This is a genomic window from Rhodococcus mengyinensis (genome assembly GCF_048381435.1).
In the GTDB taxonomy this organism is placed as follows: domain Bacteria; phylum Actinomycetota; class Actinomycetes; order Mycobacteriales; family Mycobacteriaceae; genus Rhodococcus_F; species Rhodococcus_F opacus_D.
In genome coordinates, this window is record NZ_JBLWIT010000115.1 from 114166 (window position 1) to 169924 (window position 55759).

The 55759-nt window shown below is 67.6% G+C and carries 58 protein-coding genes and 2 pseudogenes (2 of these 60 running past the window's edge); 17 read left to right on the plus strand and 43 right to left on the minus strand.

Going from position 1 to position 55759, the window contains the following annotated elements; genetic code table 11:
• The 4 genes from dapF to ACNJ7E_RS25185 all read right to left on the minus strand — a co-directional run.
• Positions 1 to 559, minus strand: partial view of a diaminopimelate epimerase gene (dapF, locus tag ACNJ7E_RS25170; protein ID WP_280783282.1) — the 5' portion only. It extends 311 nt beyond the left edge of the window; the window shows 559 of its 870 coding nt (coding positions 1-559); it begins with the start codon at positions 557 to 559; its stop codon lies off the left edge, out of view.
• A 156-nt stretch (positions 560 to 715) separates the two neighbouring features.
• Positions 716 to 1567, minus strand: a complete 852-nt coding sequence (locus ACNJ7E_RS25175) for a TrmH family RNA methyltransferase (protein ID WP_418341219.1) — start codon at positions 1565 to 1567, stop codon at positions 716 to 718.
• Positions 1564 to 2493: a tRNA (adenosine(37)-N6)-dimethylallyltransferase MiaA gene (gene miaA, locus ACNJ7E_RS25180; protein ID WP_418341220.1), complete on the minus strand. Its 930-nt coding sequence runs from the start codon at positions 2491 to 2493 to the stop codon at positions 1564 to 1566. The genes ACNJ7E_RS25175 and miaA overlap by 4 nt, the downstream gene beginning before the upstream one ends.
• Entirely contained in the window at positions 2490 to 3206 is a 717-nt protein-coding gene (locus ACNJ7E_RS25185) for a class III extradiol dioxygenase subunit B-like domain-containing protein (protein WP_283331936.1), read from the minus strand. The genes miaA and ACNJ7E_RS25185 overlap by 4 nt, the downstream gene beginning before the upstream one ends.
• Before the next feature lie 203 nt (positions 3207 to 3409).
• On the opposite strand from ACNJ7E_RS25185, the gene ACNJ7E_RS25190 reads away from it, so the two are divergent.
• Positions 3410 to 4795, plus strand: a complete 1386-nt coding sequence (locus ACNJ7E_RS25190; protein ID WP_283353126.1) for a DUF349 domain-containing protein — start codon at positions 3410 to 3412, stop codon at positions 4793 to 4795.
• A gap of 6 nt (positions 4796 to 4801) precedes the next feature.
• Here the strand turns inward: ACNJ7E_RS25190 and ACNJ7E_RS25195 are convergent, their stop codons facing one another.
• Together ACNJ7E_RS25195 and miaB are read right to left on the minus strand one after the other, a co-directional pair.
• Entirely contained in the window at positions 4802 to 5422 is a 621-nt protein-coding gene (locus ACNJ7E_RS25195; RefSeq protein WP_105414551.1) for an Rv2732c family membrane protein, read from the minus strand.
• On the minus strand, positions 5419 to 6936 hold the full coding sequence (gene miaB / locus ACNJ7E_RS25200) for a tRNA (N6-isopentenyl adenosine(37)-C2)-methylthiotransferase MiaB (RefSeq protein ID WP_283331938.1): 1518 nt from the start codon (positions 6934 to 6936) through the stop codon (positions 5419 to 5421). The genes ACNJ7E_RS25195 and miaB overlap by 4 nt, the downstream gene beginning before the upstream one ends.
• Positions 6937 to 7146: 210 nt before the next feature.
• Between miaB and ACNJ7E_RS25205 the strand changes: the two genes are divergently transcribed.
• The 4 genes from ACNJ7E_RS25205 (at position 7147) to ACNJ7E_RS25220 (ending at position 10459) form a co-directional block, all read left to right on the plus strand.
• Positions 7147 to 7875 (plus strand): amino acid ABC transporter ATP-binding protein, encoded by a 729-nt coding sequence (locus tag ACNJ7E_RS25205; RefSeq protein WP_105414634.1) that lies wholly within the window; start codon positions 7147 to 7149, stop codon positions 7873 to 7875.
• Positions 7876 to 7956: 81 nt separating this feature from the next.
• On the plus strand, positions 7957 to 8790 hold the full coding sequence (locus ACNJ7E_RS25210; protein WP_105414549.1) for a glutamate ABC transporter substrate-binding protein: 834 nt from the start codon (positions 7957 to 7959) through the stop codon (positions 8788 to 8790).
• Positions 8791 to 8882: 92 nt separating this feature from the next.
• Entirely contained in the window at positions 8883 to 9563 is a 681-nt protein-coding gene (locus tag ACNJ7E_RS25215) for an amino acid ABC transporter permease (protein ID WP_005261143.1), read from the plus strand.
• Positions 9560 to 10459 (plus strand): amino acid ABC transporter permease, encoded by a 900-nt coding sequence (locus ACNJ7E_RS25220; RefSeq protein ID WP_009480022.1) that lies wholly within the window; start codon positions 9560 to 9562, stop codon positions 10457 to 10459. The genes ACNJ7E_RS25215 and ACNJ7E_RS25220 overlap by 4 nt, the downstream gene beginning before the upstream one ends.
• 117 nt (positions 10460 to 10576) lie before the next feature.
• On the opposite strand, the gene recX is transcribed toward ACNJ7E_RS25220, so the two are convergent.
• From recX to pgsA, 13 genes and pseudogenes are all read right to left on the minus strand, one after another.
• Complete coding sequence (recX, locus tag ACNJ7E_RS25225; RefSeq protein ID WP_283353125.1) at positions 10577 to 11092, minus strand: recombination regulator RecX; 516 nt, start codon at positions 11090 to 11092, stop codon at positions 10577 to 10579.
• A 9-nt stretch (positions 11093 to 11101) separates the two neighbouring features.
• Entirely contained in the window at positions 11102 to 12145 is a 1044-nt protein-coding gene (gene recA, locus ACNJ7E_RS25230; RefSeq protein WP_005240749.1) for a recombinase RecA, read from the minus strand.
• 145 nt (positions 12146 to 12290) lie between these two features.
• Positions 12291 to 12485, minus strand: a complete 195-nt coding sequence (locus tag ACNJ7E_RS25235) for a DUF3046 domain-containing protein (protein ID WP_005240748.1) — start codon at positions 12483 to 12485, stop codon at positions 12291 to 12293.
• Between the two features lie 33 nt (positions 12486 to 12518).
• Positions 12519 to 13667, minus strand: a complete 1149-nt coding sequence (locus tag ACNJ7E_RS25240) for a glycosyltransferase (RefSeq protein WP_418341221.1) — start codon at positions 13665 to 13667, stop codon at positions 12519 to 12521.
• 27 nt (positions 13668 to 13694) lie between these two features.
• On the minus strand, positions 13695 to 15239 hold the full coding sequence (locus ACNJ7E_RS25245; protein ID WP_280783275.1) for a glycerol-3-phosphate dehydrogenase/oxidase: 1545 nt from the start codon (positions 15237 to 15239) through the stop codon (positions 13695 to 13697).
• Positions 15236 to 15868, minus strand: coding sequence for a TetR/AcrR family transcriptional regulator (locus tag ACNJ7E_RS25250; protein ID WP_418341222.1), 633 nt, complete (start codon positions 15866 to 15868; stop codon positions 15236 to 15238). The genes ACNJ7E_RS25245 and ACNJ7E_RS25250 overlap by 4 nt, the downstream gene beginning before the upstream one ends.
• Before the next feature lie 270 nt (positions 15869 to 16138).
• Positions 16139 to 16855, minus strand: a complete 717-nt coding sequence (locus ACNJ7E_RS25255) for a PIG-L deacetylase family protein (RefSeq protein WP_317567496.1) — start codon at positions 16853 to 16855, stop codon at positions 16139 to 16141.
• A gap of 16 nt (positions 16856 to 16871) precedes the next feature.
• Positions 16872 to 17048, minus strand: coding sequence for a hypothetical protein (locus ACNJ7E_RS25260; protein WP_007296377.1), 177 nt, complete (start codon positions 17046 to 17048; stop codon positions 16872 to 16874).
• A 198-nt stretch (positions 17049 to 17246) separates the two neighbouring features.
• Positions 17247 to 18027: pseudogene (gene pspM / locus ACNJ7E_RS25265) on the minus strand (phage shock envelope stress response protein PspM).
• Between the two features lie 69 nt (positions 18028 to 18096).
• The gene (locus ACNJ7E_RS25270; RefSeq protein ID WP_105414541.1) at positions 18097 to 18924 is read right to left on the minus strand and encodes a PspA/IM30 family protein; all 828 of its coding nucleotides are present in this window, start codon (positions 18922 to 18924) and stop codon (positions 18097 to 18099) included.
• A 156-nt stretch (positions 18925 to 19080) separates the two neighbouring features.
• Positions 19081 to 19467 carry a helix-turn-helix domain-containing protein gene (locus ACNJ7E_RS25275; protein WP_005240740.1) on the minus strand — a complete coding sequence of 129 codons (387 nt, stop codon included), beginning with the start codon at positions 19465 to 19467 and terminating at the stop codon, positions 19081 to 19083.
• A gap of 71 nt (positions 19468 to 19538) precedes the next feature.
• On the minus strand, positions 19539 to 20039 hold the full coding sequence (locus tag ACNJ7E_RS25280) for a CinA family protein (protein ID WP_105414540.1): 501 nt from the start codon (positions 20037 to 20039) through the stop codon (positions 19539 to 19541).
• Positions 20036 to 20698: a CDP-diacylglycerol--glycerol-3-phosphate 3-phosphatidyltransferase gene (gene pgsA / locus ACNJ7E_RS25285; RefSeq protein ID WP_105414539.1), complete on the minus strand. Its 663-nt coding sequence runs from the start codon at positions 20696 to 20698 to the stop codon at positions 20036 to 20038. The genes ACNJ7E_RS25280 and pgsA overlap by 4 nt, the downstream gene beginning before the upstream one ends.
• A 117-nt stretch (positions 20699 to 20815) precedes the next feature.
• On the opposite strand from pgsA, the gene ACNJ7E_RS25290 reads away from it, so the two are divergent.
• Positions 20816 to 21340 (plus strand): amino-acid N-acetyltransferase, encoded by a 525-nt coding sequence (locus tag ACNJ7E_RS25290; protein ID WP_005240737.1) that lies wholly within the window; start codon positions 20816 to 20818, stop codon positions 21338 to 21340.
• Between the two features lie 73 nt (positions 21341 to 21413).
• Positions 21414 to 21698 carry a YciI family protein gene (locus ACNJ7E_RS25295; RefSeq protein WP_105414538.1) on the plus strand — a complete coding sequence of 95 codons (285 nt, stop codon included), beginning with the start codon at positions 21414 to 21416 and terminating at the stop codon, positions 21696 to 21698.
• 42 nt (positions 21699 to 21740) lie between these two features.
• Here the strand turns inward: ACNJ7E_RS25295 and ACNJ7E_RS25300 are convergent, their stop codons facing one another.
• The 6 genes from ACNJ7E_RS25300 to thyX all read right to left on the minus strand — a co-directional run bounded on the left by ACNJ7E_RS25300 (position 21741) and on the right by thyX (position 29988).
• Complete coding sequence (locus tag ACNJ7E_RS25300) at positions 21741 to 22724, minus strand: TerC family protein (RefSeq protein WP_283331944.1); 984 nt, start codon at positions 22722 to 22724, stop codon at positions 21741 to 21743.
• A gap of 208 nt (positions 22725 to 22932) precedes the next feature.
• Entirely contained in the window at positions 22933 to 25563 is a 2631-nt protein-coding gene (locus ACNJ7E_RS25305) for a DNA translocase FtsK (RefSeq protein ID WP_418341223.1), read from the minus strand.
• Positions 25564 to 25643: 80 nt separating this feature from the next.
• Complete coding sequence (locus ACNJ7E_RS25310; protein WP_280783268.1) at positions 25644 to 26267, minus strand: TIGR03085 family metal-binding protein; 624 nt, start codon at positions 26265 to 26267, stop codon at positions 25644 to 25646.
• A 25-nt stretch (positions 26268 to 26292) separates the two neighbouring features.
• Positions 26293 to 28287, minus strand: coding sequence for a ribonuclease J (locus ACNJ7E_RS25315; protein WP_418341224.1), 1995 nt, complete (start codon positions 28285 to 28287; stop codon positions 26293 to 26295).
• Positions 28284 to 29192, minus strand: coding sequence for a 4-hydroxy-tetrahydrodipicolinate synthase (dapA, locus tag ACNJ7E_RS25320; RefSeq protein ID WP_005261164.1), 909 nt, complete (start codon positions 29190 to 29192; stop codon positions 28284 to 28286). The genes ACNJ7E_RS25315 and dapA overlap by 4 nt, the downstream gene beginning before the upstream one ends.
• Before the next feature lie 43 nt (positions 29193 to 29235).
• Positions 29236 to 29988, minus strand: a complete 753-nt coding sequence (gene thyX / locus ACNJ7E_RS25325) for an FAD-dependent thymidylate synthase (protein ID WP_418341225.1) — start codon at positions 29986 to 29988, stop codon at positions 29236 to 29238.
• Between the two features lie 193 nt (positions 29989 to 30181).
• On the opposite strand from thyX, the gene ACNJ7E_RS25330 reads away from it, so the two are divergent.
• The 3 genes from ACNJ7E_RS25330 to ACNJ7E_RS25340 all read left to right on the plus strand — a co-directional run bounded on the left by ACNJ7E_RS25330 (position 30182) and on the right by ACNJ7E_RS25340 (position 32035).
• Complete coding sequence (locus ACNJ7E_RS25330; protein ID WP_418341226.1) at positions 30182 to 30994, plus strand: tyrosine-protein phosphatase; 813 nt, start codon at positions 30182 to 30184, stop codon at positions 30992 to 30994.
• A 27-nt stretch (positions 30995 to 31021) separates the two neighbouring features.
• Positions 31022 to 31498, plus strand: coding sequence for a toxin-antitoxin system HicB family antitoxin (locus tag ACNJ7E_RS25335; protein ID WP_418341227.1), 477 nt, complete (start codon positions 31022 to 31024; stop codon positions 31496 to 31498).
• A gap of 102 nt (positions 31499 to 31600) precedes the next feature.
• Positions 31601 to 32035, plus strand: coding sequence for an SRPBCC family protein (locus tag ACNJ7E_RS25340; protein WP_005240727.1), 435 nt, complete (start codon positions 31601 to 31603; stop codon positions 32033 to 32035).
• A gap of 4 nt (positions 32036 to 32039) precedes the next feature.
• Here the strand turns inward: ACNJ7E_RS25340 and ACNJ7E_RS25345 are convergent, their stop codons facing one another.
• From ACNJ7E_RS25345 to ACNJ7E_RS25365, 5 genes are all read right to left on the minus strand, one after another.
• On the minus strand, positions 32040 to 33272 hold the full coding sequence (locus tag ACNJ7E_RS25345; protein WP_283331950.1) for a winged helix-turn-helix domain-containing protein: 1233 nt from the start codon (positions 33270 to 33272) through the stop codon (positions 32040 to 32042).
• Positions 33273 to 33318: 46 nt separating this feature from the next.
• Positions 33319 to 33777 (minus strand): flavodoxin family protein, encoded by a 459-nt coding sequence (locus tag ACNJ7E_RS25350; RefSeq protein WP_009479998.1) that lies wholly within the window; start codon positions 33775 to 33777, stop codon positions 33319 to 33321.
• Between the two features lie 29 nt (positions 33778 to 33806).
• Positions 33807 to 34286: a hypothetical protein gene (locus ACNJ7E_RS25355; protein ID WP_418341228.1), complete on the minus strand. Its 480-nt coding sequence runs from the start codon at positions 34284 to 34286 to the stop codon at positions 33807 to 33809.
• Positions 34283 to 35041 carry a 4-hydroxy-tetrahydrodipicolinate reductase gene (dapB, locus tag ACNJ7E_RS25360; protein ID WP_061701336.1) on the minus strand — a complete coding sequence of 253 codons (759 nt, stop codon included), beginning with the start codon at positions 35039 to 35041 and terminating at the stop codon, positions 34283 to 34285. The genes ACNJ7E_RS25355 and dapB overlap by 4 nt, the downstream gene beginning before the upstream one ends.
• Before the next feature lie 103 nt (positions 35042 to 35144).
• On the minus strand, positions 35145 to 35762 hold the full coding sequence (locus tag ACNJ7E_RS25365; RefSeq protein ID WP_280783261.1) for a TIGR03086 family metal-binding protein: 618 nt from the start codon (positions 35760 to 35762) through the stop codon (positions 35145 to 35147).
• An 89-nt stretch (positions 35763 to 35851) separates the two neighbouring features.
• On the opposite strand from ACNJ7E_RS25365, the gene ACNJ7E_RS25370 reads away from it, so the two are divergent.
• Positions 35852 to 36337 (plus strand): MarR family winged helix-turn-helix transcriptional regulator, encoded by a 486-nt coding sequence (locus tag ACNJ7E_RS25370; protein ID WP_280783260.1) that lies wholly within the window; start codon positions 35852 to 35854, stop codon positions 36335 to 36337.
• Between the two features lie 22 nt (positions 36338 to 36359).
• On the opposite strand, the gene ACNJ7E_RS25375 is transcribed toward ACNJ7E_RS25370, so the two are convergent.
• From ACNJ7E_RS25375 to ACNJ7E_RS25390, 4 genes are all read right to left on the minus strand, one after another.
• Complete coding sequence (locus ACNJ7E_RS25375) at positions 36360 to 36800, minus strand: YdeI/OmpD-associated family protein (RefSeq protein ID WP_317567501.1); 441 nt, start codon at positions 36798 to 36800, stop codon at positions 36360 to 36362.
• A gap of 33 nt (positions 36801 to 36833) precedes the next feature.
• Positions 36834 to 37940, minus strand: coding sequence for a zinc-binding dehydrogenase (locus tag ACNJ7E_RS25380; protein ID WP_280783258.1), 1107 nt, complete (start codon positions 37938 to 37940; stop codon positions 36834 to 36836).
• Between the two features lie 34 nt (positions 37941 to 37974).
• A complete protein-coding gene (locus ACNJ7E_RS25385; protein ID WP_283331952.1) occupies positions 37975 to 39321 on the minus strand; it encodes a M16 family metallopeptidase in 1347 nt (448 codons plus the stop codon).
• A 229-nt stretch (positions 39322 to 39550) separates the two neighbouring features.
• The gene (locus ACNJ7E_RS25390; RefSeq protein ID WP_418341229.1) at positions 39551 to 40234 is read right to left on the minus strand and encodes a HemK2/MTQ2 family protein methyltransferase; all 684 of its coding nucleotides are present in this window, start codon (positions 40232 to 40234) and stop codon (positions 39551 to 39553) included.
• Between the two features lie 156 nt (positions 40235 to 40390).
• Here ACNJ7E_RS25390 and ACNJ7E_RS25395 point away from each other — a divergent pair, with 156 nt between their 5' ends.
• On the plus strand, positions 40391 to 40786 hold the full coding sequence (locus ACNJ7E_RS25395; RefSeq protein ID WP_280783255.1) for an SRPBCC family protein: 396 nt from the start codon (positions 40391 to 40393) through the stop codon (positions 40784 to 40786).
• Here the strand turns inward: ACNJ7E_RS25395 and ACNJ7E_RS25400 are convergent.
• From ACNJ7E_RS25400 to ACNJ7E_RS25415, 4 genes are all read right to left on the minus strand, one after another.
• A complete protein-coding gene (locus ACNJ7E_RS25400; protein ID WP_283353111.1) occupies positions 40783 to 42039 on the minus strand; it encodes a serine hydrolase domain-containing protein in 1257 nt (418 codons plus the stop codon). The genes ACNJ7E_RS25395 and ACNJ7E_RS25400 overlap by 4 nt on opposite strands.
• Before the next feature lie 64 nt (positions 42040 to 42103).
• Positions 42104 to 42661, minus strand: coding sequence for a DinB family protein (locus tag ACNJ7E_RS25405; protein ID WP_280785180.1), 558 nt, complete (start codon positions 42659 to 42661; stop codon positions 42104 to 42106).
• Positions 42662 to 42728: 67 nt separating this feature from the next.
• Positions 42729 to 43334, minus strand: a complete 606-nt coding sequence (locus ACNJ7E_RS25410; RefSeq protein WP_418341240.1) for a YdeI/OmpD-associated family protein — start codon at positions 43332 to 43334, stop codon at positions 42729 to 42731.
• Positions 43334 to 43750, minus strand: a complete 417-nt coding sequence (locus ACNJ7E_RS25415) for a VOC family protein (RefSeq protein ID WP_418341230.1) — start codon at positions 43748 to 43750, stop codon at positions 43334 to 43336. The genes ACNJ7E_RS25410 and ACNJ7E_RS25415 overlap by 1 nt, the downstream gene beginning before the upstream one ends.
• An 89-nt stretch (positions 43751 to 43839) precedes the next feature.
• Here ACNJ7E_RS25415 and ACNJ7E_RS25420 point away from each other — a divergent pair, with 89 nt between their 5' ends.
• Positions 43840 to 44802 (plus strand): helix-turn-helix transcriptional regulator, encoded by a 963-nt coding sequence (locus ACNJ7E_RS25420; protein WP_271209931.1) that lies wholly within the window; start codon positions 43840 to 43842, stop codon positions 44800 to 44802.
• 7 nt (positions 44803 to 44809) lie between these two features.
• On the opposite strand, the gene ACNJ7E_RS25425 is transcribed toward ACNJ7E_RS25420, so the two are convergent.
• The 4 genes from ACNJ7E_RS25425 to ACNJ7E_RS25440 form a co-directional block, all read right to left on the minus strand.
• The gene (locus ACNJ7E_RS25425; protein WP_009479982.1) at positions 44810 to 45106 is read right to left on the minus strand and encodes an MTH1187 family thiamine-binding protein; all 297 of its coding nucleotides are present in this window, start codon (positions 45104 to 45106) and stop codon (positions 44810 to 44812) included.
• Positions 45107 to 45996: 890 nt separating this feature from the next.
• The gene (locus ACNJ7E_RS25430) at positions 45997 to 47034 is read right to left on the minus strand and encodes a DUF2332 domain-containing protein (RefSeq protein ID WP_418341231.1); all 1038 of its coding nucleotides are present in this window, start codon (positions 47032 to 47034) and stop codon (positions 45997 to 45999) included.
• Between the two features lie 100 nt (positions 47035 to 47134).
• Entirely contained in the window at positions 47135 to 48328 is a 1194-nt protein-coding gene (locus ACNJ7E_RS25435) for a hemerythrin domain-containing protein (RefSeq protein ID WP_418341232.1), read from the minus strand.
• Between the two features lie 29 nt (positions 48329 to 48357).
• Positions 48358 to 49017 carry a TetR/AcrR family transcriptional regulator gene (locus ACNJ7E_RS25440; RefSeq protein WP_418341233.1) on the minus strand — a complete coding sequence of 220 codons (660 nt, stop codon included), beginning with the start codon at positions 49015 to 49017 and terminating at the stop codon, positions 48358 to 48360.
• A gap of 130 nt (positions 49018 to 49147) precedes the next feature.
• Here ACNJ7E_RS25440 and ACNJ7E_RS25445 point away from each other — a divergent pair, with 130 nt between their 5' ends.
• Positions 49148 to 49945: a class I SAM-dependent methyltransferase gene (locus ACNJ7E_RS25445; RefSeq protein ID WP_418341234.1), complete on the plus strand. Its 798-nt coding sequence runs from the start codon at positions 49148 to 49150 to the stop codon at positions 49943 to 49945.
• Here the strand turns inward: ACNJ7E_RS25445 and ACNJ7E_RS25450 are convergent.
• Positions 49911 to 50117, minus strand: coding sequence for a hypothetical protein (locus ACNJ7E_RS25450; protein ID WP_105414514.1), 207 nt, complete (start codon positions 50115 to 50117; stop codon positions 49911 to 49913). The two genes, ACNJ7E_RS25445 and ACNJ7E_RS25450, sit on opposite strands and share 35 nt — an antisense overlap.
• A 433-nt stretch (positions 50118 to 50550) precedes the next feature.
• Between ACNJ7E_RS25450 and ACNJ7E_RS25455 the strand changes: the two are divergent.
• From ACNJ7E_RS25455 to ACNJ7E_RS25465, 3 genes and pseudogenes are all read left to right on the plus strand, one after another.
• Positions 50551 to 50655, plus strand: a pseudogene (locus tag ACNJ7E_RS25455) (IS481 family transposase); the annotation flags it as partial.
• Between the two features lie 1303 nt (positions 50656 to 51958).
• Positions 51959 to 54841, plus strand: coding sequence for an aminodeoxychorismate synthase component I (gene pabB, locus ACNJ7E_RS25460; RefSeq protein WP_418341235.1), 2883 nt, complete (start codon positions 51959 to 51961; stop codon positions 54839 to 54841).
• A 1-nt stretch (position 54842) separates the two neighbouring features.
• Positions 54843 to 55759 carry part of the coding region annotated (locus ACNJ7E_RS25465; RefSeq protein ID WP_418341236.1) for an amino acid adenylation domain-containing protein on the plus strand (this coding region is incomplete at its 3' end). 1617 nt of the annotated region lie beyond the right edge of the window, so 917 of the 2534 annotated nt are shown.

A 55759-nucleotide genomic window follows, 5' to 3' on the forward strand; every position in this document is an offset into this window, starting at 1 on the left:
GTGCAGCCGTCAGGTCGAGGGCCGACAGGGACGCCGCCGTGAGGTGCGCATCGACACACGCCAGGTGCGGGTTGCCGACGTCGATGCCGATCCCGTTGAACACCTTGCCGTCGATGGTCGCGGCACTGGTTCCCAGATCGCGCACCACACCCATGTCGACGGTGACCTCACCGAAGGCGCCGTCGGCCGAGTGCACGATCACCGGTTTGCCGCCGGCCCGGCTGCCCACCACGAACTCGTCGCGGGACTCGAGCCCCGCCGCCCGGAGGTAGTGGGCGAAGACGCGGACGCCGTTGCCACACATCTCCGCGATCGACCCGTCGGCGTTGCGGTAGTCCATGAACCAGTCGTCCTCCGACGTGCCGTCGGGGAGTTCGGCGAGCACACCGGCGCCGGCCAGCGCACCGGCCTTCGCGACGCGCAGGATTCCGTCGGCGCCGAGCCCGCGCCTGCGATCGCACAACGCCGCCACCCGCGGGGCCGACAGGTCGATGCGGACATCGGGATCCGGGAGGACCACGAAGTCGTTCTCGGTGCCGTGTCCCTTGCTGAAATCCATGCGCACCACTCTAACCAACGGTCGAGCAGGTGCTGTTCATCTGTGCGACCGCGGTGCGGTTCATTTACGCGACCGCGGTGCGGTTCATTTACGCGACCGCGGTGCGGTTCATTTACGCGACCGCGGTGCGGTTCATTTACGCGACCGCGGTGCGGTTCATTTACGCTGCCGGGCGATTTCGTAGAGGGCGACGGCGCCGGCGGAGGGGGCGCCGAGGGAACTCGCGGCGCCTCCGATCGGGATGTTGACCACCGTGTCGCAGGCGTCGCGCCACGCGGCGCTCATCCCGCGGGTCTCGTTGCCGATCACGAGCACGGTGCCGCCGCCGAAGTCGTGGGCGTCGATGGTGACGGAGCCGGTCTCGTCGGTGCCGACGATGTGCAGGTCGGTTCCGGACGCACGCCGGGCGTCGCGGAAGGCGAGGATCTCGTCGACGGACGAGACCGTGACGACGGGCATCGCAAAGAGGGATCCGGTGGAGGCGCGGACACTCCGGGGGTCGAATGGATCTGCGCCGTGGCCGACGACGACGACCGCGTCGGCGCCGAACGCGTTGGCGGAACGGACGAGGGTGCCCAGATTTCCGGGTGAGGCGGGCCGGTCGAACACGACGATCAGGGGGACGGACTGCAGTCGCAGGTCCTTCAGTCGCGGGGTTCGTGTCTTCGCAATGGCGATCAGTTCCGGCGCGGTGGTGGTGGTCTTCTCGCCCAATTCGGCCATCAGTTCGGCACTGACACCGATCTGTTCGACGGACCGGGTCTCGAGCAGTTCCCGCGCCCAGTCGGACAGTGCCGGGCCGTCGATGCGGTGCAGCAGCGATTCGATCGGCCAGTCGTGTTCCAGCGCCAGGTTGAGGGGGCGGACGCCCTGGATCAGGAAGCGTCCCGCCTTCGTTCGTTTGGCGCGGTTGGTGAGGTAGGACTGCCACTGCTGGAAGCGGGCGTTGCGGGTGGTCACCAGCAGGGACGGGGCCGGACGGTTGCGTCCGGACGGTGCGCGGCTCATCGTTCTCCCAGTGTTCGGGTCTCGCCGAGGGTGCGGATCGTGGTGTCCGCGAGGTCGGGGTCGCTTCCGTCGACCCAGTGGATGCGGGTGTCGCGGCGGAACCACGACCGTTGCCTGCGCACGTAGCGCCGGGTGCCGATGAACGTGCGTTCCTGTGCCTCGTCGAGGTCGTATTCGCCGTCGAGCCAGGCGAGGACCTGCGCGTAGCCGATGGCCCGGGGGGCGGTGACGCCCTCGCGCAGTCCCAGGTCTATGAGCCCGCGGACCTCGTCGACGAGCCCGCGTTCGAACATGAGCCGGGTGCGGAGCCGGATCCGGTCGTCGAGTTCGGCGGTGTCCCGGTCGACACCGACGATGTGTGTGCCCCAGCGCGGCTCGCCGATGCGAGGGGCCGACGCCGCGAACGGTTGCCCGGTGATCTCGACGACTTCGAGGGCACGGACCAGGCGTCTGCCGTCGGTGGGGAGGATCGACGCCGCGGCCTCGGGGTCCACCCGGCCGAGTTCGGCGTGGACGGCCGCGACGCCCTTCTCGGCGAGGACTGCTTCCCACCGCGCCCGCACCGACGCATCGGTGGCGGGGAAGCTCCACTCGTCGAGCAGCGACTGGACGTACATCATCGATCCGCCGACGATGACCGGCACGGCGCCGCGCGCGGCGATCGCCTCCACATCACGAACCGCCGCCTGCTGATAGTTCGCGACGGTGGCCGTCTCCGTCACGTCGAGCACGTCGAGTTGGTGGTGCGGGATTCCGCGGCGCTCGGCCGGGGCGAGTTTCGCGGTGCCGATGTCCATGCCCCGGTACAGCTGCATCGCGTCGATGTTGACGATTTCGCCGCCGAGACGTTCGGCCAGGTCCAGTGCGAGATCCGACTTTCCGGTGGCGGTCGGTCCGACGACGGCGATCGGCACGGGTGACGTCACGGACGCCACTCCCCCACGTGGTAGCCGACTCCGTAGGGTGCCGCGCTGTACAGCGTCCGGCAGGATGCGGGCGGCGCGTCGAACACGCCGGCGAGCACCTGCCACGGGACGCGCCCGCCGATGCCGAGGGAATCGCACTCCGCGGGTTCGAGGGCCAGCAGCGCGTCGCGGTCGCCGGTGTCGAGCGCCGCGTCGATCCTGGCCTGCACGCCTTCCGCGCGCGGGTCGAACGCGCCCGGCGCCTTCGCCGTGAGGGTGTTCGCCCCGTCCGCGACGATCACCAGCCCCCGCGGCTCCGGGTCCCGGTCGAGAAGCGTGCGCAGTTCCGCGCCGTACGCGGCGCACTGTTCCGGGGACAGGTCGGCTGAGAGGATCCGCGCGTCGACGACGGCGTCCGGCGCGCACGTCCCCCGAATCCACCCGGCCGTCAGCGCCGCGAGCGGCAGGTCGGGGTCGGGATCGTCTGCCGGACCGGGCCGCAGCGCGACCCGCACGTCCACGCCGTAGCCGCGATAGGTGCCCTGGGCGTCGGCCCGCACCTCCACCGCGGCCGGTGCCGCTCCGACCGCCACCCACTCGGTGGCGAGCGCGGACAACGCCTTCGCCGCCGTCTGGACCGCGTCCCGCAACGGCGCCGTCTCCGCAGCGGCCGCCCCGGTCAGTTCGGGTACCAGTAGCGGTGGGGACGGCACAAGGATTGCGGCGGTGAACACACAGTCACGCTAGTCGACCGTCCGAGGGGACCCGACATCCGATTCGGGTGCTGCCGTCAATCGGTACCAACGCGGACCGTCCGACCTGATTCAATAGTCCACAGGGCCCGTACCGGGTTGAATGGAGCCAGCACCCGCCCCGGGTCGTATGGAGCCAGTATTGCGTTCAGGCAGCCGTGACGCGCGGCAGAGATGAGGAACCGATGACCGACAGCAGCGACGCGAAGCCCGCCGTGGAGCCTGCCGCTCAGCAGCACGACACACCGAAGTCCAGCGTCCCGAAGCCCGGTGCCGCCGCGAAACCGGGCGCGCCCAAGCCCCACCCCACACCGACACACGCCCTCTCCGCCCCCGCCGTCGCCGCCCCCGCCCACAGTGACCCGAGCAAGTTCGGCCGCGTGGACGACGACGGCACCGCCTGGGTGAAGACCGCGGACGGCGAACGACAGATCGGGTCGTGGCAGGCCGGAGACGCGGCGGAGGGTCTGGCGCACTTCGGTCGGCGCTTCGACGATCTGGCAACGGAAGTGGCACTCCTCGAGGCCCGGCTCAGTTCCGGTGCGGGCGACGCGAAGAAGACCAAGGCGGCCGCGCTCGCGCTCGCCGAATCCCTGCCGACCGCCGCGGTGATCGGTGACATCGATTCACTCGCGGCGCGGCTCGACGTCATCATCGCCGGATCCGACGAGGCTGCGGCCCACGCCAAGCACGAGAAGGAACTGTCGCGGCAGGCTCACACCGAACGCAAGGAAGCACTGGCCGCCGAGGCGGAACAGATCGGTGCCGAATCCACGCAGTGGAAGGCCGCCGGCGACCGGTTGCGCGAGATCCTGGACGAGTGGAAGACGATCCGCGGGATCGACCGGAAGGTCGACGACGCCCTGTGGAAGCGGTACTCGAAGGCGCGGGAGGCGTTCAACCGTCGCCGCGGCGCCCATTTCGCCGAACTCGATCGCGAGCGCGCCGCCGCCAAGACCAAGAAGGAAGAGCTCGTCATACGGGCCGAGGCGCTGTCCGACTCCACTGACTGGGGCCCCACGGCCGGAGCTTTCCGTGACCTGCTCGCCGAGTGGAAGGCCGCCGGCCGCGCACCGCGGGAAGCCGACGACAACCTGTGGAAGCGCTTCAAGGGCGCTCAGGACGTGTTCTTCGCCGCCCGCAACGCCGCGTCCTCCGAACGCGACGCCGAGTTCGAGGAGAACGCGGTCGCCAAGGAGGAGTTGCTGAAGAACGCCGGCCACATCGATCCGGCCAAGGACATCGACGCGGCGAGGGCGGCGCTCCGCGACCTGCAGGAGAAGTGGGACGCCATCGGGAAGGTGCCCCGCGAGCGGATGCACGACCTCGAGGGCAAGCTGCGGGCCATCGAGAAGCGTGTCCGCGACGCCGCCGACGAGGAATGGCGCCGCACCGACCCGGAGGCCCTCGCCCGGGCCGCGCAGTTCCGGGAGCGGGTCACGCAGTTCGAGGAACAGGCCGCCAAGGCGACCGCGGCGGGCAAGACGAAGGACGCCGAGAGCGCCCTCGCGCAGGCCAAGCAGTGGCGCGAATGGGCCGAGGCGGCGGAGGGCGCCGTCAGCGGGCAGTAGGTCCGATCAGCCGACGTTCCAGTCGCCGCGTCGCTCCGCTTCGGCGGCAGCGGCGCGGCGTTCCTCTTCCGCGGCCAGTTGCAGGGCGGTCCGGCTCCAGACCACCTTCAACCAGTGGAACGTGAGCACGATGACGGTGAGCCAGCCGATGATCAGGCCGATCCCCGGTCCGGCCGCCTCGACCCCGGGCGCCGGTGTCTGCCGCGACCAGATGGCGAGCATGCCGAACACGATGGACACGGCGGTCCCGGCGAGGGCCACCCACGCGAGGGCCCAGCGGCGGGTGACGAGCGCCAGCATCGACACGACGACCCCGAACACCACCTCGAACCACACGAACAGCCGCGACGGCAGGGCGATCGTCTCCGCGCGGGCGTCGTCCCCGTACACCAGTACCTCCCAGCCGTTGGCGATGCCGGAGTGCGGCAACGTCAGCGAGCCGAGGAGCACGACCACCGCAACCGCGACGACGAGCGCACGCGCGCCGGGATCGATCTCGCCGGCCACCTTCTTCTCGGCGGCGTCGAAATCCTTCAGGTAACTCTCGATCGGCTCGTTCTCGGCGCCCGAACCGTTGTCGCCGGTCCGGTTTCCGTCGTGCCGTTTGTCGTCGAACGGGGAGGTCATGCGTTGCATCCCATCTGGGCGGGTAGTGGTGCGGGCGCACCGATCTGCGGCAGTCCGAGTCCCACGCCGATCGGCGGGGTCTTCGGGGTCACGCCCTTCTCGAAGGAGTCGCCCGCGCGGGTGCGGCGGTGGGTCAGGACCGGGGTGTCGGCGACGAGGTGGTGCGGGGCGGCGGCACTGACGACGACGGTGACGACGTCGCCGGGCCGGACGGTCCCGTCGAGGTTGCCCTCGGGCCGGAAGTGGACGAGCCGGCCGTCGCGGGCGCGCCCGCTCATCCGGGCGGTCTCCGCATTCTTGCGACCCTCCCCGGCGGCGACGAGCAGTTCCACCTCGGCGCCGACGAGCTTCTGGTTCTCCTCGAGGGTGATCTGTTCCTGCAACGCGATGAGACGTTCGTACCGTTCCTGGACGACGACCTTGGGCAGCTGCTCGTCCATCTCCGCGGCCGGGGTGCCCGGCCGCTTGGAGTACTGGAACGTGTAGGCGCTGGTGAAGCGCGCCTGCCGGACGACGTCGAGTGTGTCCTGGAAGTCTTCCTCGGTCTCACCCGGGAAGCCCACGATGATGTCGGTGGTGATGGCCGCGTGCGGCATCGCGGTGCGCACCTTGTCGATGATTCCCAGGAACCGCGACTTCCGGTAGGAGCGGCGCATCGCCTTCAGCACGCGGTCCGAGCCGGACTGCAGCGGCATGTGCAGCTGGGGACACACGTTGGGGGTCTCGGCCATCGCCTCGATGACGTCGTCGGTGAACTCGGCCGGGTGCGGAGACGTGAAGCGCACTCGCTCGAGACCGTCGATCTCTCCGCATGCGCGCAGCAGCGCGGCGAACGCGCCGCGGTCGCGGGGCTGGTCCGGATCCGCGAACGACACGCCGTACGCGTTGACGTTCTGCCCGAGCAGGGTGACCTCGACGACGCCCTCGTTCACCAGAGCCTGCACCTCGGCCAGGATGTCGCCGGGGCGCCGGTCGACCTCCTTGCCGCGCAGCGCGGGCACGATGCAGAACGTGCAGGTGTTGTTGCATCCCACCGAGATGGACACCCAGCCGGCGTACGCCGACTCCCGCTTGGCGGGCAGCGTCGACGGGAATGCCTCCAGCGCGTCGAGGATCTCGACCTCGGCCCGCTGGTTGTGGCGGGCCCGGTCCAGCAACGCGGGGAGCGAACCGATGTTGTGGGTGCCGAACACGACGTCCACCCACGGCGCCTTCTTCACGACGACGTCGCGGTCCTTCTGCGCCAGACACCCGCCGACCGCGATCTGCATGTCGGGGTTCTGTTCCTTCGCAGGCGCGAGGTGGCTCAGGTTGCCGTACAACTTGTTGTCGGCGTTCTCCCGCACCGCGCAGGTGTTGAAGACGACGAGGTCGGGTGCCTGCCCCGCGGCCGCCTTCGTGTAGCCGGCGTCCTCGAGGAGCCCCGACAACCGCTCGGAGTCGTGCACGTTCATCTGGCAGCCGTACGTGCGCACCTCGTAGCTGCGGTGAGGGGTCTGGTCGATCGTGTCCACGTATGCCAGGGTACGGCCCGCGCCAAATCGCCTCGTCGCGGCCGGTGTGCGCCCGGACACACGCCCGAAGCCGGACAGTAAAGTTTCCGTGACATCCCGAGGATTCTCGGAGCAAATGGCAGGTGCTCCCGCTCCCAACACATAGGGTCATCGACTATGACGCAAGCCGACGACGCGACGCCGACACCCTCCACGGGCGCGGCCCCGTCCATGATCTCGATGAAATCGGTGAACAAACACTTCGGCGCCCTCCACGTCCTCCAGGAGATCGACCTCGAAGTCCCTCGCGGACAGGTCGTGATCGTGCTCGGACCGTCCGGCTCGGGTAAGTCGACGCTGTGCCGCACCATCAACCGCCTCGAGCCCATCGACTCCGGTGAGATCGCGGTGGACGGCAAGGTACTTCCGGCCGAGGGCAAGGCTCTGGCGGCGCTGCGCGCCGACGTGGGCATGGTGTTCCAGTCGTTCAACCTGTTCGCCCACAAGACGATCCTCGACAACGTGATGCTCGCACCGGTCAAGGTGCGGAAGAAGAGCGGCGCCGACGCGAAGGCGAAGGCCTACGAACTTCTCGAGCGGGTCGGCATCGCCAACCAGGCGGACAAGTACCCGGCGCAGTTGTCCGGCGGTCAGCAGCAGCGAGTCGCGATCGCACGTGCACTTGCCATGAACCCCAAGGTCATGCTGTTCGACGAGCCGACGTCCGCACTCGACCCGGAAATGGTCAACGAGGTCCTGGACGTCATGACCTCACTGGCCAAAGAAGGCATGACCATGCTCGTGGTGACCCACGAGATGGGCTTCGCCCGCAAGGTCGGCCACCGGGTTCTCTTCATGGCCGACGGCCAGATCGTCGAGGACGCCGAGCCCGCCACGTTCTTCACCGCTCCCAAATCCGAGCGCGCGAAGGACTTTCTCGGCAAGATTCTCAGCCACTGACTCGAAAGGGCGCCGCTGCGGTGCTCTCTCGGTCGACCGTGCTCGACACGCAACACCCGTCATTTCAATTGGAGGAACTCGATGAGGATCAATCGCTCGATTCGCGTGGGAATCGGCGTCATGGCGCTCGCCGTCGTCGCATCTGCCTGTGGCGGAGGTGAAGAGAAGAGCGCCTCCCAGAGCGCGTCGGAGGGCAAGCTCACGGTCGGAATCAAGTACGACCAGCCCGGCCTCGGATTGCGCAACCCCGACGGGTCCTTCAGCGGCTTCGACGTCGAGGTGGCCGAATACGTGGCCGGCAAGCTGGGTGTCGCGCCCGAGAACATCGAGTTCAAGGAGTCCCCGTCGGCTCAGCGCGAGACGCTGATCGAGAACGGTGAGGTCGACTACATCGTCGCCACCTACTCGATCACCGACGCCCGCAAGGAGAAGGTCGACTTCGCCGGGCCGTACTTCATCGCCGGACAGTCGCTCCTGGTGAAGTCCGACAACACCGACATCACCGGCCCCGATTCGCTCAACGGCGGGAAGAAGCTGTGCTCCGTGACCGGGTCCACCCCGGCGCAGAAGGTCAAGGACACGTACGCGCAGGACGTGCAGCTGCAGGAGTTCGACACGTACTCCGCCTGCGTCGAGGCGCTGCGTAACGGTGCGGTCGACGCCGTCACCACCGACGACATCATCCTCGCCGGCTATGCGGCGCAGTACCCGGGCGAGCTGAAGGTGGTCGGCGAGCCGTTCACCGAAGAGCGCTACGGCATCGGACTGGCCAAGGGTGACGACGAGACCCGCGCCAAGATCAACGACGCCATCGACGCGATGATCGCGGACGGCTCGTGGGCGCGCGCGTTCAACGAGACCGTCGGTGCGTCGGGTTACCCGATCCCCGCCCCGCCGACCGTCGATCGGTACTGAGCAACTCACTCATCCGGGTCGGACGACTTCCCATTCGTGGAGTCGTCCGGCCCGGTTCGACACCAACCACCGGTGACCTGGGGAGACGGTAAGTGGACCTACTGAGCAAATACAGCGATCAGCTGATCGACGCATTCTGGACGACGGTGCAACTCACCGCGTTCTCGGCTGTCGGTGCTCTGATACTCGGCACCATCCTCGCGGCGATGCGGGTGTCACCGATCCCGGTCGCGCGTGGCGTCGGCACGGCGTACGTGACGATCTTCCGCAACACTCCCCTGACGCTCATCATCATCTTCTGCTCCTTCGGGCTCTTCCAGACGATGGGCGTCAAGCTCGCCCCCGAGCAGTCGCCGACGTTCTTCGAGGAGAACAACTTCCGGCTCGCCGTGCTCGGCCTCAGCGTCTACACCGCGGCCTTCGTCTGTGAGTCGCTGCGGTCCGGTATCAACACGGTGCACGTCGGCCAGGCGGAGGCGGGCCGGTCACTCGGCCTCACGTTCTCGCAGAATCTGCGGTTGATCGTGTTGCCGCAGGCATTCCGCGCGGTCACCGCCCCACTCGGCAGTGTGCTGATCGCCTTGACCAAGAACACGACGATCGCCTCGGTGATCGGCGTGGCGGAGGCGTCGCTGTTGATGAAGGAAATGATCGAGAACGAGGCCGCCATCTTCGTCGTCGGTGGCATCTTCGCGCTCGGCTTCGTGATCCTGACCCTGCCGATGGGGCTTCTCTTCGGATACCTGAGCAAGCGATTCGAGGTTGCACGATGAGCAATTCCGCCACCGTCCTCTACGACGCACCGGGCCCGAAGGCGAAGAACATCTATCGCCTGATCTCGGTCGTGGTCGCTGTCGCACTGCTGGGAATCGGCTACCTCGTCTACGCTGCGCTCGACGACAAAGGTCAGCTGACAGCGGCGAAATGGGATCCGTTCCTCGAATCGACGTCGTGGACGACGTATCTGATCCCCGGCATCCGCGGCACCCTCGTGGCGGCCGCCGTATCGATCCTGTTAGCACTGATCCTCGGCGCGATCCTCGGCATCGGACGCCTGTCGGACCACCGGCCGGTGCGATGGGTGGCCGGCGGGATCGTCGAATTGTTCCGCGCCATCCCCGTGCTGATCCTGATGATCTTCTCGTACCAGCTGTTCGCCGAGTACGAGGTCTTCAAGTCGAAATACCTTGCACTCGCCGCGGTCATCGTGGGCCTCACGCTGTACAACGGCTCGGTGATCGCCGAAATCGTCAGGGCAGGTATCAACTCGCTCCCCAAGGGGCAGAGCGAGGCCGCCATGGCGCTGGGTATGCGCAAGGGCCAGGTCATGCGGACCATCCTGCTTCCGCAGGCCGTCACGGCGATGCTGCCCGCGATCATCTCGCAGATGGTGGTGGCGTTGAAGGACTCCGCGCTCGGTTACCTCATCGGCTACGTCGAAGTGGTGCGGTCCGGCCAGCAGCTCGGTGCGTTCTACGGCAACTACCTGCCCGCCCTGATCGTGGTGGCGATCATCATGATCATCCTCAACTACACGCTCACCGTGGTGGCGACCAAGGTGGAGAAGCGACTACGGGCCAGCAAGAAGGGCGGAGGCCCCGGGGGGGCCGTTCCCGAGCTTCCGGCGGTGTCGGTTCCGGGTATGGACATCACCGACAAGCGGTTGTGATCTGACGCGGGTGTGACGTGACACTGCGGTCGGACGCGAACTCTGTTCCCGTCCGACCGCAGTGTTGTCGTCTCGTCAGTGTTGTCGACGTCTCGTCAGTGTTGTTGTCGTCTCGGGTCAGGTCTCGTCGAACAGGCCGTCGGTTTCCGCACCGGCACGATCGAGTTGTTCCTTGACCACCTCGAACGCCATGCCCTGGGGAAAACCGCGGCGCGCGAGCATCGACACCAGCCGGCGGACCGCCCGGTCCCGATCGTCCGCGGGCACCGTCCGCAGTTTCTTCGCGACCAGTTCGGTGGCTCGCGCTCGTTCGTCTTCGCTGTCGATCTGAGCGAGCGCCTCGGTGGCGTCTTCCTGACCGATGCCCTTGCGGCGCAGTTCCAGTGCGAGCGCACGTTTCCCCTTGCCGGAGTACGTGTGCCGCGAATGCACCCACTGCTGGGCGAAGTCGGCGTCGTTGACGAGTCCGACCTCGGTGAGGCGATCCAGCACACGCTCAGCGATCTCGGCCGAGTAGCCCTTCTTCGCCAGACGCTCCGATAACTCCGCTCGACTCCGGGCACGGTCCGTCAAGAGACGCAGACACAAATCCTTGGCCTGCGTCTCCGTTCCACCTTCGCCCGTCGGACGCACGGCGGCGCCTTAGAATTCGACCGGGGCGGCGTCATCCGTAGCAGCAGTGACGTCGGCGCCGATTCCGAGCTTTTCCTTGATCTTCTTCTCGATCTCGTCCCGGATGTCGGTGTTCTCCAACAGGAACTTGCGGGCGTTCTCCTTGCCCTGTCCCAGCTGGTCGCCTTCGTAGGTGTACCAGGAGCCCGACTTGCGGATGAACCCGTGTTCGACACCCATGTCGATCAGCGAGCCTTCCTTGCTGATTCCCAGTCCGTAGAGGATGTCGAACTCGGCCTGCTTGAACGGCGGCGCGACCTTGTTCTTGACCACCTTGACGCGGGTACGGTTACCCACCGCGTCGGTGCCGTCCTTCAGGGTCTCGATCCGCCGCACGTCGAGGCGCACCGACGAGTAGAACTTCAATGCCTTACCACCGGTGGTGGTTTCGGGGGAACCGAACATGACGCCGATCTTCTCGCGCAGCTGGTTGATGAAGATCGCGGTGGTGCCGGAATTGCTGAGCGCACCGGTCATCTTACGGAGCGCCTGGCTCATCAGACGGGCCTGCAGACCCACGTGGCTGTCGCCCATCTCACCCTCGATCTCGGCGCGCGGGACCAGAGCGGCCACGGAGTCGACCACGAGGATGTCGAGGGCGCCGGAGCGGATCAGCATGTCTGCGATCTCGAGCGCCTGCTCACCGGTGTCGGGCTGCGACACCAGCAGCGCATCGGTGTCGACGCCGAGCTTCTGGGCGTAGTCGGGGTCGAGCGCGTGCTCGGCGTCGATGAACGCGGCGATGCCGCCCGCCGCCTGGGCGTTGGCGACAGCGTGCAGAGCCACGGTGGTCTTACCCGAGGACTCCGGGCCGTAGATCTCGACGACACGGCCACGGGGCAGCCCGCCGATGCCGAGGGCGACGTCCAGCGCGATGGAGCCGGTCGGGATGACGGCGATGGGCTGACGGACACCTTCGCCCAGGCGCATCACCGAGCCCTTGCCGAAGTTCTTGTCGATCTGCGCCAGCGCGAGGTCGAGCGCCTTGTCTCGATCGTGTGCCTGTGGTGCCATCGTCGTCCCCATTCCTCGAGTCTCATCAGTGATCTGCGGTCAGGTTAGATCCGGGTACCGACAAGAACCGTGACCACCGAACATCTCCAGCATAGGGGAACGTGTGTTCGATATGTGCGGTCGGTCCGTTCGACACGCCGGATTTCTACCGGCGCTGCGGCGGGACGTCGAACTCCACGCAGAGTTCACGCCACACCTCGCGGGGTTCCCGGCCGTCCTCGATGGCTTCGGCGGCGGTCTTGCCCCCGAGACTGAGCAGCACGTGGTCGACGAGTAGTGCGTCGCCGCGCATCTGCCCGAACTCTTCGCGGACGAGTTGGTGAAATTCGGTCAGTCGCACACATCCACGCTAGCCGAACCTCGCGCCGCCCTCTTACCGCAGCGCGTCGCGGCACACCGCCACCGGATCGGCGACGTCCGCGATGCTCCGCGCGGCCCGCCGCGCGGCGTCCGTGTGGGCACCGTTCGAGAGCACCTGTTCGACCGCCGCGCGGAGTGCTTCGGCGCTCGGGGGACGCACCACGACGGCGCTCCCCTGCCGCGCGGCCCGGTTCGCGAGCTCCCACTGATCGCCGCCGCCGGGAACCACCACCGCCGGAACCCCTGCGAGCAGGGCCTTCGCCAGCATTCCGTGTCCGCCACCGCAGACGACGGCCGAGGCCTCGCGCAACATCGCGTCCTGACGGCCGAGACCTGCCCTCGCCCAGGGCGGAACCGTGGCCGGCGATCCGTCCAGTATCGACGCGATCACACGGACACCGGCCCCGTCGAGCCCCGCCAGCGTCGTCTCGAGCATGCCCTCCGCGCCGGTGAACGCGGTCGACGGAGCCACCATGATCAGGGGATCTGTGCCGTCCGGCGCCTCGATCACCTTGTTCGTCGGTTCCCACAGCAGCGGTCCGACCACGTGCGCCTCGGCGGGCCAGTCCGGCCTCGGCACCTCGAGCGCGGGGAGCGTCGCGATCAGCCGGCGCACCGGTCCCGGGTCCTTCGCAGGCAGTCCGACACCGACCCTGGCCTCGGAGCGTTGCCGCACACCCTGCCGGATCGACCGCGCCGTCGCGGTGCGCATGAGCGCGTCACGGAGCCTGCCCCGAATTCCCACGCCCGGAGCCAATCCACTTCCGATGGGCGGCAACCCCTTGGACGCGGCGTACAGCGGATGCGGGGACAGCTCGACCCACGGGATCCCCAGCCGCTCCGCGGCCATACCCCCGCCGGCGGTGAGGATGTCCGAGACGACGAGGTCGGGTCCCATCGCGCGCAGGTCGGGGAGCAACTCGGTGGAGATGTGCGCGGCGCGGGCGTGAATGCGCGCTCCCGCATCGAGGTCGTCGTCCGTCGGGCGGGGCGCGAGACCTTTCAACAACTCGGCAGGCACACCGGCCGCCCGTGCGGACTCGACCCACCGTGAGCCTGTGAACAGGACGGGATCGTCTCCGGCCTCGATGAAAGCGAGGCACAACGCAAGGGCGGGAAAGGCATGTCCGGGATCAGGCCCGGCGACCACGGCGACTCGCACGAACCACAGGGTGTCACACGGTCGGCGTCACCGTTTCTCGAACACTGCTTCGGCGGCACCGCGAGCCCGGGCACGGTCGGCGGGCACGAGTCCGATCCGGGTGCGCCGGTCGAGCAGGTCGTCGACGTCGAGTGCCCCCTCGTGGGTCACCGCGAACTCGAACTCGGCGCGGCTCACGTCGACACCCTCGGCGATCGGCGCCAGCAGTTCGGGGTCGGCGGCGGCGATCAGCGTCGCCTCCGTTCCGTAGCGGGCGAGCAGCGCCGGTGGGACCGAGACCTTCCGCAGCGCTTCGGGTGTCGCGGCACCGACGAGCGGCAGGGCCCGTGTCCGGCACGGGCCCGCGTCCAGTCCTGCCACCTCGACCGCGGCGTCGACGGCATCCTCCGCCATCTTGCGGTAGGTGGTCAGCTTGCCGCCGACCACACTGACGAGACCCGTGTCCGAGCGCAGGATGGCGTGGTTGCGCGAGAGGTCCGCGGTGGATCCGTCCCCGGTGTCGAGGAGCGGTCGCAGTCCGGCGAAGGTCCCCAGGACGTCCGAGCGCTGCAACGGAACCTCGAGCGCGGTGTTGACCGTGTCGAGAAGGAAGTCGATCTCCTGCTCCGACGCCACCGGAACGTCCGGAACAGGTCCCGGCGCGGCCTCGTCGGTCAAGCCGAGGTACACGCGGCCGAGCTGTGCGGGCAGCGCGAAGACGAAGCGATTGGTCTCACCGGGGATCGGAACCGTGAGCGCCGCGGTCGGGTTCCCGAGCCGCTCGGCCGGGAGCACCAGATGCGTGCCGCGACTGGGCCGCAACGTGATCGCGGGATCGATCTCACCCGACCACACGCCCGCCGCGTTGACCACAGCGCGCGCCCTGATCGATTGTTCCGAGCCGGTCAGCTCGTCGCGCAGGGTCGCGGACGTCCCGGTGACGTCGTACGCGCCCGTCCGGGTGAGCACCTTCGCACCGTGGAGCGCGGCGGTGCGCGCGAGGGACACCACGAGTCTGGCGTCGTCGATGAGCTGGCCGTCGTATGCCATCAGGCCGCCGCGCAGGCCTTCCCGCCGCACCGCGGGGGCGAGTTCGACCACCCGGTCGGCCCGGACCGTCCGTGATCGCGGCAGGACCGACGACGGTGTGCGAGCACTTGCACGCAGCAGGTCGCCGGCCAGGAATCCCGTGCGGACGAGGGACTTGCCGAACAGCGTCGTCGAATCGAGGACGGGCACGAGCTGCGGGAGAGCCCGGACGAGGTGGGGGGCGGTGCGGGTCATGAGGATTCCGCGTTCGACCGCGCTCTCGCGGGCGATGCCGACGTTGCCCGATGCCAGGTACCGCAGCCCGCCGTGGGCGAGTTTCGAACTCCACCGGCTGGTCCCGAACGCGAGATCCCGCTTTTCCACGAGCACGACGTCGAGGCCGCGTGACGCCGCGTCGAGCGCGACACCGACGCCGGTCACTCCGCCGCCGATCACCAGCACGTCGACGACGGCACCGTCCGACAGCTGGTCGAGTTCGCGCGTTCTTCGCGTGGCGTTCAGAGCCGACGAGCGGCTCACGGGCGGCGTGTTCGGGTGGTTCACCGGTCTCCTCGATCTGTCGGGTGGGTGTCGGCGGCGTCCGGTGCCAGATAGGCGCCGACAGCGTGCCGGAGTTGCTCCGTGAGGGCGTCGCCGGGAAGTTCCTCGGCCACCATCACGGCCGACTGGACGGCGGACTGCGCGATGAGCAGCACCATCGTGGCGATCTGACGGCTGTCCCCCGCGCGGATCGAGCCCTGGTCCTGACCCGTCGACACCGCGAACGCGACCTGGTCGATGATCGCCCGCTGGCTCGTACCCAGCCGCTCGAGGATGTAGGTGGTGAACAGTTCCTGATCCGAACGCAGGATCTTCACGAACAGCGGATGGTCGCGCACCTCGGTGGACACGTGGACCACGGCGTCGACCAGCTGGCGGTGGACCGATTCCTCAGCGGAGAATTCGGGCATCACGGCAGCGATCTCACGGGTCATGAGATCGGCGACCACGGCCCTGGTGTCCGACCAGCGGCGATAGACGGTCGGCCTGCTGACGCCGGCGCGCCGGGCGACCTCCGCCAGCGTGGTGCGGCGCAGTCCGAAATCGAGGATGCACGAGCGTGCGGCGTCGAGAATGCAGTCCTCGACGCTCGTGGAGGTGTCGTCACGCGGCGAAGAATTACGAATAGACATTGTGTGTAACACCGTAACGCATGAATCCCCCGCCGGCACCGAACCAGCACTCGAAACACACACGCAGGGCGTTCGCTGCCCCACCTCCCCGACGTCGGGGATTCGCGGGGCGCAGGTGCGACCGGGCGGTGAGGCGGCAGGAAGGGCCGACGCGTCGGACAAAGGCCGAGGTAACCACTCACTGATTCGGGAAATTTTATTGTTCCGTCCGAGTCCGATTCCAGACCGGCAGTGCCAGGGGCACCGGCACGATCGTGCTCGCTCGCGGATTCAGCCGAAGTAATAGAGCTCGAATCCCACGGCGCGCTCGGCGGCGAATCCCGGTCGCGGCCCGGTCACCATCTCGACCTGTGCCCTCGCCTGCCGCCCCACCGGTACGTCGCTCAGCGCCTCGAGGTAGCGGACGTGCTCGGCGAGCGAGAGCACCGCCCGATCCACCGTGTGAGTGACGTCCACCGCGTGCGTGGGTGTCATCGTGTTGACGGCGACCCAGCGGACACCGCGCCACGGCGGCAGCCCCGACTCCCCCAGCTCGGGAAAGATCCACTCGTTCGCGGCATCCGCGGTGGCGTCGAGAACGGAACGGCCGAGTGCGCGGTGGTCCGCACTGTTCAGCTGCCCGGGCCCCCAGGTGTCCGCGAAGTTGGCCGTCACCACGAGATCCGGGCGATGACGACGGATCGCCGTCGCGAGATCGCGGCGGAGCGCGAGACTCTCCACGAGAGTGCCGTCGGGGTACCCGAGGAACTCGACGTCGGTCACCCCCACCACGGCCGCGGAACGTCGCTCCTCCGCCTCCCGCAGCGGGCCCGACTCCGTGGGGTGCAGGCCCGCGATCCCCGCCTCCCCGCTGGTGGCGAGCACGTAGCGAATGTCCTTGCCCTGCTCGGTCCAGCGCGCTACAGCCGCCGCAGCGCCGTATTCGATGTCGTCGGGGTGCGCGACGACGACGAGCCCACGATGCCAGTCCTCGGGTACCGGTTCCATGGGTAGAGCATGCCTGTCAGCTCCGCGTGATGTCCGATTTCTCGCCGGATCCGGACATCGCCTTGATCAACAGGTACACGCCGAACACCACGGCGCTGACCACGAGAATCCAGAACAGACCCTTGACGAGGGCACCGACGACCGCCAATGCAATCCAGATCGCCGCGACCGCCAGAACAATCTTCCAGAACATGATTTCCTCCACTCACGTCTCCCCGATCGATTTCTGCGCCCGACATCTGGTCGACCCCACTTATCGGGTACGCACACCAGCGTGGCACGGCGGAGCGGGTAAATCACCAGGTCAGCGTAAAGATCAGGGAAAGATCAGGGTTCTCCCCCACACGATGTCCCGGAAGTCAGAAGTCACCGGTCGGGTCGATCGACGACATCAGCGGTAGCGGCGCACGATGTCGTCGATCTCGCCGAGAGCCGCCGCGAGGCCGGCGAGCTTTTCCGTCGCCGACACCAGTTCAGCACGCTCGTACGCCAGTTCGCCGACGGCACTCGTCGTTCCGGGAACGGCGAGTGCCGTCGGCGGCCGCGGCCACCAGTTCTTCGAACTGGTCGACGCCGTCGTCGAGTTGCGCGGCGGCGGAGGCGATCGCCCGGTCAAGCGGTGCGGCCGCGGCCCGGCTCCCCCGCGCGGCGTCCTCCATGGACGTGATGTCGAGGGCGACCGCCTGGAGGGCTGCGGCCGCCGAGCGGGCCGTGGAATGGGTGTCCTCGATGTCCTCGCCGCTGATGCTCCCGGACCGGGACAGCACGCCGAGGATGCCGTGCAGTGCCCGTTCGCTGTGCACGAGTCGCTCCATCGGTTCCCGGGCGGCCGAGGACGGCCCCGGAAGCACCCGACGGGCAGGCAGGCCCGGTGGCAACGTCACGGCGTCGAGCTTGCGGTAACGGCTGACTGCCAGCACCGCGGGGACCGCGAACACGACTGCGCCGCCACCAGCCATCAGCATCGACCACTCCGGTGCCGCCATCAGGGCGAGACCCGCGGCGCCGGTGGCCGAGGATCCGGACACGATGCCGTAGCGCTTCGCGCGGCGCCGGGCGCGCCGCTTCTTCCGCAGCAGCCGTTCCCGGGGGTCACGCCACCTCTGCGCCGCGTCCGCGACGGACTCACCGGCGTCGCGCAGCGCGCCCTGGATCCCCGCGAGCCCGGACACGACAGTGGCCGACCGGACTGCGCGTCCAGGTCGGCCACGTCGGGTGGAACTCATGCGAATACTGTTCGGCTACTGTGCGGCGCCGGTCTGGCCCGCTGCCGGCGGCTGCTTGTCGAGGTTCGGGCTGGCGGGGGTCGCCGGAGCGTTGGCGGCACCGCCGGACGGCAGGGCGTCGCCCTTCATCGAGGCCCGGATCTGCTCGAGCCTGCTGTGTCCGGCCATCTGGATGCTCGCCTGCTGGACTTCCATCATGCGGCCCGATACCGAGTTCTGTGCCAGCTCCGCGGAACCGAGGGCGTCGGCGTAGCGGCGCTCGATCTTGTCGCGCACGGCGTCGAGGCTGGGCGTGTTGCCCGGAGCCGAGAGGGTGCTGTCCATCGAGCGCAGCGACTCGCTGACGCGTTCCTGCATCTTGGCCTGCTCCAGCTGGCTGAGCAGCTTGGTGCGCTCCGCGACCTTGGCCTGCAAAGCCATCGCGTTCTGCTCCACGGCCTTCTTCGCCTGTGCGGCGGCCTGCAGGGACTGGTCGTGCAGCGCCTTCAGGTCCTCGACCCCCTGCTCGGCGGTGACGAGCTGGGCGGCGAACGCCTCGGCGGCGTTGGTGTACTGGATGGCCTTCTCGGTGTCGCCCGCGGTCTGGGCCTGGTCGGCCAGGTTGACGGCCTGACGGGCGTTGGCGTTGAGCTTCTCCACCTCGTCGAGCTGGCGGCTGAGCTTCATCTCGAGCTGGCGCTGGTTGCCGATGACAGACGCGGCCTGCTGCGACAGAGCCTGGTGCTGACGCTGCGCATCCTCGATCGCCTGCTGAATCTGAACCTTGGGGTCAGCCTTCTCATCGATCTTGGAATTGAAGAGCGCCATCAGGTACTTCCATCCCTTGACGAAAGGATTAGCCATGGGTTGATCCTGCCTCCATCTGTTGCGCCGCGCGATGCGCGACCCGATACGCGACCGTCACGCACCGGAACAAGGGCTGCGCCCCGACTGCCTGTCTGACCAACCGCCCACGAGATCGGCGGTCAACTGAAATCTATCGGTTCGGCACGGGTGTTGCTACGCGGCGGCCAGCGCCTGCGCGGGCGCGGGGATGACCACCCGGGTGTCGCGGGCGATGGTCGTCGAACCCGGTCGTGCGCTCGCGGCGGGAGCCTCGGCGGGCGCGGATTCGACCGCATGCCGCTCGGTGTCCGCACGCTTGGCCGAAGAACCGTCGGACAGCGATTCGCTGACGTCGACGAGCACATCGGAGAGTGGAACCTCCAGCGCGTCGCAGATCGCGGCCAGGAGCTCACTCGAGGCTTCCTTGCGCCCTCGTTCGACCTCGGACAAGTACCCGAGGCTCACACGAGCACTGTTGGAGACCTCACGCAGGGTCCGGCTCTGCGAAACGCGCGTACGCCGAAGACTGTCACCGATTGCCTCACGCAATAGCAGCGCCATCTCGCTCCTCCTTCATCCGTCACCTGTCTCGCCTATCTCAACGCGCGAACAGGACCGATTGGTTCCCGACCTTAGCCTGCGGATGTTTCCTGCACACGATCGAGGAGTCCCGACACGGCGGCGGAAACCGCAGATTTGCGAATCTGCCACCGGTCACCGGTCAATCCGAGCTCGCGGACGGCCGAGCCGGACGCCCCGGAAATGCTCAGGAACACGGTGCCGACCGGGTGTCCGTCCTGCATGTCGGGGCCGGCGACACCGGTCAGGCCGACGCCCCAGTCGGCGCCGCAGCGGGCGCGTGCCCCCTCCGCGAGTGCGCGTGCCGTGGACGCCGCCACGGGCCCGTCCGCCGCCAGTCGGGTGGGATCGACCCCGGCGAGGGTGGCCTTCAAGTCGGTGGCGTAGACGACGAGCCCGCCGCGGAGGACGTTGCTGGCGCCGGGCACTCCCGCGATCGTCGCGGTGAGCAGTCCCGCGGTGAGCGATTCCGCGGTGGCCACCGTCTCGCCGCGGGCGGTGAGCACGGCGACCAGGTCACCGGCCCGCGTGCCGTCCACCAGCGGGTCGGTCACGCCCCGGTGCTCGCGTTCGCCTCGACCTTGTGCACCCCGGCCCGGAGACGGACGGCCTGCACGACGTAGTCCAGCCCGGTCACCACCGTCAGCAACACGGCAGCACCCATGAGAATCCAGCCGGCGACCTCGAACCCTTCGGGCAGCGGCAGCAGGTAATAGCCGATCGCGATCGTCTGCACGAGAGTCTTGAGCTTGCCTCCCCTGCCTGCCGGAATGACGGCATGGCGCAGGACCGCGAACCGGAGCAGCGTGATGCCCAGTTCCCGGACGGCGATCACCGCCGTCACCCACCAGGGCAGGTCTCCGAGAATCGACAGGCCCACGAGGGCCGCTCCGATCAGCGCCTTGTCCGCGATGGGATCGGCGAGCTTGCCGAAATCGGTGACGAGGCCGTACTTGCGGGCGAGTTGCCCGTCGATCCGGTCGGTGATGGCCGCGACCGCGAACACACCGGTGGCGATCAGGCGCCACGTCGTCGAGTGTCCGTCGCCGACGAACAGCACGACCAAGAAGACCGGGACCAGCAGGATCCGGAGAATCGTCAGGATGTTCGCGATGTTCAGAAGCGGTACGGTCGTCTCACTCGCGGGTTCCACCGACGGATCCGGGGCCGCCGGTTTGTCGGCGGCCGTCCAACCCTCGCGCTGCGTGCTCATCGCAGCACCGCAGCGTCGAACTGCACCCCGGGACGCAGCGGGGAGTGGGGAGGATTCGTAGGTCGTACCGGCACGTGCCTAAGAATATCGGTACGGCCGTTGGCTAATGTTCACGACATGACTTCTCGGACGCCGGACACCGCCGACAATCAGCTGATCGTGCGGCGAGCACGAACCTCCGACGTACCCGAGATCAAGCGCCTGATCGACATCTACTCCGGCAAGATCCTGCTCGAGAAGAACCTCGTGACCCTGTACGAATCCGTCCAGGAGTTCTGGGTGGCCGAACGCGACGGCAACGTGATCGGTTGTGGCGCAATGCACGTGCTGTGGGCCGACCTCGGCGAGGTACGCACGATCGCGGTCGATCCGTCGGCCAAGGGCCAGGGTGCGGGACACCACGTGGTGGCCAAGTTGATCGAGGTCGCGCGGGAACTCGAACTCGAGCGTCTCTTCGTTCTCACGTTCGAGGTCGACTTCTTCGGCAAGCACGGATTCGTCGAAATCGACGGCACACCCGTGACCGCCGAGGTCTACGCCGAGATGTGCCGCTCGTACGACACCGGTGTCGCCGAATTCCTCGATCTGAGCTACGTCAAGCCGAACACCCTCGGCAATACCCGAATGCTTCTCACCCTCTGAAATCCCAGTGCGTGAGACAGAAGTGCCCTGATCCCATTTTTGTTCGACGAACCCGTCCCGAGAGAGCGAGAACATGTCCCTGTTCGTAGTGGAGTACACATATTCGGCCGACACCGTCGCAGGACGCGACGAGCATCGCCCCGCCCACCGCGAGTGGCTCGGTGAGCTCGCCGAGCGGAAGACCGTCGTGTCGTCCGGCCCGTTCGCCGACGGCAGCGGCGCATTCATCATCGTCGACGCCGCCGACGCGGAGACTGTGGAACTGCTCTTCACCCACGACCCGTTCGCCCGCAACGGACTCGTGGCGGACTCGCGGATCGTGGAATGGGTTCCGGTACTCGGCGAATTCAGTTCCTGACTCGCCGAGCACCGGATACCTCGAGTACGACGCCCGGCGGAACTACTGCGCCGGCGTCGTGTTCCGCGTCTTGAGAAGGCTGGCGACGGTGGTCACTGCCAGCACACCGATGATCACGGCGAGCGAGAACACCGTGGACACCTCCGGTACGGCCACGTGCTCGCCGCCGTTGATGAAGCCCAGCGTGTTCTCGTGCAGGGCGTGCAGCACGAGTTTGACGCCGATGAACGCGAGAATGATCGACAGGCCGTACGACAGGTACACCAGGCGGTCCAGCAGGCCGCCGATGAGGAAGTACAGCTGACGCAGACCCATCAACGCGAACGCGTTGGCCGTGAAGACCAGGTACGGCTCCTGGGTGAGCCCGTAGATCGCGGGAATCGAGTCGAGCGCGAACAGCACGTCGGTGAATCCGATGGCGACCAGCGCGAGCAGTAGCGGCGTCACGACGCGCTTGCCGTTGATCCGCGTGACGAGCTTGTCGCCGTCGTAGGTGTCCGTGGTGGGGAGGATCTTCTTCGCGACGGCGACGATCTTGCTGTCGCGCTCCTCCTCCACCTCTTTCTCGTGCCCGTGATCACGCACCAGCGTGTACGCGGTGTAGATGAGGAACGCACCGAACAGGTAGAACACCCAGCTGTAGGCGTTGATCGCCGCGGCACCGACGCCGATGAAGATGCCGCGCATCACCAGCGCCATCACGATGCCGATCAGCAGTACCTTCTGCTGGTACTCCCGCGGCACCGCGAATGTTCCCATGATGATGACGAACACGAAGAGGTTGTCGACCGACAACGCCTTCTCGGTGACGTAACCGGCGAAATACTCGCCGCCGTACTGACTTCCCCACAACCACATCACGACCAGGCCGAACAGGATCGCGATACCGATGTAGACCGACGACCAGAACGCCGACTCACGGAACGTGGGGGCGTGCGGTGTGCGCACGTGCGCGAAGAAGTCGAAGACGAACAGTCCGAGAATCACCACACAGGTGATGACCCAGACCAGCGGTGACACATGCATGAACACAGACCTCCGGTAGACCTAGCGGGTACCGGAGGTCTCTCCCGCCGCCGGAACCTTGTGTCCGAGCGACTGACAGCCCCGGATCGGCAACGGTGCCGATCGTGTTGACGATGCTGTCACAGAGGTGGGGATACTCCCCTCCAATTCGGTGACCATTCAACCACACTGCGCGAGAATCGCCCATTTCGGACACGCGCACCGCGCCCTACTCCTGATCGGACGGCGCCTCGTTCGGGTCGCCGCCGCGGATCGACCACAACAGACCGTCGAGTTCCTCGGGCTTGATGAGCACGTCACGGGCTTTCGAGCCCTCACTGGGGCCCACCACTCCCCTGGTCTCCATCAGGTCCATCAGGCGGCCGGCCTTGGCGAAACCGACACGCAGCTTGCGCTGCAGCATCGACGTGGACCCGAACTGGCTGGAGACGACGAGTTCCACCGCCTGCAGCAGCACGTCCATGTCGTCGCCGATGTCGGGATCGACATCCTTCTTCTCCCCGACCTTGGCGGCGGTGACGCCGTCGGTGTACTCCGGCTCCGCCTGGTTCTTGCTGAAATCGACGACCGCGGAGATCTCTTCGTCGGTGATGAACGCGCCCTGCAGGCGGGTCGGCTTGCCCGCGCCCATCGGCAGGAACAGCCCGTCACCCATACCGATCAGCTTCTCGGCGCCGGGCTGGTCCAGGATGACCCGGGAGTCGGTCAGGGACGACGTCGCGAAGGCGAGTCGTGACGGCACATTGGTCTTGATCAGACCCGTCACGACGTCCACCGACGGCCTCTGTGTGGCCAGCACGAGGTGGATACCGGCGGCGCGCGCCTTCTGGGTGATCCGCACGATCGCGTCCTCGACGTCACGCGGCGCGGTCATCATGAGGTCCGCGAGTTCGTCGACGATGGCGAGGATGTACGGATACGGCCGGTAGACCCGTTCGCTGCCGAGCGGCGCGGTGATCTCACCCGACTTCACCTTGGAGTTGAAGTCGTCGATGTGGCGGACCCGGTTGGCCTGCATGTCCTGGTAGCGCTGTTCCATCTCCTCCACCAGCCAGGCCAGCGCGGCCGCGGCCTTCTTCGGCTGGGTGATGATGGGCGTGATGAGGTGCGGTATGCCCTCGTAGGGCGTCAACTCCACCATCTTGGGGTCGATGAGGATCATCCGCACTTCGACGGGTGTCGCACGGGACAGCAGCGACACCAGCATCGAGTTCACGAAGCTCGACTTACCGGAACCCGTGGAACCGGCCACGAGCAGGTGCGGCATCTTCGCGAGGTTGGCGCTGACGAAGTTGCCCTCGATGTCCTTGCCGAGCCCGATCACCAGCGGGTGGTGGTCCTTGCGTGTGCTCGGGGCGGTGAGCACGTCGGCGAGGCGCACCATCTCGCGGTCGGAGTTGGGGACCTCGATGCCGACCGCGGACTTGCCGGGGATCGGCGCGAGCAGGCGCACGTTGTCGGTGGCGACGGCGTACGCGATGTTGCGGGCGAGCGCGGTGATCTTCTCGACCTTCACACCCGGTCCGAGCTCCACCTCGTAGCGGGTGACGGTCGGGCCGCGGGTGAATCCGGTGACGGCCGCATCGATCTTGAACTGCTCGAGGACCTCGGTGATCGCCTCGATCATCGCGTCGTTGGCGGAACTGCGCTTCTTCGGCGGATCGCCCTCGATGAGCAGCGACGTCGGGGGCAGCGTGTAATCGCCCTCGACCACCCGGTCGGTCACGAACTTGTCGACGTCGGGCAGCGGCTCCGGTTCGGGCTCCGGCTTGGGGGCGACGACCGGCTTGGCCCTGGCGCGCGCCGGTTTGGGCACCGGCGCAGGCGCCGGGACGGGTTCCGTGGCGGGCTCGGTCTCCCACAGCCCGAGCACCTCCGTCTTCGCGGTATCGCTGACGTCGTACTCGTCGGTGGGGTAGTTGTCGGCCGGGGCACCCCGGCCCCCGGTCTTGTAGTCGTCGACCGGGTAGCCGTCGGCGTCGAAGAGCGTGGGGTCGTATTCGCCGTCTTCGTAGTACTCGCTGTCGTAGTCGGCGTAGTGGTCGCGGCCGAACGACGTGCCGAAGTACGACTGCAGCTTGCCGGGCACCTCGCGGACCGTGGTTCCGGTCAGCAACAGGACACCGAACAGTGCCGCCATCAGCAGTAGCGGAGCGGCGAGCCACACGGTCAGGCCGTCCGTCAGTGGACCTCCCGCCGCGTATCCGACGAACCCGGCGCCACGTGCCCTGCCCTCGGCGTCGGTGGGCGAACCGGTCGCGATGTGCCAGAGCCCGAGAGCGGGCAGACCGACCAGCAGCGACCCCAGGACCAGTCTCGGCCGGATCTCGGGTTTCGGCTCGGTCCGCATCAGGATCACCGCGACGGCGACGCCGATCAGGGGCAGGACCCCGGACGCCCCACCAAACACGGCACGGACTCCGGTCTCGATCCACTCGCCCACCGGACCGCCCGCGGAGAACCAGATTCCGCCGGCGACCACGACGCTGATCGCGATCAATCCGAGCGCGATGCCGTCGCGCCGGTGGCCCTGTTCGATCTCGGCAGCCTTGCCGACCGTGCGGGTGGTGGCCCCGACGCCCTTGGCCATCAGCGACCAGCCGGCACCGATCCCCCTGCCCACCGACTTGAGGGGACCGGACGTGGACGGCTTCTTCGCGGCGGGCCTCCGGGCGCCGCCGCGGGAGCCGCCACCCCGCGGCGAAGTGGGTTTGCGCGGAGTGCTGACCGTCCGGGTCGTGCGGGACTTCGGCTTGGACGTGGTCGAGCCGCCTCGCACGCCCGTCCTCGCCGTGGACGTCGTCGTGCTCGAACCGCGGGCGCTCGCCTTACCTGCCATGGCTCCCAGATTAGTCGCTACGGCACCTTCCGGACCATCCGCAACACCCGTAACACAGGGACACCTGCGGCGAAATGCCCTCAGAACCCTCGGTCGAGGGAGGTCACGGCCTCGATGTCGGCAGTCTCACCATCGGCCTCGATCCGTACCTGATCCCGGCCGAACGCGTGCAGGGCGAGTTCCGACGGCTCACCGCGCAGGATCACCCGGCCGGCGCCGGCCTTGCGCACGGTGGACTGCTCTCCGGACGGCCGCTCGAGCACCACCGTCACCGGGGAGTGCCGGTAGCCGAGCTTTCCGACCTTGCGGGCGAGACCCCACAGCGCGTCCTGGCGCTTGTCCGGCAGGACCCGCGGTTCCCATCCGTCGTGGGCGCGGCGCACGTCCTCGTGATGGACGAACATCTCCCCCAGGTTCACCTGCGCGTCCACCCAGTACATCGGCGACCACATCGGCGGACCCGACCGGACCTCGTCCAGCAGGCGGCTCCACGGACGTTTCGCCGTCTCGTTCTGGACGTGTTCCGTGTAGCCGGCGAGCCGACCCACGACGATGCCGGGGGCAGCGTCGAGGCGTCGTTCGCGCACGATCAGGTGGGCAGCCAGGTCCCGGTTGGTCCACGTCCCGCAGAGGGTCGGGGCGTCGGGACCGAATTCGGCCATCGAGTCGACGAGGGCGAGGCGTTCATCTCGGGCGAAGGTCACCCGACCGAATCTACCTGCCGGAGAACTACTTGCCCTCGGCCGACGGCACCGCGATGACAGTCGGGACGATCATCGGCCGGCGACGGTACTTGTCCGCCACCCATTTGCCGACGACGCGCCGGATCGCCTGGGCGATGCGGTGAGCGTCGTTGATGCCCTCGGTGGCCAATCGCAGGAGTTCCGCCTCGACCAGCTGAGCCGCATCCTTGAGGGCCGTGGGGTCGTCGGAGAATCCGCGTCCGGACACCTCGGGGGTGCTGACCGCACGACCCGTGTGGTCGTCGATGACGACGTTGATGGCGATGAATCCACCCTCACCGAGGACCAGCCGGTCCGACAGCGTGGAGTCGCCGACGTCACCGACGGACAGTCCGTCGACGTAGACGTGCCCGACGGGAACCTGCCCGACGATCTCGGCGAGACCGTCGACCATGTCGACCACCACGCCGTCCTCGGCGAGCACGATCCGGTCCTCCGGCACGCCGGTGGCCTTCGCGAGGGCGGCGTTGGCGCGCAGGTGACGCCATTCGCCGTGAACCGGCATGGCGTTGGTGGGCCGGACCGCGTTGTACAGGTACAGGAGCTCGCCCGCCGACGCGTGACCGGAGACGTGCACCTTCGCGCTCTGCTGGGTGACGACGGTGGCGCCGCGCTTGGCGAGTCCGTTGACGACGGCGAACACGGAGTTCTCGTTGCCCGGGATCAGCGAGGACGCCAGCACGACGAGATCGTTCGCCCGGATGTTGATCTGCCGGTGCTCACCGCGGGCCATCCGCGACAACGCCGACAGCGGTTCACCCTGCGAGCCGGTGGAGATGAGAACGAGCCGATCGTCGGGCAGGTTGGCCGCGGTGTCGATGTCGACCACCAGGCCGTCCGGCACGGTCAGGTATCCGAGATCCTGCGCGATCTGCATGTTGCGGACCATCGACCGGCCCACGAACGCCACCCGCCGGTTGTACCGGTGGGCGACGTCGACCACCTGCTGGATGCGGTGTACGTGACTGGCGAAGGAGGCCACGATCACGCGCTGTTTGGCCTTGCCGATGACGTTGTCGAGCACTCCCCCGATCTCACGTTCGGGGGTGACGAATCCCGGCACCTCGGCGTTGGTGGAGTCGACCAGGAACAGGTCGACTCCCTCGTCGCCGAGACGGGAGAAGCCCGCGAGGTCGGTGAGCCTGCCGTCGAGCGGAAGCTGGTCGAGCTTGATGTCACCGGTGTGCAGCACGACGCCGGCGTCGGTCCGGATCGCGACGGCGATGGCGTCGGGGATCGAGTGGTTGACGGCGAAATACTCGCACTCGAACGGACCGTGATCGGTGCGCTGCCCCTCGACGACCTCGACGAGGTTGGGGCGCTGGCGGTGCTCACGGCACTTGGCCGCGACGAGCGCGAGCGTGAACCGCGAACCCACCACGGGCAGATCCGGCCGCAGGCGCAGCAGGAACGGGATGGCGCCGATGTGGTCCTCGTGGCCGTGCGTGAGGACCACGGCCTCGACGTCGGCCATCCGGTCCTCGATGTGCCGGAAGTCCGGGAGGATCAGGTCGACACCCGGCTGCTGGTCTTCCGGGAACAGCACACCGCAGTCGACGATGAGCAGCTTGCCCTGGTGCTCGAAGACGGTCATGTTGCGACCGATCTCGCCGATACCGCCCAGCGCCACCACTCGCAGACCCTTGAACGGAGCCTTCGGCGGGGCACCGAGCCGGGCTGTCGGATCGACCGACGCCGGCCGCGTGTCCTGACGCTTGTTGCCGCCGCCGCGCCTGCCGGAGCGGGACGACGACTTGTTGGCGGCGCCGCCCTTCGTGGAGGAGGTCTTCACGGGCGCGGACTTGGCCTGCTCCGACTTCGGAGCCGACGGCTGGTCGGCGACGACGGGCGCCGACTTCGGCGGCTCGGCGACAACCGGCGGCTCGGTGGCCGGGGGCGCCGACTTCGACGGCTCGCTTGCGATGGGGGAAGGGGGACCGGCCTGACGGCTGGCACTGCGACGACGAGGCGGTCGGGTCACGCGAGCACCCCCGCAGCGTGCAGATCGGCGGCCAACAGGTCGAGCTGATCGTGGGTGGGTGCCACCTGCGGCAACCGGGGTTCGCCGACGTCCAGGCCGATCAGGCGCAGACCCGCCTTCGACGCGCTGACGCCGCCGAGACGCGCCACCGAGCGGATGACCGGGATCAGGCTGAGGTTGATCGCGCGGGCGCGGGCGATGTCACCGGCCGCGAACGCCGTGTGCAGTTCGCGCAACCGGCCGGGCACGAGGTGCCCGATGACGCTGACGAATCCCGTCGCGCCCACCGACAGCCACGGCAGGTTGAGTGGATCGTCACCCGAGTAGAACTGGAGGTCCGTCGTGCCGATCAGCTCGGCGCCTGCGTTGAGGTCGCCCTTGGCGTCCTTGACCGCGACGATGCGCGGGTTCTCGGCGAGGCGCCGGATGGTCTCGGTCTCGATGGGGACCACGGAGCGGGGTGGAATGTCGTAGAGCATGACCGGAAGGTCGGTGGCGTTGGCGACGGCGGTGAAATGGGCGAACAGTCCGGCTTGCGGCGGACGCGAGTAGTAGGGGGTGACGACGAGGAGGCCCTGCGCGCCCGCGCGGGCGGCGTCACGGGCGAGTTCGACGCTGTGCGCGGTGTCGTTGCTGCCCGCGCCGGCGATGATCTTCGCGCGGTTGCCCACCGCGTCGATCACTGCCCGGAGCAGCTCGAGCTTCTCGTTCTCGGTGGTCGTCGGCGACTCACCGGTCGTACCGGCGAGGACGAGGGAGTCGCATCCGTTGTCGACGAGGTACGCCGCGAGGCGGACACCGGCGTCGACGTCCAGCTTTCCGTCCGAGGTGAACGGCGTCACCATCGCTGTGGACACGGTGCCGAACGGACGCTCGACGGGAGAAGCGGAATCACCGTAGGTCATGGTCAGAAGGCTACCCGGTGACCCAGGTACTTTTGCACACCAGTCACGCGTCGGCGGAAAACGTGCTCCGCGCCACCTCCGTGCCGTCGCCCCAGACCAGTACCTCGAAGTCGCCGAAGACATTCGGCGCGGCCGCCTGCAGCTGCCTCAGGCACTCGACCGCGACGCGGCGAATCTCCACGTCGGCGTGCTCGGTGGCCCGCATCGAGACGAAGTGCCGCCACGCCCGGTAATTGCCGGTGACCACCACGCGGGTCTCCGTGGCGTTGGGCAGGACGGCCCTCGCGGCCTGCCTCGCCTGCTTGTTGCGCAGCGGCACGCTGGAGGTGTCCGCCAGTTTCGCCTCGAGGGTCTCGAGGAGTTCGCCGTACGCCGCCCGGCTCGCGTCGGTGGCCTTCGCGAACAGCTCCTCGAGTTCCGGGTCTCCCGCGATCGCGGGAGGGAGGACGACATTGCCGTCGTTCTCGCGCACGAAGCGCTGCGACAGCTGCGAGTAGGAGAAGTGGCGGTGCCGGATCAACTCGTGGCTGCAGGACCGGGAGATGCCGGTGATGTAGAAGCTGACGGTGCCGTGTTCGAGGACCGACTCGTGCCCGACCTCGAGCAGATGGCGCAGATATCCGGCGTTCGTCGCGGTGCGGGGGTTGGGTTTGGACCAGCTCTGGTAGCACGCCCGGCCCGCGAACTCCGCCAGCGCTTCGCCGCCGTCGGCGTCGGTCTCCCACGGAATGTCCGCCGGCGGAAAGAACTCCGTCTTCGCGACGAGTTGCACCCTGAGCGGCACGGTCTGCGGCACTGCGCTGTTCCTCCTACCGAACTCCCTGGTCGGGAGTCCCTCCTGAATGCATCGACCCTAGTCGTAGCGGTGATCGGGGGCTCGGCGTGCCCCGTTCCGGCAAGGGCCCGGTTCCCGTGTGTTCACCCGCGCGTGTCAGTCTCGTCTCGCCCACACTTTCGGTGGCGCCGCAGATTCGCGAGGGAGACTTCCTGTGCAGTACCGGACAGTCCGCGCGCGCCGCGCCGTCGTGATCGCAGTTCTCGGGACAGCGGTTCTCGGGGCCGCTCCCCCGGCGTTCGCCGGACCGCCCGCGACGGGACCGTCGGTTACCGAGAGTCCGGCACAGCACACGGCCGTGCAGCGCTCGCTCGGGCTCGAGGGTGCCCGAAACGCCCGTGACATCGGTGGATACCCGACGGCAGACGGTTCCGTCGTCCGCTCCGGTCTGGTGTTCCGCACGGACGCGCTGGACAGGCTGACCCCGCGCGACCTCGCGCAACTCGAAGCCTCGAACGTCACGATCGCCGACGACCTCCGCACGACGTACGAGCGGACGCTCGCACCGGATCGACTTCCGGCCGGGGCAGCCGGGAACTGGTACGACGTGCTCGGGCAGTCACCGATCACCACTCTGGTCGACATGCCCGCCGCCTACCGCGCCTTCGTGACGGGACCGGGTGCGAACGAGGCGTTCTCGGCGGTTCTGCACGACATCGCGGCGTCCGACGGCGCCGTGATCTACCACTGCAGCGCTGGCAAGGACCGCACCGGGTGGACGACGGCCGTGCTGCTCACCCTCCTCGGGGTCCCGCGCGAGGCGGTGACCGCGGACTATCTGCTCAGCAACACCTACCGCGGCGCCGATCCGGAGCATCCGGGACTGGACGGCGTCGACCAGGCGTGGCTCGACATCGCGTTCGACACGGCCGTCGCCACCTATGGCAGCTTCGACGCCTACGTGTCGGAGGGGCTGAAGTTGTCCGAGGGCGACATCGCCCAGCTGAAGTCACGACTGCTTGACTGACGTCATTTATGACGCCATGATGGCGTCATGGACCTCGGCAACTACGTCTCCCGGCTGCAAGACGACCTGAACGCGGCAGCCGCACTCGGCGACGAGCAGACGCGGGCGACCGCGTCGGCGCTCGCCGCCGCGATTGAACCCTCCGCCCGTCTCCTTCTGCTCTCGGCGCTCACCGATTTCGCGAGTGAAGTGTCGTCCGAGCTGGGCAATCGCACCGTCGGTGTGCGTCTGAACGGCAGCGAGGTGGCGGTCGACGTGCATCGCACCCCCACCGCGCCGGGGCCGGACGGGGACGGGACGACGACTGCCGAGGACCTGGGTGCCGCCTTCGATGACGTCACCGGTGACATCAGCCGCGTCACTCTGCGTCTGATGGATCAGATCAAGTCGAAGGCCGAGGAGGCCGCCTCCCAGAACGGGGTGTCGCTCAATTCCTGGGTGTCGCAGGCGGTCCAGGGCGCGCTCAAGGACCAGATGCGCCGCAGCGGGAGAGACAATTTCTGAGCACCGGCGTACTCACTCCACGCGCCCGTCGGCGGCGGTGATGTAATTACGTCGCATCAGCCACACGGTGAGAGTCGCCACGGGCTCGAAGGAGCGAAGAACATGGCCGTTTCCGGCGTCAAGGAATTCGAGATCAAGGCCGATCCGGCCACGGTGATGGCCGCGATCGCTGCGGTGGATCGCCTGCCCGAGTGGTCCTCGGCCCACAAGTCGGTCACCATCGAGAGCACACACGACGACGGCCGCCCCCATCGAGTCCGGATGAGCGTCTCCATCCTCGGGATCAGCGACGAGCAGGTCGTCGACTACACGTTCGAGGGCGACGACACGGTGTCGTGGCACCTCGTCGAGAGCGGCCAGCAGAACGCCCAGGACGGCTCGTACGTCCTCACCGAGTCCGGCGCAGGCACCAAGGTCACATTCGAGTTGACGGTCGACCCGAAGATCCCGCTGCCCGGGTTCCTCGTGAAGAAGGCGCAGAAGACGGCACTCGAGACCGCGAGCAAGGGTCTGACGAAGTTCGTCGAGAGCCTGTAGTTCCTCACTCTCCTCGCGGCCGCACCGCCGCGGCCGCGAGGAGGGCACCGAGGTTGCCGCGATCGTCCACCCGGACGTCGTCCAGACCCAACCACGTTGCCATTCTTCGCAGTTCCGGGAGCAGCGCCTCCACCACATGCCCCGGATTCCGGTCGGGTTCCACGAACGCGGATCGCACCTCGAGCGTTCCCGACGCACGGTCGGCCTTGAGATCGACCCTCGCGACCAGTTCACCGTTCAGCAGGAACGGAAAGACGTAGTACCCGTGGACACGTTTGTGCGCGGGGGTATAGATCTCGAGGCGGTACCGGAAGTCGAATATCCGCTCGGTCCGGGGACGGCAGAAGACCAGCGGATCGAACGGGCACAACAGCGCCGCACCCTCCACCTTCCGGGGAACCCGGACGTCGCGGTGAACGAGTGCCGGCGCATCCCAGCCGCGGACTCCCACCCGTTCCAGGATCCCGTCCTCGACGAGTTCCTCGATGGCCGAGGCGGTCTGCGCCGGCGACAGTCGGTAATAGTCACGGAGGTCGGGTTCGGTGGCCACACCGAGGGCCCGCGCGGACCGCTGCACGAGGCCACGGACGGCATCGTCCTCCGAGACTTCCTCGGCGAGTATCGCTTTCGGCAGCACACGTTCGCTCAGGTCGTAGTGACGGGTGAAGGCGACCCGCTTGTCCACCGCCAGTGCGCCGGACGCGAACAGTTGCTCGCACACCACTTTGGTGTCGCTGCGATCCCACCACGGCCCCTTGCGGTCCGGCTTGTCGACCTCGAGGTGTTTTTCCACGTCGCTCGCGCTGCACGCACCGACGGCGCCGATCACGTCGAGCACGTCGGCGGCGAGCGTGGGATTGCGATCGAGCACGCGGGATTCGCCGGACCAGCGACCGTGCCGGTACCGGTGCATCCGCCAGCGCATCAGCGGCCAGTCCTCGACGGGGATGAACGCTGCCTCGTGGGCCCAGTACTCCGCCAGCATCCGGGGTGCGCGGGCAGAATGCGACCACGCCGCCGAATCGACCAGCCCGCGGTCGTAGACACCGAGACGGCTGAACAGCGGGACGTAGTGGGCGCGCACCGCCACCGACACCGAGTCGATCTGGAACAGCCGCACTCGGTCGAGGACCGAACGGACGTGCCTGCGTGTCGGCGCCCCAGCCGGTTTCCGGTCGGCGAACCCCTGCGCCCAGAGCGCCGATCTCCGGGCCGCGGCTGCGGTCATCTCACGCATGCCCGCAGCCTGCCATCAACCACCGACACGTTGCCGGCCGCGACCGTCAGGCGTCCTCGGCCAGCGTCACCGCGACCGTCGCGCCGAGTTCGTAGCACCGCTCCCGTGCGCTCGCGTCGAGCGATCCGGTCAGTTCCAGGATCTCGGCCACCTGCGTGAGTGCCAACCCGGTCACGATCTTCTGCACCGATGTCACGGCCCCGGCGGTGTCGTTGTTGCCGTGGACCCAGAGCCCGTAGGGGCGGCCGGCGACCGCGTCGAGGCACGGGTAATAGACGGTGTCGAAGAAATGCTTCAGCGCACCGGACATGTACCCGAAGTTGGCGGACGTCCCGAACAGGAACCCGTCTGCTGCCAGGACGTCGGGCACGGTCGCGCCGAGAGCGGGGATCGACTTCACCTCGACGCCGTCGATGTCGGGGTCCCGCGCGCCTTTCAGCACGGCTTCGAGGCACTCACGGGTCACCGGCGACGGCGTGTGGTGGACGACGAGTAGTGACTTCACAGTCGTCAGCGTACGACCGGGCCCGTTTCCTACCGGCCGGGCTCGCCTTCCCGTTCGACGCGTTCGAGTTCCACGGCCCGTTTCATCGTCTCCCGGGCCCTGCCGCGGTCGCCGGCGTAGTCGTAGGCGCGGGCGAGGCGGTACGAGTTCCGCCAATTGTCCGGGTCTGCTTCCCATTCGGATTTGACCTGCTGGAACAGTGCGTCGGCGGCATCCCGGTCGATGCGGCCCGAGGGGCGCTTCGGCAGATCGGTGACATTCAGTTCGAGCCCCTCGTCGGCGATGCGGCGGGACAGATGCTGATGCTGGAATCCGGCGCGCAGCGTGGCGTAGACGATCCAGGCGCCCAGGAACGGCAGGATCAGGACGCCGACACCCAGGCCGATCGCGGCCGCTCCGCCGTCCTGGATCAGCTCGATCCCGCGTTGGCCGAGAAGGACGAAGTAGAACGCCAGCGCCGCGACCAGCAGTCCGATCGTGACGACGGTCTTGGTCGAGCCGTCCTTCACAGGTCGAGAAGGGGGTCGATACCGACGGTCAGGCCGGGACGGGAGCCGATCTCCCGTACCCCGAGCAGGACGCCGGGGGCGAAGGAATTGCGATCGATCGAGTCGTGCCGGATGGTCAGCGTCTCGCCCTGTGTGCCGAGGATGACCTCCTGATGGGCGACGAGACCTGCCAGCCGCACGGAATGCACCCGCACGCCGTCCACGTCGGCGCCGCGGGCACCGTCCAGTTCGGTGGTCGTGGCGTCGGGGCTCGGTCCCACGCCCGCCTTGCGGCGTGCCTCCGAGATGAGCGCGGCGGTCCGGTAGGCGGTGCCGGACGGCGCGTCCGCCTTGTTGGGGTGATGCAACTCGATGACCTCGACGGAATCGAAGAATCGTGCCGCCGCCTCGGCGAAACGCATGGAGAGAACGGCACCGATCGCGAAGTTCGGGGCGATCAGGACCCCGACCTCGGGCCGCTCCGACACCCACGACCGCACCGTGTCGAGCCGGGCGTCGTCGAAGCCCGTCGTGCCCACGACGGCATGAATACCGTTGGACACGAGGAACTTCAGGTTGTCCATCACCACGTCGGGGTGGGTGAAGTCGACGACGACCTGCGTGCCGGCCTCGACGAACGTCTCCAGCCGGTCGCCGTGATCGACCTCCGCGACGAGTTCGAGGTCCGGTGCCTGCTCCACCGCCTCGCAGATCGCTCGGCCGACCTTGCCCTTGGCCCCGAGAACCCCGACCCTGATGGGTGCTGCTGCGCTCACTTCTCCACGCTCCGTCCAGTCACAACGATTCGCCCGAAAGCCTACGCAATCGCCGGGTGCCGGCCGGTGTGCAGGGGCGGGGCGGGAGACCTGCGTCTCGTCGTCAGACGCGGCCGGCCTCGTACTCGGGGTGCCAGTGCGGTGATCGGCCGAGCAGCGACAGCACGGTGTCGAAATCGGCGGAGTCGGGGTCGGTCGGCAGGCCGGGCGCGAACGCGGCTCCCTCGCGCATCCGGTCTGCCCCGTCCGGGACGAGTCGTGCGATCGGGAGAACCGCAGCCACCATGCCGGATTCGGGCGCGAAGTCGAGCCCGAGTGACCGGGCGACGTCCCACGAGTGCACGACGTAGTCGAGGAAGTGGAACCCGACGGCCGTGGATGCGGGGAACGGGAACTCGGTGCTGATCTCCGGTAACCAGAACTGTCGCTCCCCGACGCCATCCCTTGTGAAGGCCTCGATGACGGTGTGGGCCGCCGAGCGGTACGCGCCAACGGGATCCGCCGACGTGTGCGGCTGCCAGTTCGACGGGTCGGGACCGCCGCCCGCGGCCGCTGCGGCGAATCCCAGGTGCTGCACGGTCATATGGGCCAGCAGTTCCCCGAGAGTCCACTGCGCACACGGGGTCGCGCGCTGCAGATCGTCGCGGGTCACCTGCGACACGAACTCCACACTCGATTGCACGGCGCGGACATCCCAGCGCCGGACCTCGTCCACATCCATCGTCGACACCTCGTCCTCGACCCGAATTGATACGCGTCCGCTTATCATCTACCTCAGCCTATGATTGGTCAAGGTGTATTTTCTGCGATATGCCCAGCCTCGACCCGACCAGCGGACAGCACGAACGCACTCGCCCCGACCTCGCGGCGATGACGACCGCTCTGAACCGTTCGCTGGTGGCGGCAGAACTCCCCGTGCTCGCGGAGCACGGACTCACCATGTGGGGATACGTCGTGCTCCTGGCACTCGACGAGCACCCGCTGCGCACCCAGGCCGCGCTCGCGGAAGCAATCGGCGCCGACAAGACCAGGATCATCGGCGTGCTGGACGACCTGCAGGTCCGTGGTCTGATCGACCGTCAGCGCGATCCCGCGGACCGCCGGGCCCGCCTGCTGTCGCTGACCCCGGACGGGCACGACGTGCGCGACTCGGCGCAGGCGGCGATCCGGCGAGGCGAGGAGCGGCTCCTGGCCAGGTTGCCGGAGCGCGACCGCAAGGGATTCGTGTCCGCGCTGATCGCGCTGTCGACTCTGCCGGTCGAGGACATCACCGGGCGCCCGGCCGACTCCGCCTGACGGAAATTGCTGCCGGTTGGCCTCAGCCCTGCCGCAGCGCGTCCACGGCCTTGCCGATCCGGCGTTGCCGGGTCTCGTCCGTCTTGGCACCCTCTATCGAGAGCACGTGGCGCCGCTGGTTGCTGTACGACAGTGCGTCGAACGCCGTTCTCGCGTCCGGTTGCCGGTCGAGCGCGTCGGCGAAGTCGGGCGGAACCGTCACGACCCTGGGTTCGGTGTCGAGTTCGACGTCGACGTCCACCTCGTCGCCTGCCGCGGCGCCCGCACCTGCCCTGTTCTCGGCACTGAGCGGAATCATGAACGCGCCACCCATCGGCGCGACCGTGGTGCGGTAGGTGTGACCGCCGATCGTGACCCGGACCGCGGGACGCCTACCCGATCCCAGTTCCGCGACGACGTCCTCGGGGATCCGGAAACCGGTCGCGGTCTTGCCGCCCAGCTCGATGGTGGTGCGAAACCTCATGGGCAGAATTCTGCCCGCGACCGGCCCGCCGGGTCAGTCGAACACGATGATCTGCCGGATCGCCTTGCCGTCGGCGAGTTCGTCCATGCCGCGGTTGATGTCGTCGAGCGTGATGCGGGAGGAGATGAGCTTCTCCACCGGAAGCTTCCCGGCGCGCCAGAGGTCCTCGTAGATCGGGATGTCCCGCGACGGCACCGCCGACCCGAGGTAGCTGCCGATGATGGTGCGGGCCTCGGCCACCAGGGTGAGCGGGGAGATCGACGACCGCGCGTCGGGGGACGGCAAACCGACGGTGATCGTCTTGCCACCGGGAGCGGTCGCGCGCACAGCCGACTCGAATGCGCGCGCGTTGCCGGCCGCCTCGATGACGATGGGTGCCCGGACACCGGCTTCCTCGAGCTCCGCCGGGGTGTAGACGGCCGTCGCGCCGAGTTCGCGTGCGGTCTGCAGCTTCTCGGGAACGGCATCGACGCCGATGACCTCGCCGGCACCCCGGGAGACCGCCGTCAGGATCGCGGCCATCCCCACTCCACCGAGCCCGACGACCATCACGGCCTGGCCGGGTTGCGGATCGCCCGCGTTGAGGACGGCACCGCCGCCGGTGAGGACGGCGCATCCGAGCACGGCCGCCACATCGGCGGGGACGTCGTCGCCGACGGGAACGACCGAGCGGCGGTTGACGACCGCGTGCGTTGCGAATCCGGACACCCCGAGGTGGTGGTGCACGGTGTCGCCGCCGCGGTGCAGTCGCGCTCCCCCGTCGAGCAGGGTTCCGTCGTTGTTGGCACCGGTGCCGGGCACGCACGGCATCCGGCCGTCGGTGGCGCAGCCCTCGCACTCCCCGCAGCGAGGGAGGAACGTCATCACGACGCGCTGTCCGACCGTGACGTCGTCGACTCCGGCTCCGAGTTGCGTGATCCGCCCCGCAGCCTCGTGCCCGAGCAGCATCGGGACCGGGCGCACCCGGTTGCCGTCGACGACGGACAGGTCGGAATGGCATAGGCCCGCCGCCTCGATCTGGACGAGGATCTCGCCCTCACCGGGCTCGTCGAGGTCGAGTTCGGAGATCGAGATCGGCGCCGACTCGGCGAACGGGCGGGTTCTCCCGATCTCCTCGAGTACCGCTCCACGGATCTTCATCTCGGGCTTCTCCTCTGGTTTCGGCGAATCCTCGTTACCGCACGATGCCGCGCACCGAGGCCGGCAGGTCACGCTTGCGACGATACGGTCCGACGACGGCGGCGCCGAACGGGCGTTGCAGCAGCACTCGCGCGACGTCGCGCACCTCGTCGGTGGTGACTGCGTCGATCTTGCTCAGGGTTTCGGTGATGCTGCGGTGATTGCCGTAGTTGAGCTCACTTCGGCCGATGCGGTGCATCCGGGATCCCGAATCCTCCAGTCCCAGAACAAGTCCGCCCCGCAGCGATCCCTTGGCGCGGGCGCACTCGGCGTCGGTGATGCCCTCGGCGGCCACGTTCGACAGCACCTCCCGGATCACCGTGGTGACCTCGCCGAGGTTCTCGGGCTGGCACCCGGCGTAGATCGAGAACGCACCGGTATCGGAGAACGTGTCGATGCCCGAGTACACCGAATACGCCAGGCCGCGGATCTCCCGCACCTCCTGGAAGAGCCGGGAACTGAGACCGCCACCGACCGCGGCGTTGAGCACCGACAGCGCCCAGCGGTGTGACTCGTGCCGCCCGAACGCGCGCACCCCGAGGGAGAGGTGGACCTGTTCGCTGTCCCTGTTGGTCAGGCTGAGGGTCGGCCCCGTCCGCAGGCGCAGGGTGCCTGCGCGTCGCGGGGCGGGTTCGGACGCCGAGTCGAGGTGCCCGGCGAACGCGCGCCGGACCAGCTCGACCGTCGGTTCGTGCTCCACGTTGCCGGCGACGGCCACCACCATGCGCGGTGGCGTGTAGCGCCGCACGTGGAAGGAGTGGAGTTGGGTGCGGGTCATCGATTCGATGGATTCGACGCTGCCGATGACGGGCCTGCCGACGGGATGGTCGCCGTAGAGCGCGGTCAGGAACGCGTCGCCGAGGAGGTCTTCCGGGTCGTCGTCGCGCATCGAGATCTCTTCGAGGACCACCTGGCGTTCCACGTCGACGTCGGCGGACCGGCAGCGGCCCCGCAGGACGACGTCACTGACGAGGTCGATCGCGAGGGGCAGGTCGTCGTCGAGCACGTGCGCGTAGAAGCAGGTGTGTTCCTTGGACGTGAACGCGTTGAGCTCCCCGCCGACGCCGTCCATCACCTGCGCGATGTCGAGGGCGCTGCGCGACGGCGTGGCCTTGAACAGGAGGTGCTCGAGGAAGTGCGCCGCCCCGGCGACGGTGGGCTGCTCGTCGCGTGATCCGACACCCACCCAGACGCCGACGGACGCGGATCGGACACCGGGAACGTATTCGGTGACCACCCGGAGCCCGCCGGGGAGCACGGTGCGCCGGACGCCGGCATCCGGCTCGTGGAGGGTCGGCGCTTGGGTCAGTGCGGCAGTGCGGCTGCGATCGATCTTGGCCATGTAGTGGTTCAGCAGTCCTCGAAAGCTGGGCGTCGTCGAACGGCAAACTTTACACGCGGCACCCGGCCGTCCCTCACCAGCCTCGGCGATGTGGTTGTGAGCCCGATCAGCTCGCTGTTCCTGAGGACGGCCACGGCGCGAACAACACGATCCTCGGCAATTGTGTCCCGGTTGCGACGAACCACGTGAACCACTCACCAGTGCCGTGGCAAGAACAGTTCGATGCCGGTCAGAGTCCGGGTCGGCGTGGGGGGTCGCAAGACCGGAGGTCGGTCGCCGTGAGCACCGCGATGCGCTCGGTGCGCTCGCCCGGCCGGATCATCTCCCGCGCCTCCAGCATCCTCGTGCGGGACGAGAGGGCGGGACCGAACGGCACGTCCTCCGACGCGACCACGTCCACCCGCAGTCCCCGCTCCTCCAGCATCGCCCGTGTCTTGTCCACCCCGTTGAGCGTCGACTGGACGAGGAGCAGGGTGCCGCCGGGAGCGAGAAGGTCGGGGGTTTCGCTGCAGATCCGATCGAGCACGGCGCGCCCGTCGACGCCCGCATCCCAGGCCCGCGCGAGTACCCGGCCCGGTCTGCCGTCGTTCGTCGCAGGCGCGTAGGGCGGGTTGGCCACGACCACGTCGAAGCGAAGAGTCCGGACGGAGTCCACCAGGTCGCCCCGCACGACGCGGATCGTCCGGCGGTGCAGTTTGGCGTTGAGCCAGGTACTGATCGCGGCCCGGCGCGACACGTCGACCGCCGTCACCCACCCCGCCCCCGCCGCGCAGGCCTCGACGCTCAACACCCCCGTGCCACAGCAGAGATCGAGCACCCGCGAGCCCGGTCCGAGATCCCGGGCCGCCAGCACCTCGGCGAGCAGCCAGGTGTCACGCTGGGGCCGATACACCCCGGGTAGACGAACGAGCATGATCGGCTCCCTCCCTCGCCGTTCCCTCCCAGCGTGGCCAGTACCCCGAGTTACATGCAACTCGACACGGGCCAATTCACCCGGTGTTCACCTCCGACCACTTCCCGAGCCGCATCTGCGGTGTCTGCCGGGGTCGAAACCGGGTATTCCTCCCCCGTGCCGCATTCCTTCTCAGCTGATTCCGACGCCTCGGTGGACGTCGCGTGGGCGCTCGTCTCCCGGCCCTCGCGCTGGCCCGAGTGGGCGCCACACCTCCGCGGCGCGTGGGGTCTCGGGTCCCCCGAGGTTCAGGCCGGCCGGCGCGGAGCGGCGCGACTGCTCTGGATCGTGCCTGTTCCCGCATCGATCTCGGCCAAGACACCGGGACGTTCCTGGACCTGGCGGGTGGGACCGATGACGCTCGATCACGCCGTCGAGCCCCACGGTGCCGGCTCGCGGATCACGATGACGATGTCCGCTCCCGGACCTCTCGACTCCGCACTCGCGGTCACCTACGGCCCGGTGGTGCGTACTCTCGTCCGTCGCCTCGCCCGCGTCGCGGGTGAACGCTAGCCGACCGCCATCGGCGGCGCGTCGGTCGGAGCGAGTTGTGCGCCGATCTTCCGGAACAGCCTGTCGGCCTCGTTCTTGTAGGCCCCCGTGTCGTCGAAGGCGGCCGGCTCGTACGTGACGGCGACGGCGACGGCGATCTTCTGCGAAGGCAGATAGGCCTCGACCGCCGCGGATCCGCTGAACAGCGGGTTCTGCATCAGCCAGTTGCCCACGATCGGCAGTCCGAGCCCGTAGGTGTAGTCCTCCGACTGCGGGAAGCAGGTGGTGCAGCCGGGAAGCGCGGTCGTCTTGCCGCGCAGGTCCGTCGACACCATGGCCTCGTAGGATTCGGCCGACAGTAGTTCACCCGTGCCGATGGCGACGGCCGTGTCGTGGAGGTCGTAGATGTTCGTGGTCTGGACGGCGCCGTGGGTGATGGTCCAGGACGGATTCCAATACGTGGATTCCTCGTAGAACGGTGCACCGGGCGGGATCTGCAGGGCCTCGCGCCGCTCGGACGAGAACGCGTGCAGGACGGGTTCGGGGATCGCCGCCGTCCCCGGATCCGTGGTGTCGTCGAGGCCGAGCGGACCGAGCACCTTGTCCTGCATGAGGTCTGTCATCGGCTGACCGGTGATCTTCTCGAGAGCCAACCCGAGGATGACGTAGTTGGTGTGGGCGTAGTTCCAGTTGGTCCCGGGTTCGTAGAGCAGAGGCTTGGGCGTGGCGAATGCCAGGAGTTCCTCAGGCGTCCAGTTACGGAATGGCGCCGCGTAGAGGGCGCGGTCGAATTCGGTGTTGCCGATGACGTAGTCGACGTAGCCCGAGGTCATCTGGGCGAGCTGGCGGAGGGTCACGCGGTCGGCGTGCGGAATGTCGGGCAGCCACTTCGACACCGTGTCGTCGAGACTCACCTTCTTCTCGTCGACGAGCTGGAGCAGCAGCGTGGACACGTAGGAGATGGCGACCGCGCCGTTACGGAAGTGCATGTCGGTGGTGGCGGGCACTCCGGTCATCGACTCGCCGAGCGCCTGGGTGACGATCTCCTTGCCGTCGACGGTGACACGCACGATCACCGCCTTCAGGTGACTCTCCGCCATGGTGTCGCGCACGATCTTCATCACGGCGTCGGCCTGCGCCGGATCGGCCGACGAGACGGCAGAACCGTTGCTCGCGTCCGCGGAGGAGGAATCGGGGGACGAGGTGTTCGCAGTGCACGCGGCCAGGAGAGCGAGGACGCACGTCAACAGGAGAACCCGCCGAGTCGGTGGCATACCCGAGCTTGGCAGATCCGGTCGGCCCCGGGAGTGAAACCCGTGGAGCCGGCCGGGATTCCGGTCAGGAAATCGGGCGGCGCAGATAGAGATCGCGCAACAGCGCCACCTCGGCGCCGTGATGGATGACCTCCCGGTTGATGTGCAATACCAACGCCCCCATCGGATAGTCCGCGAACGCTCCCTCGCTGGCGCCGCACGGCCGGGCGAACCCCTCGACGCCGAGGCTCCTGACACCTGCAGACCAGGCCGCATAGTTCTCGTCGAGTTGCGCGAGCGCCTCCGCCGCGGTGCCGGCGTACTCGAACGTCTGATAGTCGACGGGCGGCCCGCCGAAGTGACTGGCGATCCGCATCCCGAAGACGCCGACGACGAGATGCCCGAGCCGCCACGCGATGGTGGTGACCGGTGGCGGGTCCGGTTCGGGAAAGGCGAAGTCGATGGTGAACGCGCCACTTCCGGCCTGGACCGGCGCCTGCGACTGCCCGCGCGGGCGCACACTCCAGCCGTCCGGCGCGGGTTCCCAGAAATACTCCTCGTCGGACAGTCCCTCCAGCCGGGGACGCAACTGCTGCTCCCAGTGCCAGCCGAGCTGGTCGGCGAGTTCGCGCGGCCAGTCCATGTCGTGTCTCCCCTCGTCCTGTCTCCGATTCTCCCTGTCTCCGATCGGGACACCGGTCTCGAGACGGCTACCGCACACCGTCCGGGACCCGGACCCCCGGATGATTGGCCCGGAGGTTCATCGCCGCCAGCGTGACCGTCCGCTCGATCCGCCGCTGCCTCGTGTCCGGCTTCCTGGCTGACGCTATCCACTCCAGGATCAACCGGGTCGAAGACGGCGGAAACTTGTCGAAGTTCGCGCGCGCGGCGTCGTGTCGCCCAAACGCTTCCTGCAGATCGCCAGGGATGGTCGCGCTGTCCCCGTTCGCCGTGTTCTCCCAGGTCCCCTTGGCCTTGGCCAGATCGATGGCGGCGTAACCGTGCTCGGTCATCAGTCCCTGCTCGATCATCTCCGCCGCGCGCTGCCGGTTCACCCGGCTCCAGGTGCTGCGCGGGGTCCGCGGCGTGAAACGCAGTGCAGAACTGTCGGCGTCACGTCTGCGGTGCAGGCCGTCGATCCACCCGAAGCACAGGGCCTGCTCGACCGCCTCGTGGTAGCGCACGCTCGGCGTTCCGCTGTCCTTGTGGTGGATGATCAGCCAGACCTCCGTCTCGGACCGGCAGTTCTCCGAAAGCCAGGCACGCCACTGCGCGGTCGTGCGAGCGACGACGGTGTTCACGTCGTGGGTGTCCATCACGCGCCTGCCTTCGTAGCCAGAATGTCCAGGTAGTGCTGGTTGAACATCACGCCGAGGATGTTTCCGAACGGGTCGGCCACGGATGCGGTGACGAATCCGGGCCCGTGTTCGACCGGCTTTCCGTGCAGGGTGGCACCTAGCGACAGCAGCCGCTCGACGCTCGCGTCCAGATCGTCGACGTGCCAGTAGGTCATCGTGTTCTCGACACCGCGTGACCGGTCGGGCATCGCGAATCGGCTGTCGATGATGCCGAGTTCGTGCTGGTAGTCGCCGAGCCGGAACTCGATGTAGGCGGGTGCCCCCGCCACCGCGCGCACGAAATACGGCTCGACTCCGAGCAGTTCGGTGTACCAGGCCTGGGCGGCCGTGAGGTCGTCGGCGTAGAAGTTGACGGTGGTGAGTCCTCGCAACATGGGTGATTCCCTTCCTCGGTCGGTGACAACATTCATCCTCCAACCCAAAGTGCTCACCAATTGAGCACTTTCTGCGGGAAACTGAGGACATGCGCGCTGACCGACTCGTCGCCACCCTCCTGCTGATGCAGTCCCGGGGTCGAGTGACCGCCGCCGAGGTGGCGGACGAACTGGAGGTGTCCGTCGCGACTGCTCGCCGCGACCTGGAAGCGCTGTCCGCTGCGGGGATCCCGGTGTACCCGCAGTCGGGGCGTGGCGGCGGGTGGTCGCTCGTGGGTGGCGCTCGCACCGACCTCAGCGGGTTGTCCGCGACGGAGGCGCAGGCGCTGTTCCTTCTGGTCGGCCCCGCGGCCGCCGTCTCGGGCGAGGCCAAGGCCGCGCTGCGCAAACTCGTGCGGGCGCTGCCGCAGACCTTCCGGGCCGATGCCGAGGCCGCCGCCACTGCCTCCATGATCGATCCCACCCGGTGGGGCGAACGCGATCGCCGCAGGCCCGAGATGGTCGACCTGCTGCAGGCCGCCGTGATCCGGCGCCGGAAAGTGCGCCTGACGTACACGAACAGCGCCCGGCAACGGTCCGAGCGGCTCGTCGACCCGTGGGGTCTCGTCGACAAGGACGACATCTGGTATCTCCTGGCCGGGACCGAACGGGGACAGCGGACCTTCCGGGTCGACCGGATCGTCCACGCCGAATCGACGGAGCAGCCCGCCGAGCGCCCCGACGACTTCACACTCGCCGCGGCGTGGGAAGAGGTGGTCGGCGAGGTGGAACAGCGGCGTTCGACGACGTGGGCGACCGTGCTCATCGACGCCAGGTTCGTGCCGATCCTGCGCGATCACTTCGGGCGGCACTGCCACCGCGACGGTGAGGACGACGACGGTCGCGCCCGGGTCCGTCTCGCCGCACCGACCCCGTTGGACATCGCCCGGAACCTCGCCGGCTGGGGCTCGATGGTCGAGGTGCTCGAACCTCGATCGGTCCGGGCCGAGCTGGCCCGGATCGGCACGGAACTCGCCCACCACTATGCCGGCGAACATGGTGAGGGCGGATGACCGAGCCTCAGTCGGTCAGGTAGCGCTCCACCGTCTCGACCTTCGCTCGCAGCTGATCGCTTCGACCCGGCCGGATATCCGCTTTGAGAACCAGACTGACCCGCGGAAACTGTTCCAGCAGAACGTCCGTTGCACGCTTCACGACGGCCATCACCTCGTCCCACTCACCCTCGACGGTGGTGAACATCGACGTGGTCTCGTTGGACAGTCCGGATTCGCGGACCACCCGCACGGCCGCGGCGACCGCGGCACCGACGCTGTCGGAGTCCCCGCCCATCGGGCTGACGCTGAATGCCACCAGCATGTGCTCTCCTTCTCCGGGAATAGACGACCATCATCGAATCACCTCGTCCAGGCTTCCGCTGCACCCCGATCGCCCGCCCGAACAGGTGGTACCACAAACACACGTCGGGCGGCGTCCCTGATCAGGGGGCGCCGCCCGCGAGCACGAACGTCTGGTTACCAAGCTGCATGGTTGCGCGGGGTGAAATGTGGCCTCGGCGTCAGACATCCCCCCGCCTGACGCAAGCCCACCGCGCTGAGCCCAGATAGTGGGCTGTGCTTGTGCGTGGGTGCCTACAACTCGTGCTGGGCGCCACGACCGAGAGGTGGAATCTTCTCTTCCGGTCCGACCTTGGTCTGCCGTGGCTCCGTACCTCAGGTCTACCCCGCATGTCCGGATAAGGCAACGAACGTGGGCCAGGGCGCGCCGGCTGATGCTTCCCACTCGCCCGATACCCGAGCTGCACAGGTCACCGACCCGGTCCGCCGGGTACGACAGACCTCACTGCCGAGGCGTACAAAGGAAATACACCCGTGAGGCTCGGCGATGGTGAGACAAGCCGCCATCCGCGTGATCTACGTGGCAGGAAGAGCGATCTCCTCCAGCCACCCGCACAGAGAGGACACCGCATGGGAGTTCCGTGGGCATCACGGGCACGATCGGATGCGTACTGGGAGCAACAAGTCTCCGGCGAAGCGCGCAGCTGCGACAGCGGCGAAACCACAAAATCCGCATCCTCCGACACCCGCCCGACCCTGGCCGACCACAGCCTGACTCACCGCAACACTGACGCAACTGACGCCCCACCTGCAGATCACAGCGAGTGAATTCGCCGGCCTCGGGAGAAAGGACCCACACCCGACAGTCCGCACAGCGGCAACATCATTCAGTTTCAAGGGATGTCCGGTTCGTCAGGAGTCTGCCAGCCACGCCAGCACGCGGCCCCGCGACCAGCAGCGGCCGATAGCCTCGGCGGGCCGAGCCGACCGGTCGAACACGGCCAGGCCGATGAGGCTGTGCCCAGAGGCGTGGCGATCGCCGAGCGTGGGTATCGTCGGTGCGACTCCGACTCCCTCCACTGACACCCACGCCACCGGCCGGCCGCCTGCCGCTTCGTCGAGGCGGTCCAGGAAGCGCAGGCGACTCTCGCCCCGGAAGCGCGACAGCGCCCACGTCGTGGTGACGACAGGCAGGGCGTCCGCGGGCACCCGGGCGACGGCGTCGGGCATCACCTCGACGGCGTCGCCTTGCAGCAGCAGCGGAGGGGCCGTCGCCGCCAACGCCATCTCCGCGTCGAGCCTCGCGATCCGCTCGGGCTGATCCGGCCCCAGGCAGGCGCGCAACCATCGGGCCTCGTCCGCGTCGGTCACGTCGACGGGATCGAGGTCGACGCCGATCCGGGTGACGACCTCGGGCATCACTCGCGCCGGGACGGGCCGGTCTCCCACGATCGAAGCCGACAGCTGCACGGGAGAGGACGGGTCGCCCAACGACTGTCCGTTGCTGTACGTGATGCCCACACGGTCGACATTGAGGTTGAGCCCAGCCGAACAGCCCACGTCGATCAGCCCCACCGCATTCGCGCCGACCCGGCGCGCCGCCTCGGCAATGGCCGGATACAGCACGGTGTAGCGTCCGGTCTCGTCGGGCCGCGTCTTCCGGCGCACGGCGAGAGCCACGACCGAGTCGGTCATCCGCAGCAGGGTGTCGACCGCCGCGTCGGCAGCAGCGTCGCCGTCCGTAGCGGCATAGGCCGAGGCAAGCCCCGGAGCGCGACCGGCGAGGGCGAGGTCGTGCAGCGCGGCGAGAATCACCGTGGGGTGTCGCTTGCGCGCCGGGGCTGCCTCGATGGCGCGCAGCGCCTCGTCGGACTCACTCAGTGCGACGGCGACGCGCCGGTACAGCGGTGACGTTTCGGCGGCATCGACCTCACCGAAGTGTCGGTACACCTGAGCGAGTGTGCGGGCCCTACCCACGAATGCAGCGCTTCCTGCGGTCACCTGACATCGCCGCTGATTCTAATGGCGAGCACTCCAACGTGACAGGAGATCACGCCGTTCGGGGCAGGGACGACCCGGTAAGCGCACCGGCGCGCGCCTGCCGCCGCAGCGCCTCCAGATTCTGCCGCATCTGCGGCCGCATGTCCCGGTGCTGTGGCTGCAGGCGTGAGTAGAGCGAGAGCAGCGGGCGGTACGGCAGTACGTCGATCCGATACGAATGCGTCACCCGGGTCCCGTCGCCGTCCGCTCGGAAGGTGTATGACCAGGTGGTCGAGTCGTGGTACAGCGGGTTGCGCCGATCCGACACCGCGCGGAATGCGAACGTCCTGCCCGGCTCGGCGGCGGTCACCTCGCAGACCCGGGACCAGCGCATGTGATGTGCACGGTTGTGCCCCCGGAATCGGGCGCCCACGGTCCCCGGCGGCCGTCCCGGTAGCCACGCGCAGCTGCGGCACTCGGGGCTGCGTTCGCTGATTCGGGTGACGTCGGCGACCGCGTCGTAGAGCTGCCGAGCCGGGGCGTCGATCCACAATTCTGCCGAGCCGTCGGTGCGGGGTGGCTGGTGGAGCCGGGGGCTCACGTCGAGGTCGGCGCCCCACCGGGCGGCGCACGCCCGCCGATATGGTCGTTTGAACGCATGGATCAGCATGAACCGGGTGGCCGGATCGACTTTGCGGACGGTCACGTCGTAGTCTTCCCGGTCGACACCGTCGACGATCCAGTGAGCTTCGATGCCCAGCTCCCGCTTGGTCTTCGAGGCGATGAACACCTGCTGCTCCACGTCGTCCCACTGACGACGGGTCAGGGTGCGGGCGACGATCGGCATCATCTCGTCCTCTTCGCGCTGCAGATGCGGCAGCAGAACCTGTTCGAGAACGGTGAGGGAACGCGAAAGGTCTTCTCGGGCAGCCGGATGCGCACGGTAGTCGGCTGCCGCGGCGGTGACCCGCTCCATCTCGGGGCCGATTCGCGCATGGTCGGCGTCCATCACGTCGAGCAGTGCTCCGGCGGCCGGGTTCAACTCGCGGACCAGCGGCCACAGCCCACGGTCCTCGCCGGTGTGGTGCAGGTGCAGGAAATGCATCATCCACACGAGGTGATCGGCGAGTGCGACCCGCTGGGTCCGCGCGGGCGGAGGTATTGTGCGCAGCACCCGAGAGGCGCGGGCGATATCGCGGCGCAGTGCGCTGTGAACGATGCGCATGATACGAGTGTCGGCGGGAGGCAGAGTGTCGGTTGTCATGACCTACTCCAAACAAAAGCGCCCGTGTGTCACACCGGGCGGTCGAGGATTTCTTCGATGCGGTCGATCAACCATGACTCGTAACGGTCGCGACTCCAACCGCATTCGTTCACGAGCAGGGCGTAGACCTGGTCGCCGGTCTGGACCCACAGTTCGTCGACCTGACCAGCATCGGCGTGATGGCCCGTGATGAGGTGTGCGACGTCGGCGACCGAACGCCTGCGCTGCCCCTCCAGGTCGGCTGCCACCGCTGCGAGCGTGGCATCCGCCGTCGCCCCCTGACGGATCGCCACGGCCAGGCGGTAGATGCGCTCGTTGATCCTGGCGATCATGCGCGATCCCATCTCGATGCGGTCGCCGGTCGTGCGCCCCGTACCGATCGCCGTGTAGACGGGCCGGTCGGCCAACGGCACCTGTGCGTCGTCGCCGACGATGGCGACCTCGAGCGCCGCCTTCAACAGGTGGGCTTTGGATCCGAACGTCGTGTAGACCGTTTCGACGGAGACCGCCGAGGCCCGCGCGACATCCCTCATGCCGGTGCCGACCCAGCCGTGCTCGGCGAACAGCCGGGTGGCGGCCTGCAGTACGACCGCCCGCGTCTGAGCTGCCTGCATCCGACGCAGCGGAGAGCGGTAACGGCGGGTCCCGGATCCGCCCGGCTCCGCCGAGTCGTAGTCGACCGTCGCCATACCCCAACCCTAGAACGCGCGGGTTTTCAATACAATGCTGTTCCAGCGATTTCCGGGAGGTCCCGCCCGAGTCCGGACACGTTCGCCGAGATGGGACTGGCGAAGTGTCTCAGTCCGCTGGAATTGCGAGATGCCCGGGCGGAACCAGAGTTGCCGCGACGGTGGGGGCGCAGCGGCCACTCCGATCCGCAATGATCAAATCGAGGCAACCTTCAACGACTACGACACGTACGCGTCGGCGTATGACGCCGGTATCGAGAACAACGTGTACAACGCCCTGCACGAACGACCCGCGACATTGGCGCTGGTCGGCGACGTCGCAGGCCGGAAAGTACTGGATGCGGGGTGCGGCAGCGGTGCGCTCTCACGCGCACTCGTCGCCGCCGGTGCTGCCGTCACCGGCGTCGATCTCAGCACGGGTCTGCTCGCGATCGCCCGGACGCGCCACGGCCACGACGTGCCGTTGATCCGGGCGGACCTCAACCAGCAGTTGCCCATCCGGTCATCGACCTTCGATGTCGTCGTCGCCTCGTTGGTCATGCACTACGTCCACGATTGGTCGAGACCGTTGACCGAGTTTCGCCGGGTACTCGTGCCATGCGGGTGCGGCGTCATCTCGACCCATCACCCGTTCGTCGACTTCAGGCTTGCCGGGGAGGGCGACTATCTCGGAACGTACGAGTTCACCGAGGAATGGGTGAAGTCCGGCGAGACCTTCCACCTGAAGTTCTGGCACAGGCCGCTGCACGCCATGTTCGACGCATTCACCGCAGCAGGATTCACCGTCGAACGCGTTTCGGAGCCACGACCCTGTGCGGCGGTGCGCGCTCGCTCCCCCGAGCACTTCGATCGGCTCAGCCGTGAGGCACCGTTCATCTTCTTTACGCTGCGCGTCAGGGAAAGTGCATCAGCTTCCTGGCGAGGGTGAAGAGACGGCGGGCGAGCCTCACCACGGGCAAGCCCAGAGGAAGCAGGATGACCGTCACGCAGAGCACCCCACCGACCAGCCACACGACCGCCGCGACAATGCCCAGCACCGTGCCGAGCACAGCCGTGAGAATGCCCAGCACCACGTCGAGCAGGCCCCGCAATAATCGCATGACAACCTCCTGACCTCCTGGTTCCAGTCTGCGCGCCGACGGGCCGAAGCGCACCTCTCGAAGCCGCCCGTCAGGGAAGGGAATACCGCTGCACCGCGAACCGTTGACACACTCGACGGTGTTCGACCCAATGCCCCGGGTGTCACATTGAAAAATTGTCGCTTCGAGCGACCACTTGCCGAGAGGCGCACTGGCGGGCACCGTCACCCCCCGATCTGGTCAGACCTACATTGCGTAGCGTGCCTGGGAAGGAAGCGAAGCCGCTGACACCGTCAGGTGCCGGCGGCTTCTTGCGTGCGCAGACGAATGTGGGCACCACTAGCGTGACTGCATGGCACTCATCGGGATCGAACGGCTGCGCTAGATGTAGTTCCCAGGGAGGTTGTGAACGGCGTGGCAGGTAGGCGAGGGCCTCGGGTATCGGTGTGGTCACCGCCCTGCCCAACTCGTCGTCGACGAACATCGGCCGCTGCGCCGTGCCTCCGAACGGTTCCAGGGCTCACCGGCAACAGCCAAGAAATGGGCCGACCGCTATCGATACGCTCGCGCAACGCCGAGAACGGAAGCTGTTGGGACAGTTCACGTTCAGATAGGTAGTTTGACGTACCAATCGTTATCGGCAAATTATGGGAGATACTACATCTCGCCTCTCAACGGTCTCGAGAGTTGCACCGGGCGGGCACCACAACTCGACCGCGCTCTGGTCTCACACGCCTGGACAGGCAACACCCCCCGGTTATCAGTGAGCGTCGCGGAAAGCTTGCTCGATGTCCGCGGGTGCGCGGACCGCGACTTGGCGGTTCTTCCTGCTCGGGCTGCGCGGCCTCTTCACTCTCGTCGGGTCTGGCCTCTCTCCTCGTTCTGCTCCCCTCCCTCGTCCTCGGGTAGCTATGCGTCTTCCCACTCCTGTTCGCCCTCTGCAGGCTCGTCACCCTCGAGGGGCGCTTCCTCACCCACTCCCCCACCAGGTCCACGCCGCTCGACTGGAGCGGGCGAAGACCGCGTACACCGTCCGGACCTGAGGGAACTCGATCGGCAGTTGCCGCCAGGCGATACCACCGCGCACGAGGTACAGAAAACTTCATGCCGATGCAATCCCCGGCGCGCCGTCCCCAACCGGCGAAACGGGGAAACGCGCGCGCCATCGTCGCGGTCGGCCGTTCCATCCTCGTGATCATTACACCCGACACATCAACCCTGAGGTCAAGAGACGCAATCACTTTCGTGGGCTAGAGGCTCTAGGCCACACTGTCACACTCCGTGAATAGAACCGACCATTTGCTCTGTGGATTACTACCGGATGGGTGCCCTTGTATCCACAGACTTTCGTGACTTAAGGTGGAGTGCGCGCATCGCGCGGCGTGTCGGGGCCTGGGCGGGTTGCGTTGATAGACAGGCTAAATAGCCCTCCTAAGGATTGATCATGTCCACCAGGCCCACCGTATCGACGGTACAAGGACCCAGTTGTCCCCCGGCCGGCTCGTCACCAAGAATGCACGAGCGGGCATCGCCGGCACTCAGGCGCAGCTGGTCAGTTTTCCTCAGGTCGGCGGAGCCTCCCAAACGGGGGCGACACGTCGAGAGGTCTTGGTGGCAACCATCCGCACCATCGCCGGCATGGGCGGACTTCATGGCTCGGCGCCTCATCCCACAACGTCGGCCGATTCGCCGCCCCAGTCAATGAACCACACCAGCTTTCCCCGTGCTGGAGGAGGACGCCACGGGTGGTGCGCGCTCAGACGAAAGCTCCTGCAATAAGTTCGAGGGACCTCTTCACGTCGATGCACCGGCGAGTGACACCGAAGTGTCGCATCCCTCACACGCCGAGAACCGGGCAAACGATGTTTACCAAGACGTTGTTGATCGACAACTACGACTCCTTCACCTACAACCTCTACAGCTTTCTCAGCGAGGTCAACGGGTGCCCGCCGACGGTGGTGCGCAACGACGTCGACTGGCGTGCGATCGAACTGACCGAGTTCGACAATATCGTGATCTCTCCGGGGCCCGGTCGTCCAGCACGCGAACGCGACTTCGGCATCAGCTCGCGGGCCATTCTGCAGGGTGGGCTTCCGACGCTAGGAGTGTGCCTCGGCCATCAGGGTTTATGCCAACTGTTCGGTGCGCATGTCGTCTTGGCACCAGAGCCGCGGCACGGTCGCAACTCAGCGGTATTCCACGACGGAAGAGAATTGTTCGCGGGCCTCCCCTCGCCCCTGTCGGTCGTCCGGTACCACTCTCTCGCCGTCGACGATCTCCCTGATGAGCTGGAGCCAACTGCGTGGACATCCGACGGAATTCTCATGGGGGTAAGGCACCGCCAGCGCCCGCTGTGGGGGGTGCAATTTCATCCGGAGTCGGTCTGCACCGACCATGGACATGAACTCCTCGCCAACTTCCGTGACCTCACTCCGACCCGCCGGAAGGGATCCGCCCCGAAGCCTCGACGTCGGCCGCGGACCTTGTCGCCATACGTGGTGGAAACACGACGGATAGATCGGCGAGTCGACCCACAGACGGTGTATGAGCGCCTGTTCGCAGACGGCCCCAACAGTTTTTGGCTCGACGGCAGCTCCACAGTGGAGTCGGACGCCCGCTTCACCATCATGGGCGACGCCTCTGGCCCACGCGCCGAGTACATCACGTACGACGTCGCGGACGGCACCGTCCTGGTGCACCGTTCCGGTGTTCCGGCCGGCAAACGACGCGTGCGATTCTTCGACTATCTCGACGAACAGTTGCGGGCCCGCGCTGTGCCGCCATCGCCGGACCTGCCGTTCTCGTTCAATCTGGGTTACGTGGGCTACCTGGGCTACGAGTTGAAGGCCGAAGCCGACGGCAATGCGCAACACTCCGCGGACACACCGGACGCTGCCCTGGTCTTCGCCGACCGCGCAGTCGTGATCGACCACGTCGACGGCAGCTGCTACCTGCTGGCGCTCAGCGAGCAGGCCCACGAACCCGAAACCCGCGACTGGATGCGCCGTACGGCCCAGGTAATCAACCGATTGCCCGTCACGACCGACGATGCGCTTCCCGCGCGGCCGCTCATCAGGTCGGCGGCAGACCCGCGCATGACGCTGCGCCACAACCGTGAAACCTACCTCGACAAGATCCGTACCTGTTTGGAGAACATTCGCGTCGGCGAAACGTACGAAGTGTGCTTGACGAACCACGCCCAGATCGATGTCGAGATAGACCCCGTCGAAACCTTCGCCTACCTCCGATCGATCACTCCAGTGCCCTACGCAGCACTCCTGAGGTTCGAGGCAGCGGACATACTCAGCGCCTCCCCCGAGAGGTTTCTGCGCGTGGACGCCGACCGGGTAGTGGAGTCCAAGCCGATCAAGGGCACCCGGCCGCGGGGAACAACCGCTGCGACGGACGACGCGCTCCGCCAGGACCTGCTGACGAGCGAGAAGGACCGGGCCGAGAACCTCATGATCGTCGACCTCGTGCGCAACGATCTCTCACGAGTCTGCACTCCCGGTTCTGTGCACGTACCGCGATTGTTCGACGTCGAAACCTACGCACCGGTCCACCAACTCGTGTCGACGGTGCGGGGGATGCTGCGCAGCGACGCGACTGCAGTCGGGTGTGTGCGCGCCTGCTTCCCGGGTGGCTCGATGACCGGAGCACCGAAGATTCGCACCATGGAAATCATCGATCGGCTGGAGGAGGGGCCGCGAGGCGTGTACTCGGGCGCCCTCGGCTGGCTGTCCATCAACGGCACCGCCGACCTCAGCATCGTCATCCGAACCATGGTGTCCCGGCACGGGACAGTGAGCTTCGGGATCGGGGGCGCCATCGTCGCATTATCCGACCCCGACGAAGAGTTCACCGAGACCCTGGTCAAGGCGGCCGCCATGCGCAGGGCCCTCACGATCAGCGCCGGCAGATCCCTCGCCCTCGCCCACAGCGTTGGTCCGCAGACCTCGAGTGACGCCATCGATCGAGCCAGGCGACGACTCTCGCGGGCCGAACTGGGCGGTGTAGAAGTGTGGGTCTGCCCCGGTGTGCCGGCACCCAGGGCCAACACCGAACTTGTACTTGCCGAGGCCCTCGCCGATATTTCACATGTCACGACTCCAGTGGTCGTGGATCTGTGCACCGGTTCGGGAGCAATCGCCCTGGCAATCGCGCATGCCCGAGCCGATGCCGGTGTACATGCCGTGGATGCGGATCCGACAGCCCTGAACGTGGCACGACGCAACATCGAACGTCAGATCCGCCTCGGCGAGAGCCCGATCGTGCTTCACGAAAGCGCCGTCAGCACGCCCAATCTACTGTCCGGCCTTGCCGGAACGGCCGATCTGGTCCTCGCCCGTCCACCGTGCATTGCCGACGACGAAGACCTTCCCTCACAGTGCGGCGAGTACCGCCGACGCGCCTTGGTCAGCGGCACAGATGGGCTGAAGCACGCCCGGCAAACGATTGTTGCGGCGGCACGGCTCCTGCACGCGGGCGGCAGCCTCGTCGTCGAGCACCGTCCCGACCGCTACACGACAGTGCTCGCACTACTCGGCGAGAACAAGTTCTTCGCCAACGTGGCAACACATTTCGATCAGACGGGAGACGCGGTTTACACCACGTGTGCGCGGACATCCATGCAACTCCAGCACGCCGAGGTCGGGCCCGAGCCCAACCCTTGCACGCCTCCTGGTGCGAAGAGCAGATCGGAGAAGAGTCGTGGACGCCGTCCCGCCACCGATTCCAGGAATTGAAATGCGCTCGGGAGCCCTTCCGTCGGAGGCATGCCGTTTATCTGCCGCACAAAAGGGAATCTGGTTCGCCCAGCAACTGGCCGGCGAGCTCCCGATCACGATCGCGCAGTATGTCGAGGTCTTCGGCGAGTTGGATATCGATTTGCTCGAGGCGACCAGTCGCGTGGCGGCCAGGGAGTTCGGTTCCGGGTTCTTACGCCTGGTCGATCACGACGGCGAGCTGTATCAACTGGTCGACGATTCTTCCGACAGCGGAATCCGGCGAATCGACTTTCGCGCGGAGGACGACCCGAGCGTCGCCGCGCAGCAGTGGATGCGCAGCGAGTTCAGCACCCCGATAGACCTCCTCCACGATGCGCTCGCAGTCTCGGCGATCCTCCGAGTCGGCGACCGGCACTACTACTGGTACTCACGCGTTCACCACATCGCCCTCGACGGCTACGGCGCCATGACGCTGATGCAGCGTATTGCCGAGTTGTATACGGCCGCAGTTGCCGGTGTCGAGGACCCGCCGCTCCGCGTGCTGGACCTCGCACAGATCGTTGAAATCGATGCTGCCTACCGGAACTCGGATCGCTTCGAGGCGGATCGGCGGTACTGGGCGGAACGGACCTCGGGACTGCCGGAACCTGCGAGCCTGGCGGGGCGGTCGGCGCCCGTCGAGGCGCATCCGCGAGTGGCCAGCGCGGCCTTGTCACACGACGTAGCCTCAATGCTCGATTCGGTCGCAACGAAGCACAACTCGAGTGCGGCAACGGTCTTGGTCGCTACTCTTGCCGGCTTCCTGTGCCGGATGACAGGCAGATCGGACATCGTTCTCAGTCTGCCGGTTTCGGCCCGAACGACCGCACCGCTGCGACGCTCAGGTGGGATGTTGGCCAATGTCGTGCCGCTGCAACTCGAGGTGGGCGCGGACGT

Coding starts and splice junctions, on each gene's coding strand:
- ACNJ7E_RS25175 (WP_418341219.1), bottom strand. CDS start 1,567: ATGAGCCGCGCACCGTCCGGACGCAACCGTCCGGCCCCGTCCCTGCTG.
- ACNJ7E_RS25190 (WP_283353126.1), top strand. CDS start 3,410: ATGACCGACAGCAGCGACGCGAAGCCCGCCGTGGAGCCTGCCGCTCAG.
- ACNJ7E_RS25195 (WP_105414551.1), bottom strand. CDS start 5,422: ATGACCTCCCCGTTCGACGACAAACGGCACGACGGAAACCGGACCGGC.
- ACNJ7E_RS25205 (WP_105414634.1), top strand. CDS start 7,147: ATGATCTCGATGAAATCGGTGAACAAACACTTCGGCGCCCTCCACGTC.
- ACNJ7E_RS25210 (WP_105414549.1), top strand. CDS start 7,957: ATGAGGATCAATCGCTCGATTCGCGTGGGAATCGGCGTCATGGCGCTC.
- ACNJ7E_RS25220 (WP_009480022.1), top strand. CDS start 9,560: ATGAGCAATTCCGCCACCGTCCTCTACGACGCACCGGGCCCGAAGGCG.
- recA (WP_005240749.1), bottom strand. CDS start 12,145: ATGGCACCACAGGCACACGATCGAGACAAGGCGCTCGACCTCGCGCTG.
- ACNJ7E_RS25250 (WP_418341222.1), bottom strand. CDS start 15,868: ATGTCTATTCGTAATTCTTCGCCGCGTGACGACACCTCCACGAGCGTC.
- ACNJ7E_RS25255 (WP_317567496.1), bottom strand. CDS start 16,855: ATGGAACCGGTACCCGAGGACTGGCATCGTGGGCTCGTCGTCGTCGCG.
- ACNJ7E_RS25260 (WP_007296377.1), bottom strand. CDS start 17,048: ATGTTCTGGAAGATTGTTCTGGCGGTCGCGGCGATCTGGATTGCATTG.
- ACNJ7E_RS25270 (WP_105414541.1), bottom strand. CDS start 18,924: ATGGCTAATCCTTTCGTCAAGGGATGGAAGTACCTGATGGCGCTCTTC.
- ACNJ7E_RS25275 (WP_005240740.1), bottom strand. CDS start 19,467: ATGGCGCTGCTATTGCGTGAGGCAATCGGTGACAGTCTTCGGCGTACG.
- pgsA (WP_105414539.1), bottom strand. CDS start 20,698: ATGAGCACGCAGCGCGAGGGTTGGACGGCCGCCGACAAACCGGCGGCC.
- ACNJ7E_RS25290 (WP_005240737.1), top strand. CDS start 20,816: ATGACTTCTCGGACGCCGGACACCGCCGACAATCAGCTGATCGTGCGG.
- ACNJ7E_RS25295 (WP_105414538.1), top strand. CDS start 21,414: ATGTCCCTGTTCGTAGTGGAGTACACATATTCGGCCGACACCGTCGCA.
- ACNJ7E_RS25300 (WP_283331944.1), bottom strand. CDS start 22,724: ATGCATGTGTCACCGCTGGTCTGGGTCATCACCTGTGTGGTGATTCTC.
- ACNJ7E_RS25305 (WP_418341223.1), bottom strand. CDS start 25,563: ATGGCAGGTAAGGCGAGCGCCCGCGGTTCGAGCACGACGACGTCCACG.
- dapA (WP_005261164.1), bottom strand. CDS start 29,192: ATGACCTACGGTGATTCCGCTTCTCCCGTCGAGCGTCCGTTCGGCACC.
- ACNJ7E_RS25335 (WP_418341227.1), top strand. CDS start 31,022: ATGGACCTCGGCAACTACGTCTCCCGGCTGCAAGACGACCTGAACGCG.
- ACNJ7E_RS25340 (WP_005240727.1), top strand. CDS start 31,601: ATGGCCGTTTCCGGCGTCAAGGAATTCGAGATCAAGGCCGATCCGGCC.
- ACNJ7E_RS25345 (WP_283331950.1), bottom strand. CDS start 33,272: ATGCGTGAGATGACCGCAGCCGCGGCCCGGAGATCGGCGCTCTGGGCG.
- ACNJ7E_RS25365 (WP_280783261.1), bottom strand. CDS start 35,762: ATGGATGTGGACGAGGTCCGGCGCTGGGATGTCCGCGCCGTGCAATCG.
- ACNJ7E_RS25370 (WP_280783260.1), top strand. CDS start 35,852: ATGCCCAGCCTCGACCCGACCAGCGGACAGCACGAACGCACTCGCCCC.
- ACNJ7E_RS25375 (WP_317567501.1), bottom strand. CDS start 36,800: ATGAGGTTTCGCACCACCATCGAGCTGGGCGGCAAGACCGCGACCGGT.
- ACNJ7E_RS25380 (WP_280783258.1), bottom strand. CDS start 37,940: ATGAAGATCCGTGGAGCGGTACTCGAGGAGATCGGGAGAACCCGCCCG.
- ACNJ7E_RS25385 (WP_283331952.1), bottom strand. CDS start 39,321: ATGGCCAAGATCGATCGCAGCCGCACTGCCGCACTGACCCAAGCGCCG.
- ACNJ7E_RS25390 (WP_418341229.1), bottom strand. CDS start 40,234: ATGCTCGTTCGTCTACCCGGGGTGTATCGGCCCCAGCGTGACACCTGG.
- ACNJ7E_RS25400 (WP_283353111.1), bottom strand. CDS start 42,039: ATGCCACCGACTCGGCGGGTTCTCCTGTTGACGTGCGTCCTCGCTCTC.
- ACNJ7E_RS25405 (WP_280785180.1), bottom strand. CDS start 42,661: ATGGACTGGCCGCGCGAACTCGCCGACCAGCTCGGCTGGCACTGGGAG.
- ACNJ7E_RS25410 (WP_418341240.1), bottom strand. CDS start 43,334: ATGGACACCCACGACGTGAACACCGTCGTCGCTCGCACGACCGCGCAG.
- ACNJ7E_RS25415 (WP_418341230.1), bottom strand. CDS start 43,750: ATGTTGCGAGGACTCACCACCGTCAACTTCTACGCCGACGACCTCACG.
- ACNJ7E_RS25420 (WP_271209931.1), top strand. CDS start 43,840: ATGCGCGCTGACCGACTCGTCGCCACCCTCCTGCTGATGCAGTCCCGG.
- ACNJ7E_RS25425 (WP_009479982.1), bottom strand. CDS start 45,106: ATGCTGGTGGCATTCAGCGTCAGCCCGATGGGCGGGGACTCCGACAGC.
- ACNJ7E_RS25435 (WP_418341232.1), bottom strand. CDS start 48,328: ATGACAACCGACACTCTGCCTCCCGCCGACACTCGTATCATGCGCATC.
- ACNJ7E_RS25440 (WP_418341233.1), bottom strand. CDS start 49,017: ATGGCGACGGTCGACTACGACTCGGCGGAGCCGGGCGGATCCGGGACC.
- ACNJ7E_RS25445 (WP_418341234.1), top strand. CDS start 49,148: ATGCCCGGGCGGAACCAGAGTTGCCGCGACGGTGGGGGCGCAGCGGCC.
- ACNJ7E_RS25450 (WP_105414514.1), bottom strand. CDS start 50,117: ATGCGATTATTGCGGGGCCTGCTCGACGTGGTGCTGGGCATTCTCACG.
- pabB (WP_418341235.1), top strand. CDS start 51,959: ATGTTTACCAAGACGTTGTTGATCGACAACTACGACTCCTTCACCTAC.